Below are 56,760 nucleotides of genomic sequence, written 5' to 3'. Positions count from 1 at the left end.
CAGGCGGAGTGGTTGGTCGGTGGTCATCAGGCAGGTCTCCTCGACTCGGATCGGTGGTTGACGGTCGTCACGGGGTGTCGTCCCAGTAGGTCGCCTTCTCCCAGTCCGTGACGTAGCCGCAGAACCGCGCCCACTCGTCACGCTTGAAGTCGACGAGTAGGTCGGTCAGCTCATCACCCAGGGTCTGCTTGATCAAGTCGTCGGCCGAGAAGGCGTCGATCGCCTCGCCGAGAGTGAGGGGCAGGCGGCCGAAGCGCGGGTCCTGCTCACTGTCGTACGACGACCCGACCTGAGACGCGCCGGGGTCGATGGTGTTCTTCAGCCCGTCCTCGCAGGAGGCGATCAGGATCGCGTGGGAGAGGTAGGGATTGACGGCGGCGTCGGGGAGCTCAGCTCGAGCCGTCCGTTGGTCGACAGCCGGACCGTGCAGGTCTTGTTGTCCATGCCCCAGTTGATCTTCGAGGGAGCGAACTGACCGGCGTCCCAGTAGCGCTTGTAGGAGTTCACGGTCGAGCCGTAGACCAGCATCGCGGCAGCGGCGTGCATCAAGACGCCACCGAGGGCGTGCTGGCCGATCTCGGTCAGGTGCATGTCGGTGCGACCCGGCTCGGCCAGGACGTTCTCGCCGTCACGCCAGAGGCTGAAGTTGTGGTGGCAGCCGTTGCCCATCATCCCGGTGGCCGGCTTGGGCATGAAGGACGCCTCGATGCCGAGCTCCCGGGCCACCTGCTTGCACACCTGTCGGTAGGTGGTCAGCCGATCGGCGGTGAGGTCGGCGTGGTCGTACATCCAGTTCAGCTCGAACTGGCCCTCGTCCTCGTAGTCGCCCTCCACCATGTCCAGGCCGAGCGCCTGGGCATAGGAGATCACCTTCTGGATGATCGGGCGACCGCGCTCGAGGTGCTCGATGTGGTAGGCGGGGCTCGACTCGGGCCGGAAGCTGGCCTCCAGGCCCGGGCCGCGCCAGGTCATCTCCGGCTCGGTGCCGGAGCGCAGCTCGAGCCCGGTGCGATCGGTGAAGCCGGCATGTACCCGCTTGAGCAGGCCGCGGGAGTCGCAAGCGTAGGGCTCGCCGGCACGCTCGGCGATGTGGTCGGGCTCGTAGAGCCGGCAGAAGACGCGCGCCATGGTGGAGTCCCAGGGCAGCACCGCGAAGGTGTCGAGGTCCGGCAGGGCGGTGTACTCCGCGGCCTCGACGCCGCCGCCCAGCAACACGCCCTCCCGAGTCGTCTGCAGGTTCGCGGCGGCGGTGCGGTGCTGTTGGATGCCCTTGCCGGCGATCCGCTCAAGGTGCCGGGCGGGCAGCACCTTGCCTACGACACGACCGGTGACGGTCACGCTCTGGAGGTAGACGCACTCGACGCCCTGCTCCTTGATCGTCGCCATCACCGAGGAGAGCGCGTCGCTCGAGGCGTTCTCCTCTCGATGCCGGTCCAGCGCGGTGGTGGCCATGTCAGTTCCTCGCTTCGGTGGGGGTGACGAAGGCATCGCGCAGCTCACGCTGGCGGGCCGGTGGCAGGTTGAGCGCAACGGTCCCGACGTGCCGGCCGGCACGGTGGTGCAGGGTCAGCACGCCCGCGGTCAGGTCGTCCGGATCGCCTTCGGCCACCACCACCTCGTCGGCCAGACCGGGTGAGCCGAAGCTCTGGAACCGCAGGTCGGCCTGGTCGCTCCAGAACGACGGCACCGGGGCGAAGGGTGGCAGGTCCGGTCGTCGGCCCTCCACCAGGGCCACCAGGGTCGGAGCAGCCCGCTTGGCGGTGTCGGTCGGGATCGACCAGTGCTCCACGCGACGGGGGACGTCGTCGAAGATCGGGTTGGGGAAGCGGGCCAGGTCACCGACGGCGACCACTCGGTCGGCGCCGACCGCCGCCAGGTCGTTGTCGGTGAGCACCCCGTCGGCGAGGTCGAGCCCGGTGCCGGCGAGCCACTCGGTGTTGGGGATCGAGCCCACCGCTTCGATGACCACGTCGACCGGGAGTCGCTGCCCGTCGTCGAGCACCGCCTCGCTCACCCGGTCGCCGCCCTCGAAGGCGGTGACCCCCGGGCCGATCACGAAGCGGATGCCGCTGCGCTCGTGGTGTCGCTGCACCGCGAGGGCGAGCTGTTCACCGAGGACTCGGTTCATCGGGGCGCCGGTGGGCTCGACCACCGTCACGTCATGGCCCAGCGCGGCGAGCGTGCAGGCGGCCTCACAGCCGATGAAGCCGGCGCCGACCACGACCACGCGGCGTGGCTCGGCAACCGCTGCGCGCAGTTCGAGGCAGTCCTCGACGGTGCGCAGGACATAGCGGCCTCGCTCGGGCCCGGGCGCGGACAGCCGCCGTGGCCGCAGCCCGGTGGCCACGACCAGACCGTCGAAGTCGCCGCTGCCCTCGGCTGGGTCCCCTCCTCCGACACTTCGCCAGGCGAGGCGGCCAGCGCCGAGGTCGACCCCGAGCACTTCTGCAGAGAAGCGGAAGTCGACATCACCGACGCTGGAGCGCCGCCGGAAGGTGAGACGGGACAGCGCCGCCTCGGCGTCGAGCGTTGCCGGGTCGGCGAGCACGTCCTTGGAGAGTGGTGGGCGGTTGTACGGCGCGTGCGCCTCGGCGCCGTACACCGTGACCGGGCCGACGTGGCCGGACGCACGCAACTGCTCGGCCGCGCGGAGGCCCGCCAGCGACCCGCCGACGACCGCGATCCGTGGGTGGTCCATCAGTCCTCGATCATGATCGCCTGCACCGGGCAGACGTCGGCCGCCTCCTCGACCGCGAAGCGCTCGGAGTCGTCGGGGTGGGGTTCGTACTCCAGCTTGCCGCCGTCGTTGATCGCAAAGACATCGGGGGCGGCGATGGCGCACTGCCCGTGGTCTTGGCACAGCGCCATGTCGACGGTGACCTTCATGTGGGTTCCTCTTCTCGTCGGTGAGTCAGCAAGGGGCGGGGTGGGCAAGGAGCTGGTCGTCAGGGAGCGGGGGTGAAGCCGATCGGCAGGCGAACCGGGCCGGTGTTGCCGGAGTCCGGCAGCCAGGTGGCCCCGTCCAGCGGATACGGGTCGCGCAGTCGCCGAGCCAAGAGGGGCAGTGCCTCGCTCATGTCGGAGCGTGCCACGAAGTGGCCCAGGCAGTGGTGCGCACCGCCGCCGAAGCCGAAGTGCGGCTTGCGGTCGGTGGCGGTGATGTCGAAGCCCCCCTCGATGGCACGGGGATCGGTCCCGGCGGACTCACTGTAGAGGTGCACCGTGGTGCCGGCCGTGAACTGCAGGCCTTCGTAGTCGAAGTCCTCCAGCACCTCCCGGGTGACCCAGCGCACGGTCGGGTTGACCCGCATCACCTCCTCGACCGCGGCCTTGCCGAGCTCGGGCCGCTCGGCGAGCAGGCGCCACTGGTCCGGGTGGGCCATGAAGGTCTGCATCGCGAGGCCGAGCTGGTTGCGGGTGGTGTCGTAGCCACCGAAGATCAGCAGCACCAGCCCGTCGCGCAGCTCGGTGTGGCTGAGCCGACCGTCGCCGTCGCGGGAGGCGCTGACGAAGGCGGTGATGAAGTCCTCTCGCGGGTGAGCCGTCCGGTCCTCGATGAGCGCGTCCGCGTAGTCGTAGAGCCGGGCGAGCGCGCCCTCGATCCGAGGCAGCTCCTCGGTCAGGGTCACCCCCATCGCCAGCCCGACGGCGGACGCCTCGCGCGAGATGATCGGCCACTCCTCCTCGGGGATGCCGAGCATGATGGCAAGCACCCGGGCGGCGTAGGGGTCGGCGAACTCGGAGATGAACTCGCAGCGGTCCTGGCGCTTGAAGCCGTCGATCAGCTCGGTGGCCAGCGCCTGGAACCGCGGCACCAGGCCACCGATCAGCTTGGACGAGAAGGCGGGGTTCATCAGTCGACGCAGTCGGTGGTGCTCCTCGCCCTCCTTGTTGAGGATCCAGCTGGCGAACCAGTCGTGGAAGAGGCCCGACGTGACACCGTTGTGGGCCGGCCAGGCAACGCTGCCCTGGCGGAGCTTGGGGTGCTTGAGCAGCCGGCTGACCTCGTCATAGCGGAGCACGGCGATGCCGTAGGGCGTGGTGGCATACCAGTGGGCTTCGCGGGCCGCGTGCACCTCGTCCGAGGTGATCGAGAAGCCGTCAGCCGTCACGTCCAGGTGCGGCACTGCCGACGAGGTCAGCGTGGTCATCGCATCTCCACAGGTCCGGGATTGGTGACCTAATACTCCAAAGTTAGATGTTTGTTGTCAAGGGCCCGTGCCGTCGCTCAGTGCGCCAGCGGCCGATCGGTCACAGCGACCAGCCAGCCGGGCCCGCGGGGGACGGAGGCGACCTCGACGAACGACCCGTCCCCGGCCGCGGGCTGGCCGGGCAGCCTCGAGCCGACCACCCAGTCGGGGCTGTTGGCGGCGATCACCCGCCGCTCCGCGTTGACGACCACCGAGTCGGCCGCGCCGGTCCGCAGGACCGCGACCAGCGCGCGCTCGAGCAGACTCATCGAGATGTCGGCGCCAGCGGCACCGAGGAACACCCCCTCGGCGAGCACCGGGACGGTGGCGGTCAACACATAGAGGCCGGAGCCGGAGTAGTCCACGTGCGGCCCGAAGGCGTTGCGGGCGCCACCGTCGCGGGCGAGCTGGAAGAACTCCATCTGGAGGTAGTCGTAGATGTCCACGCTGGAAGCATCGAAGTTCAGCCGCAGCCGAGCCAGCTCGTCGTCGCCGGCCCGCTGCCACCACAAGAGGTACCTGTCCTGCCCGGTGATGATCCCGGGCTCGGCAAGGTAGCCCGCCCCTGCCATCGCGGGGTGCGCGGCCAACCGGGTGGCGACGACCGTCTCGAACGACGCCAGGCTGCGCTCGGTGAATCCTCCGGCGCCGGCCGCCCGTCGGCAGCGTACGACCTCGGCTGCCAAGGTCTCGAGCGAGACGTAGAGCGGGTCAAGCAGGTCACCGACCGCTGCCGCCAACGATTCTGCGCCGATCAGGGTGGTCCGGTCAGGCATCGTCGGCCTCCTCGTCGACCAGCAGCAGGTGCATCGACACCAGCCGGCGCAGGTTGCCGTCGACATGCTCCTCGGCCAGGCGGCGCGCCTTGTCGGCGTCCTCGGCGACCACGGCGGCGGCGATGGCCTGGTGCTCGACCACCATCCGACTCACGTCCACGGCAGATCCGACGGGCAGCCAGAGCAGCCCCGACACCTCCGCCTGCAGCGCGACCTCTCGACGGGTCAGCCGTTCGGACTGCGACGCGATCGCCACCTCGATGTGGAAGCGGCAGTCGGCTCGAATCCGATCTCCCAGCGTCGCGGCCAAGCTAGCTGCTCCCCGAGCGCGAACAGCCGGCGCACGTTGGCCACGGCCGCCCGCTCGGCGGCGAGCTTGGCCGCTTGTCCGGCCACGGCGAGGTGTTCGTCGGCCAGGTCACGCAGCTCCGAGACCGTCATCGCCGCCAGTCGCCCACGCAGGTAGTCGACCGGTGGACCGTCCGGCCGGATCACGAAGGAGCCTCCGCGCCGACCACGCCGGGTCTCCACCAGGCCACGGTCGCGCAGCTCGGCTAGGGCCTCTCGAGCCGTCATCGGGGCGACCCCGAACTGGCGGGCCAACTCGACCTCGACCGGAAGCTGTTCGCCGTCGCTCAACAGACCCAGGTGGATCGCCTCGGTGATGCGCTGCACCAGCTCGTCGGCTCGCGACGTCGAGGTGACCTGCCCGATCAGGGGCGACAGTGCGGACATCGGCCCCTCCCCTGATGGTCACTGGATGTTCCAGGCACGTGACGGTTGAGAAAAGTCTGCCATGCCCCATTGCGCTTTATCCAACAAAATTGTAGTTTTCCGAGGCAGCCGCGGCTCGGGCCGCTCGACCGTTCCGTGCCTCAACCATCGGGAGCACTCGCATGACCAGTCCTCCGTCCCCTGCAGTGAACGAACACGACGACGCGGCCCATCTCAGCGCGCTGGGCTACACCTCCGAGTTCAGACGCGAGATGAGCCCGTGGGCCAACTTCTCGCTGGGCTTCACCTACCTCTCGCCCGTGGTGGGCGTCTACACCCTGTTCGCGTTCGCCCTCGCGACCGGCGGTCCGCCGATGATCTGGAGCTTCGTCGTCGTCGGCTTCGGCCAGTTCTTGGTGGCCCTGATCTTCAGCGAGGTGGTGGCCCAGTTCCCGGTCGCGGGCGGCGTCTATCCGTGGGCGAGACGCCTGTGGGGCCGCAAGTACGCCTGGATGACCGGCTGGATCTACCTGGTCGCTCTGCTGGTCACCATCGCCTCGGTCACCTATGGCGGTGGCTTCTACATCGCGCCGTTCCTCGGCTTCGAGGCGACCACGGTCAACGTGATCTGGGGCGGACTCGCGCTGATCGCCATCGCCACGCTGATCAACTTCATGGGCACCAAGGTGCTGGCGATGGCCGCCATCTTCGGCTTCACCGCCGAGATCATCGGTGCCCTCATCGTCGGCGGCTGGCTGCTGATCGGGCACCGCGAGCACGGCCTCGGCGTCTTGTTCGACACCTTCGGCACCGAGGGCTCCGGCAGCTACCTGCCCGCCTTCGCCGCCGCTGCCCTCATCGGTGTCTACCAGTACTACGGCTTCGAGGCCTGCGGTGACGTCGCCGAAGAGGTCCCCGACCCGGGCTCGCTGATCCCGAAGGCGATGCGCCGCACCATCTACATCGGCGGCGCCGCCGCGACCTTCGTCTGCCTCGCGCTGATCCTGGCCGTCACCGACATCCCGGCGGTCATCTCCGGGGAGGATGCCGACCCGGTGAGCACCCTGCTCGACGACGCCTTCGGCACGGTCGGCTCCAAGATCGTCATCGGCATCGTGCTCATCTCGTTCCTCTCCTGCGCGATGAGCCTGCAGGCTGCCGCGAGCCGGCTGGCCTACTCCTACGGTCGCGACGAGATGATCATGGGCCACCACCTGCTGAGGAAGTTCTCACCGACGCGGCACGTGCCGCCGTACGCCCTCATCGTGGCGGCGGTGGTGCCGGCCGTGATCGTGGCGGGTTCCTACGTGTCGACCAACGCGATCACCAAGATCATCAGCTTCGCTGCCCTGGGCATCTACATGGCGTTCCAGATGGTCGTGCTGGCCGCGCTGCGGGCCCGGCTCAAGGGTTGGGTGCCAAGCGGAAAGTACCAGCTCGGCACCTGGGGTGTCCCCGTCAACATCGCGGCGCTCGTCTACGGGATCATCGCGATGGTCAACATGGCGTGGCCGCGCACCCCTGGCGAGCCGTGGTACGACAACTGGATCGTGCTGCTCTCCGCCGTCGTGGTGGTCGGGGTCGGGTTGCTCTACATGGTCATCCACCCGCTCCACGACCGCAGCGACGCGCCGTACGACGACGCGATCCCGAAGTCGTAGGAGTCGCCGACCCCATCCATGAAGGGCCCGGAGCCGATCGGCTCCGGGCCCTTCGTGGTCGGTGCTGCTGTTGGGTAGATCCTCCCTACCGGAAGGCGGCGTGTCCGGTAAGCGCCTGCCCGATGACCAAGGTGTGCATCTCCACGGTGCCTTCGTAGGTGAGCACCGACTCCAGGTTGTTGGCGTGACGCATCACCGGGTACTCCAGTGAGATGCCGTTGGCGCCGAGGATGGTGCGGGCAGTCCGGCAGATCTCCAGCGCCTCGCGAATGTTGTTGAGCTTGCCGAGGCTGACCTGCTCGGTGCGGATTCGGCCGGCGTCCTTCCGGCGGCCGAGGTGCAGCGCGAGCAGCTGGCCCTTGACCAGCTCCAACGTCATGTCGGCCAGCTTCGCCTGGGTGAGCTGGTAGGCCGCGATCGGCTTGCCGAACTGCACGCGATCACCGGCGTAGGACAGCGCCGCGTCCAGCGAGGAGCGAGCGGCACCGAGCGCACCCCACACGATGCCCAGGCGGGCCTCGTTCAGGCAGGACAGCGGTCCCTTGAGGCCACGGACCTCTGGGAAGACCGCGTCACCCGGGAGGCGGACCCCGTCGAGGACCAGTTCACTGGTCACCGAGGCTCGCAGCGACATCTTGTGCTTGATCTCCGGAGCGGAGAAGCCGGGAGTGTCGGTCGGCACGACGAAGCCGCGGATCCCCTCGTCGGTCTGCGCCCAGACGACGGCGACATCGGCGATGGAGCCGTTGGTGATCCACATCTTGCGGCCGTCGAGGATCCATTCGTCGCCGTCGCGGATGGCGCGGGTGCGCATGCCACCGGGGTCGGAGCCGTGGTCGGGCTCGGTGAGGCCGAAGCACCCGATCGCCTCGCCGGTCGCCATCCGGGGCAGCCATTCCTGCTTCTGCTCCTCGCTGCCGAACCGCCAGATGGCGAACATCGCCAAAGAGCCCTGCACCGAGACCATCGAGCGGATCCCGGAGTCACAGGCCTCGAGCTCGATGCAGGCCAACCCATAGTCGACCGAGCTCATCCCGGCGCAACCGTAGCCCTCCAGGTGCATGCCCAGCAGGCCCATCTCGCCGAAGTGCTTCATCAGCCCGCGTGGGTCGTCGATCTGGCCCGACTCGAACCAGCCAGCGACATAGGGCTGTGCCACCTGGTCGACGAGTTGTCGGACCGAGGCCCGGACGTCCTTCTCCTCCTGGCTCAGCAGGTCGTCGATCCCGGCGGGGTCGTGCACATCGAACGGCGGCGGCATGGCGTGGTGGCTCATCGAGTCTCCTTGGGTTGGTGTCCGAGCTGGGCGCGGATCTGGTCGGTGTGTTCGCCGAGGTCGGGGGGTGGGGTCGGGTCGGGCAGCCGGCTGCGGCCCCAGGTGACGGGGTGGCGGATCTGGTCGGGGTGGCCCTGACCGACCGGCATCGTCGGGTCGAGTCCGAGGGAGTCGGCGAAGGCGATCGCGGCGGCGAGGTCGTTGACCGGCCCGGCCGCGATCCCCGCGGCGTTCAGGCGGGTCACCCAGGTCGCCGCGTCGGCTTCAGCCAGCGCCTCCTCGAGCGCCGCGATCAGCTCCTGGCGGTGCGCCACCCGGTCGGGATTGGACCGAAACGACATCTCCGGGGCCGCTTCTTCCGCCGTTTGGGCCCAAACCGCAACGTCTTCGGCCAGCCCCGGCCGGCCCAGCACCTCACAGAGGCGAGCGAACTGGGCGTCGTTTCCGCAGGCGACGGCGAGCAGACCGTCGGCGCAGTGGAGGGTCTCGTAGGGCGCGATGGAGGGGTGTTGGTTGCCCATTCGGCTGGGGCTGCGGCCGGTGGTGAGGACGGCGGAGGCCTGGTTGACCAGCGAGCCGAGCAGACTGGAGAGCAGGTTGACCTCGATCCGCTGACCCCGGCCGCTGACCTCGCGCTCGCGCAGCGCCGCCAAGATGCCGATCACGGCGTCCTTGCCGGTGAGCACGTCGACCAGGGCGACCCCCACCTTGGTCGGATCGCCCTCGGGCTGGCCGGTGATCGACATCAGTCCGCCGACCGCCTGCACCACGAAGTCATAGCCGGGCAGGCGCGCCCCGGCACCGCTGCCGAAGCCGGTGATCGAGCAGTAGACCAGGCCGGGGTTGGCCGCGGCCAGGGCGTCGTACCCCAACCCGAGCCGGTCCATCGTCCCGGTGAGGAAGTTCTCCACGACCACGTCGGCACCGGTCGCCAGCTCGACGGCCACGGCCAGGTCGGCCGGGTCACGCAGATCGAGCGTGATGCTGCGCTTGGAGCGGTTGACGCACTCGAAGTACGACGACGCGTGCTCGGTCCATGGCGGGCCCCACTGCCGGGTGTCGTCGCCCGCGCCGGGTCGCTCGACCTTGACCACCTCGGCGCCGAGGTCGGCCAGCGTCATCGTGGCGAGCGGGCCCGCCAGGACCCGGCTGAAGTCGGCGATCCGGAGCCCCTCGAGGGGTGCGTTCACGACGCCCCGCCCGAGACGCCGTCGATCCGGCGGGGCACCCGCCACGAGTTGTCGTCGCGGAGGGCCTCGGGCAGCGCGGCGCTCGGCACGCTCTGCCAGGTCACCGGGCGGGTGAACCGGCCGAGGGCGGCCGCTCCCACCGACGTGGCCGACGGTGCCGTGGTGGCCGGCCAGGGGCCGCCGTGCTGTTGGGCCCAGGTGAAGGCCACCCCGGTCGGCCAGTCGTCGACCATCACTCTGCCGACCCGCGCGCTGAGGGTAGCCACCAGGCCGGGCAGGTCGGGGTCGTCCGGGCCGCCGGACTGCACGCTGGCGGCCAGCGCACCCTGCAGGTCGTCGAGGATCCGGTCGAGCTCGGCGCGATCGGCGTACTCCGCCACCAGGGCCACCGGACCGAAGCACTCCTCGAGCAGCCTCGAACCGGCCGCGAGGTCGGCGGCAGCCACCTCCAGCACGGTGGCGGTCGCGGTCCAGCCTCCATCGGCTGCCGGCGCTGTCGCCAGCACCCGGCCGCCGGCAGCGACCAGCTCGTCGACCCCGGCGGAGTAGGCGGTCGCGATCGGACCCGTCAGCAGCCAGCCCGTGGGTGCCGCCTCCGTCAGCGCCGAGGCGACGCGGTTCGGGACGTCGTGGCCAGCGGGGGCCAGCAGCAGGCCGGGCTTGGTGCAGAACTGGCCCATTCCGAGAGTGAACGAGCCGACGAACCCGGTCGCCACCTCGTCGAGGCGCTCGGTCCCTTCGACGGTCAGCACCGCAGGGTTGATGGTGCCCATCTCGGCATAGACCGGGATCGGCACGGCGCGCCGGTTGGCCTGCTCCCACAGCGCCAGACCGCCGCGCTGCGAGCCGGTGAAGGCGAGCGCCGAGATCTCGGGGGCCTGGACGACGGTGGTGCCGGCCGCGAAGCCCGAGACCAGGGCGAAAGTGCCGTCCGGCGCGCCTGCAGCGGCCAGGGCCGCAGTCGCGACCTCGGCGAGCAGCCGGCTGGTGCGCGGGTGCGCCGGGTGAGCCTTGACCACCACCGGGCAGCCCGCTGCGATCGCCGAGCCGGTGTCGTTGCCCAGCACTCCGAACCCGAACGGGAAGTTGCTCGCGCCGAGCACGGCGACCGGTCCGAGCGGCACCTGCATCCGACGAAGGTCGGGGGCAGCTCCGGCCGCGTGGTCGATAGTGACCTCCAGCCAGGATCCCTCGGCGGCAACATCGCCGTAGAACCTCAGCTGGCCGGCGCAGCGCGCCAGCTCGCCCGTCAACCGGACCTCACCCAGGCCGGTCTCGTGGTCAGCGGCCGCGACCAACCTCGCGGCGGTCGGTTCGTCGCCGAGGGCATCGGCGACGGCCTTGAGCCAGTCGCGTCGCACTGCGGGCGGAAGCGCGGCCACTGCCGGCGCCGCCGCGGCGGCTCGGCTCAGCACCGCAGCCACCTCGTCGGAGCTGCTGACCGGCAACTCCTCGAGCACCTCTCCGGTGCGGGCAGACATGCTGGCGTCCACCGTCATCTGGGCTCCTCTTCAACTTCAACCGCCGCGCCGCCGGTGGGCGTCGGTCCACCCGACGCTAGCAGTGCGTGCCGGCACACGTGCACTACACTTTGTCCATAGATCTTCGACTAGTCTGCCGAAATGGATAGCACGCCCGCCGTCGATCTGGCGCCCACCGTCGAGGCCGACGCCGAGACCGTCGCCCTGTCCTGGCTGCTGGATCGGGGCGAGCTCGGACTGGTGGCCCATCATCTGCCCGAGCGCGAGGTGATGCTCAGCTGGGCACACGCGATCGAGGTCGAAGACCCTTCCCCCTGGCTCCGTGGCGCTGGCCTGGTGCTGACCACGGGCCTGCGCTTTCCACGCACCCGACCTGGTCAGGACGAGTACGTCGCCCGGCTGGCCGCGGCCGGCTCGTCGGCGCTGGGGTTCGGAACCGGGCTCCGCTACGCCGCCATCCCCTTCGGAGTGGTCGCCGCCTGCCGTCGGCACGACCTGGCCCTGGTCGAGGTTCCGTTCGATACGCCGTTCCTCGCGGTCGAGCAGGCGGTCGTCGACCGGCTCGGTGAGCTGCGTCGCCATCGGCTGACCGACACCATCGCCGACCAGCAGCGGCTGACCCGAGCCACCCTCAAGGATGGCCTGCCTGGTCTGGCTCGGGCGCTGGCCCGGGCGCTCGGAGCCTCTGTCGCCGTCCTGGCAGCCGACGGCGCGACCATCGCGACCACCGGTGGCGGGTTGTCGCCCGCAGACGCCCTCCGCGAGATCCAGGAAGGGCGGGGTCGCGCTGTGTCGGTGTCCGAGCCGGGCCGTGTCTTGGAGGTGCAGCCGCTGGGCGACCGACCGAGTGAGGTCGTCGGCTGGCTCGCTCTGGCGCGGTCGACACCGTTGACGCCCACCGACCGACTCCTGGTCAGCCACGCCCTGTCGATCGCGGCCCTCGAGCTGGCCCGTCCCAGCGATGGCGCGGATCGAGAGCTCGGCGCGGCACTGCTGGGGGCGATCCTCGCGGGGAGCCCACTGGATCCGCCCGCCGCGCTGGCGGCGCGTGGGTTTCCACCCGGTGACGTCGCGCTGCTCGCGCTGCGGGCACCTGACTCGCGCGGTCTCGACTCGGCGCTGAGCGCCCTGCGTCGGCACCCTCGCCTCCTAGACCTGCCGATAGCCGACACCGACGCGCTGTTGCTGGTGCCGGCGGCGGATGTCGACGTGGTGACGAGGATGGTCGGCCCATCCGCCGCGCTCGTGATCGGGCCACCGGGTGACCTGGCGGACATCGGACACTGCGCAGCGCTGGTCCGCCGACACCTCGATGCCGCACCATCGGGCACGAGCGTCCGGCTGGCCGGCGATCCCGTCGCGATCCTGACCACCGACCCGGCTCTCACCCTGGCCGTGTCGCCGTGGCTGCGCGCACTTGGTGAGTACGACGCCGCGCACGGCAGCGACCTGACGGGGAGCCTGCGCGCCTTCCTGCTCCACCACGGCGCCTGGGATCCCGCTGCCCAGTCGCTCGGCGTTCACCGGCACACCCTGCGACACCGGGTCGAGCGCGCCTGCGACGTGGCTGGCATCGACCTGGCCGACCCCAGCCAGCGAGCGATGTTGGTGCTCGCCCTGGTCTAGGTCGGCTGTAACGCTCGCGGCGCCTCCATCGCTGTCCACAGTGACGCGCCCGATCGGGGCGCCCGAGCAGGAGGAACGATGACCACATCCTTGCTTCGCCGCGTGGCCGAAGGGGCGGCGCTGGCGACCGTTGTCGGCCTGGTGGCAGCGCCCGCCTTCCAAGCCCAGGCCGCGGTCAAGGCGCCGACGTCGCTCTCGATTCGCGCGGTTCACCATGCCGTCGCACCTGGCGACAGCGCCACAATCACCGGGCATCTCGCCGTGGCCGGCCATCTGACCGGCACCGGTCGGATCGTCACCCTCGAATCGAAGCCGCGCGGTGCCGACGAGTTCGTGCCGGTCGCCGAAGTGACCGCCGGCGGCAAGGGGAGGCTGTCCACTCGGGTCACACCCGAGTTCACCACTCGCTACCGGTGGCGATACGACGGTGCGGAGGACGCGCGACCCAGTGCAAGCGGCATCGCATCGGTCCGCGTCAAGCATCACCCCCACGACCCGAGGCGGGTCCCGACCTCGCTGTCGATTCGCACGGTGTACCGACCGGCCAAGGGCGGCGCCGTCGACATCGTGCGGGGCATGCTGCGTGCCAAGCGGGTCACGCCACGTCACCGCCTCGTGCTGCTGCTCTCCCGCCCTTCGGCAGCGGACGCCTGGACCCTCGAGCGCTCGCACCGCACCCACCGCAACGGCGTCGTGAGGTTCCGGGTCGACCCCACGCAGGACACGACCTACCGTCTGGCCTTCCTCGGCACCCGCTTGCTGGCGCCGTCGATCAGCGGCCTCGTCCGAGTCCCGGTGCGGCCGGAGGCGACCACCGCCGCCACACCGACGTCCGGTCACGACTCCCACGCCGGCAGCTGGAGCGGCGCCACCCGCGTCAAGGTGCTGGCTCCGACTCCGACCGCCTGAATACGCAGTAGCGTCTCACCGCGGCCGAGATCGGAGAGGATCCGCCCTGGACACGCACGCGCAGTCCTCTGCCCACCGGCCCGAACCTACGGGGGAACGGGCCGGTGGGCGGAGCGCTGCCTCGGAACCCGAACTCGCCGAGGCGCTCGACGCCGCCAGGCGCGGCGAGGAGCAGGGCTTCACCGTGCTGTGGCGGGCCCTGCACCCGCCCTTGCTGCGCTATCTGACGGTGCGTGGCAACGACGCCCCTGAAGACCTCGCCGCAGAGACCTGGTTGCAGGTAGTGCGGGATCTACACGGGTTCACCGGTGGAGTCGCAGAGTTTCGAGGATGGCTCTTCACGGTCGCCCGGCACCGGGCGATCGACCACGGTCGGGGTCGCGCAACGCGCCCCGTCGTACCAATGGCCGATCCCGGCGACGGCGATCGGCCCACCCCCAGCGCCGAGGAGACCGCCATCCATCACCAGGCAACCGTTGCCGCCCTGCGACTGGTCGCGACCCTGCCCGAGGACCAGGCGGAGATGGTGATGCTGCGCGTGGTCGCCGGGTTGGACGTGGCTGCCGTCGCGGCCCTGGTCGGCAAGACGCCCGGGGCGGTGCGGGTGGCCGTGCATCGTGCCCTGAAGACCCTGTCCCAGGACCCCCGGGTCCGCACTTCACGAGAGGTGGTGTGACGTGTCCGACCACGACGAGCAGCACGAGCGAGCCGACCTCGACGAGTGGGCCAACGATGCGCTGGTGCGGGCACTGCGCGCACCCGGGTCGACCGACGAGCTCGCCCGCGAGGCGGAGTACGTCGCGGCGTACCGCGACGCCGTCCGCGCTCCCACCACGCCGACCCTCCACCCCCGCAACGTCGTGCGAAAGCTCGGCGCGGGCGGCACCGCAGTGGTCGTGGCGATCGCCTTGAGCGGTGGCGCGGCTGCCGCGGCCTATACCGGCCACCTGCCCGACCCCGTCCAGGAGATCGCGCATTCCGTCATCGGCGCGCCCGCGCCGGACCGGCCGCACGGGCCGAACCCTCAGGCCAAGGCCACCGACCCCACCCACAGAACGCCACCGAGCTCGCCGTCACCCGACGCCGCCACGAGCTCGCCGGCGGCACCTGCCGTTGCCCCGCCCGGCCCCTCGGCCAGCCCGGGCGCCTCCGCCCCCGACCCTGACCGGGACCCCTCGACCGCGCCCAGCCGTCACCCGAGCGCGGAGCCCTCTTCATCTTCTCCGTCAGCGGTGTCGGCCGCGGCCGCGACCATCACGGCGAGCGGTCACCTCGTCGGCTACGGCAACACGGTGACGCTGAGCGGGCGCCTGACCACGTCCTCCGGCCGCCCCGCACCCGGCGTGCGGGTCGCCTTGCAGGTCAAGCGCACTGCGGGCGGCTGGTCCGTCGTGGCCACCTCGACGACCGACGACACCGGTGCGGTGAGCGCCACCAGCCTTCCGGTGACTGGGCTCGCCCGCTATCGCTGGCGGGCCGTCGGTGCTCGGAGCGGGTCCTGGCCAGTGCGGGTGGAGGCGACCGTGTCGGCGGCCGCCGACGTCGGTGATGACCAGACGACGATCTCGGGCACGGCCATCGGCGCCAAGGCCGGTGACGCCGTCGTGCTGGTGACGCGAGCACGTCAGCGGGCGGTCGTCGTCCGCCGCGGCCAGGTCGCCGGCGATGGCACCGTGTCGTTCACCTTCCGGACGCCGCCGAAGAAGCGGGCGTTCTCGTTGTGGCTGCTGCCCACTCCCGACCACTCGCGCGCCAAGGCACGGGTCGTCGTCGCCAACCCACGGTCACCGGCAGCCTCACCCTCCGCGTCCCCTTCCGACTGAGCGCTCACGCTCGTCGATCAGCTGACAACTCCTGCCGGACATCCGCCCAGTCGCGGAGCCGCTCCGGAGAGCGGTCTGCTTCACCGAGGGCTGCTCGCAGCAACTGCCGTTCCTCGTCGGTCGACACATAGACGCCCTCGCCAAAGTGAGTGGAGCAGCGGTGCGTAGTCATTCCCATTCGATAGTCCCCGGCGGCTTGGAGGTGACGTCGAGGGTGACCCGGTTGACCTCGGGCACCTCGTTGGTGATCCGGGTGGAGATCCGCTCGAGGACGTCGAAGGGCAGCCGGGCCCAGTCGGCGGTCATGGCGTCCTCGGAGGTGACCGGGCGGAGCACGATCGGGTGGCCGTAGGTGCGGCCGTCGCCCTGGACGCCGACCGAGCGCACGTCGGCCAGCAAGACCACGGGCATCTGCCAGATGTCGCGGTCGAGGCCGGCTCGGGTCAGCTCCTCGCGCGCGATCGCGTCGGCAGCCCGGAGCACGTCGAGTCGCTCGCGGGTGACCTCGCCGATGATGCGGATGCCGAGGCCGGGCCCGGGGAAAGGCTGTCGCCAGACCATCGTCGCCGGCAGGCCGAGCTGCTCGCCGACGGCGCGCACCTCGTCCTTGAAGAGTGTGCGCAGCGGCTCGACCAACTCGAACTGCAGGTCGTCGGGCAGTCCGCCGACGTTGTGGTGGGACTTGATCGTCGAGGTGCCGGCACCACCGCCGGACTCGACCACATCGGGGTAGAGCGTGCCTTGGACGAGGTACGCCGTCGCGCCGTCGCTCGGATCGAGGTCGCCGAAGACCCGGACCTGGGCGGCCTCGAAGGTGCGGATGAACTCGCGGCCGATGATCTTGCGCTTCTCCTCCGGGTCGTGCACGCCAGCCAGCGCGCCCAGGAACTGATCGGCGGCGTCGACGACGTCGAGCTCGTCGAAGACCTCCTCGAAGTCCCGCTTCACCTGCTCGGTCTCGCCCTGCCGCATCATCCCGTGGTCGACGTAGACACAGGTGAGCCGGTCACCGATGGCCCGCTGCACCAAGGCCGCGGCAACGGCGGAGTCGACGCCTCCGGACAGCGCGCAGATGGCCCGCCCGTCGCCGATCTGGTCGGAGATCCGAGCCACCTGCTCCTCGACGACATTGAGCATCGTCCAGGTCTGCCGGCAGCCCGCGATGTCGTGCAGGAAGTGCTCGAGCACCTGCTGGCCGTGCTCGGTGTGCAGCACCTCCGGATGCCACTGCACCCCGGCGAGCCGACGGTCGAGGTCCTCGAAGGCCGCTACCGGGGTGACCTCGGTCGAGGCGAGAACGGCGAACCCTGGCGGTGCAGCGGCGACCGAGTCGCCGTGCGACATCCACACGTTGTGGTCCGTCGGCAGGCCGTCGAGCAGCACGCCCGGGGCGGTGACGCTGACCGGCGTACGGCCATACTCCCGGGCACCGGTGGCGACCACGTCGCCGCCGAGGCCCTGCGCCATCAGCTGGAAGCCGTAGCACATGCCGAAGACCGGCACGCCGGCGTCGAACACGGCGGCATCGAGGCCGGGCGCGCCCGGCTCGTAGACCGACGAGGGCCCTCCCGACAGCAAGATCGCCCGGGGATCGCGGGCCAGCATCTCGGCGATCGGCATGGTGTGCGGCACGATCTCGGAGTAGACGCGGGCCTCACGGACCCGACGCGCGATGAGTTGGGCGTACTGCGCCCCGAAGTCGACCACCAGCACCAAATCGTGATCTGCCACTCATTGGCCCCTTCCGATTTGCTCCGGAGCGGCGAGTCTAGCCATAGTGGAATCGAGGGCCCGAGGTGGCCTTGGGCCCGTCGAGGAGTCCCTGATGACACGCCGCAAGTCCCTGCTGGTGGTCAACGTAGCGCTGACCTCGTCCGAGCACGACTACGACCAACGCGTCCGCTTCCTGGATCGCACGTTCCGCCTGGTCAGAGTGGGCGCGGACGGCAACGTACGCCGCGCCGAGCGCCTCGTCCGCGAGTGGTCCGCCCAGGCCGATGCGATCGCGGTGAGCGGTGTCCGTGATGCCCGCGTGCGCGGGATGCTGGACGGCGACAACCAGTCCGTCGAGCGGATCAAGCAGGCGGCCGTCGACGTGCCCGTGACCGACGGCCACCGGCTCCGTGACGTCCTCGCCGAGTGGGCGGTGCGGCACGTCCAGGTCGAGATGCCCGGCTACTTCGACAACGCCCGCGCCGTGGTGCTCGGCGATGCCAACCACGACAGCGCGGTGCGGATCCTGCGCGACTTCACCGACAACATCACCTTCGCCGACCCGCTGCTGCGGATGGACCTGCCCGCGAGACTGGCGGAGAACCCGCTGCTCGGCGCGGCCGTCGACACTGCCCTCCTCCCGTTGCGACTGCTGCCTGGCATCGTCCGCTCCCGGGTCAACCTGCCCGGGCTGCGGATCGGCCAGGCGATGACCAAGCGCGCGGCGCGAGACAGCGACGTCGTCGTGGCGACGTACCACGAGCTGGTCGGCTTCGGCCTCGAGGAGCTGGCCGGCAAGACCTTGATCAGCTCGGCGGTCTCCGACGAGCGACTCGGCGACCTCGCCGCGCGCGGGGTCGACATGGTGCTCGACATCGTGCCTCAGCCGTTCCGGCAGACCGTCGTCGCCGCCGCGCTGGAGGCGATGATGCTCGCGTTGGTCGACTCCGGCGAGCTGACCAACGACGACCTGCTCGACATGATCGACGCCGCGGGGCTGGAGCCGCGGCTGCTCTACCCGCACGGTTTCAAGCGCAAGAGCCGGTTCGCCTTCGTGATCCACCCGCTCTCGCAGGAGTTCTTCCGCAAGGTCGAGCCACTCGCCACGATCATGGACCACTCCCCCGACGTCCTCGTCGATGCCGCCGAGAAGGCGATGGCCTATGCCCCGCCGTTCACCTACAGCCATATCACCGGCATCGTCTCGCCGACCGGCGCGGAAGCCGAGGGCTGGCTGATCACCGTCGGCGGGACACCCAAGGAGCTGATGGCGCACAGCCCGGAGTTCACCTATGCCAAGCTCCTCGACGCCGCAGAGATCGCCCGCAAGCTGGGCGCCCAGGTGATGGGACTCGGCGCCTTCACCAAGGTCGTCGGAGACGCGGGCGTGACTGTGGCCAAGAAGGCGCCCCTGCCGATCACCACCGGGAACAGCTACTCCGCCTCCGGCGCCTTGTGGGCGGCACACGAGGCCGTCAACCAGCTCGGCCTGCTCGAGGTCGACGACAAGGGCCGCATCAAGGGCAAGGCGATGGTGGTCGGCGCCACCGGCGCCATCGGCTCGGTCTGCGCCCGGCTGCTTGCCCTCTCCAGCGACGACCTGGTCCTGGTCTCCCCCGAGACCGCCAAGCTGCTCGCACTCAAGCACGACATCGAGCAGCAGCACCCGCGGGCGACCGTGCATGTGGCCGCCACCCCCGACGACCACCTGGGCGACATGGACGTCATCGTCACGGCCACCTCCGGTGCCGGCAAGCGCGTGCTCGACATCATGGCCGTCAAGCCCGGTTGCGTGATCACCGACGTCGCTCGCCCCCTGGACCTCTCGAAGGAGGATGTCGCCAAGCGCCCGGACGTCCTGGTCGTCGAGTCCGGCGAGATCCAGCTCCCCGGCGAGGTCAAGATGCGTGACATCGGCCTCCCCCACGGCGTCGCCTACGCCTGCCTCGCCGAGACCGTCGTCCTCGCGCTGGAGGGCCGCTACGAGACCTTCACCGTCGGCCGCAACATCGAGTGGGAGAAGGTCAAGGAGATCTATCGCCTCGGCCTCAAGCACGGCATGCGGCTGGCTACCATCTCCGGCGTCAACGGGGTCTTTACGTCCGACGACATCGCCCGGATCCGCGAGCTCGCCCTCGAGGCGCGCTCCGCCGCGGCGGTGTCGTAGCCCTCATAGGAGAAGATGGGGGCGCGCAGAGAGCGCCACCTGAGGACCCGGGGGACGACGATGACGATGGTTCGGCGCATCGCGCTGCTGATCGCCATGTTGATCGAGCTGGCGCTCGTCACCCTGACTGCCGGCGCCGGGCGAGCTCAGGCCGCTCCCGTGGCAACCGCCAAGCAGGACGAGGTGGACGCCTACCTGGCGAAGATCGCCGCGGAGCTGTCCGAGCCCGGGCTCTACGTCGACCCCCAAGTCATCGCCGAGGGTCGGCTCAAGCACGGTCAGGTGAAGCGGCTGGCCGCCCAGGTGAAGCGCAAGAAGGACGCACCGCTGCGGATCTGGGTGCTACCGCTGGCACCGCTCCAAGCCGACCCGGACGAGGGGTACGGCGACCTCAACCTCGCCTACCGGCCAGCCGCGCTCCTGCAGCAGCTCTACTCCGACGTCGACCGCGAGGGCACCTACGCGATCCTCTACGGCGGATCCGGTGACCACGTGGGCGGTGGCTTCTATGCCTACCAGTGGGCTCGCGGCGGCACGCTGTACGACGTCAAGGCGGCCGTGCGGCACGGGATCGACTGCTGCGCGCCGGACTACCAGGGGATGCTGCAGCGTTTTATCGCCGACTCCGACAACCCCAAGCACAGCCGCCAGGTCGCGGAAGTGATCGACGATCCCGGCGACGACGGCGGCCCGCCGCTGATGCTCATCGGCGCGCTCGGGGTCGGTGCCGTCGTCGCCCTCTCGGTGCTCCGCGGCGCCCGCGGACGTCGTACCTCCTCCTCGCCGAGCGAACCGGAGTCGCTCGATCGCGCCGACCTCGAGGCGCTGCGCGGTCCACTGCGTGAAGAGATCGAGCAGGTCCGTCAGCAGATCGGCTCCGCCGAGACCACGACGAGCGAGCCGACCGCTCTGGCGCATGCGACCGCAGCGCGGGCCCTGCTCGATCGCGCCCACCAGAGCATGATCACGATGGCGTCTGCTGGGGACGCACGGCAGGTGACCCAGGCCCTGGCCGACTCCCGCTTCGAGTTAGCCACACTCGCCGCGATCAGGGATGGTCGGCCGGTGCCCGAGCGGACGCCACCCTGCTTCGTCGACCCGCGGCATGGTCCGAGCGTGGCCACCGCTGCCTATCCGGCCGCCGGCGTGGGCGCACCAGTCCCCGTGTGCGCGGCCTGTCAGGCGCAGTTGGCCGCGGGCGACGAGCCGGTGGCCCGCACCCTCCTGCAAGGAGGTGTGCCGACCAGTCACTGGCTGGCGGCCGGGCCGGCGTGGCTCTACCTCAACGGCTACTGGGCCGACCAGCCCTGGCTCAACCCTGCTCTCTGGCCGCATCACCCTCAGCTCGTCGACCAGTCCACCGGACAGTTCGCTCCCTTCGGCGATCTCTCCGGCCACCATCACCCCGGCCACCATGGACACTCGGGTCACGGCGACCCGCCGGACACCGGTGGTGGAGGTCTCTTCGGCGGCGGACACCACGGCGGTGGGCACTAGCGCCACGCACCTAGCGGCCATCCGATCCCCGGCGTCCCTCCGGTCAGTCCACCGAGACCAGCGGCAGCCGGAGCGCCCCGGGCGCATGCTCGGGGACGATCGGGTTCTTGGGTGAGACCGGTCGCAGTCGCCGGTAGGGCGAGCCGAGGTCGGGCCGCGGATCGGCCTCGCCCTGGTTGGGCCAGAAGGCCATCGCCCGCTCCGCCTGGGCGGTGATGGTCAGCGACGGGTTCACCCCGAGGTTGGCGGTGATCGCCGAGCCGTCGACGACGTGCAGTCCGGGGTAGTTGAAGACCCGCTGGTAGGGGTCGATCACGCCGTCGTCAGCGGTCGCGCCGATCGTGCAGCCGCCGATGAAGTGCGCTGTCAGCGGCATGTTGAACGGCTCCCCGATCGACCCGCCCGGGGTCCCGCCCATGATCCGCGCCATCGTGCGGACGGCCTCGTTGCCGGCTGGGATCCAGGTCGGGTTGGGCTCGCCGTGGCCCTGCCGCGAGGTCAGCACGAGACGACCGGTGAGCGGCTGTTTCTTGAGGTAGGTCGTGATCGAGTTGTCGCGGCTCTGCATGACCAGCGCGATGACGGCTCGCTCCGACCAGTGCAGCATGTCGTAGAAGCCGGGCAGCTTGGTCCGCTGTCGCCACATCTCCTTCAGCCAGGCGCGCCAGCGCGGCCCGGGCCCGTCGCCGTCGGTCAGCACGGTCTGTAGCAGGCTCATCACGTTGCTGCCCTTGCCGTAGCGGACCGGCTCGATATGGGTGTGCTCGTCGGGATGGAACGAGGAAGTGATGGCCACCCCCACGCTGTAGTCGGTCGAGGTGTCGGGCGCGACCGCACCGAGGATCGACTCGGAATTGGTCCGAGCCAGGGAGCCCAGCCGGTCCGACAGCTCCGGTAGATGTCCCTCCGCCTTCATCCGATGCAGCAGACGCTGAGTCCCCAAGGCGGAGGCGGAGACTACGACCTGGTCGGCCGACAGCACTCGAGTCGAGCCAGCACTGCGACGTTTGGCCTTGGTGTGCCGCACGTGGACGTCGTACCCCCCGTCCTCGCGAGCGACGATGCGGGTGACCGTGGTCAGCGGCAGCACCGTGGCGCCGTGCTGCTCGGCCAGGTAGAGGTAGTTCTTGACCAGGGTGTTCTTGGCGTTGTGTCGGCAGCCGGTCATGCAGGCGCCGCACGCCCGGCAGGGGTTGCGGTCGGGGCCGGCCCCGCCGAAGAACGGATCGGGCACCGTGTCCTCGGGCGACTGATCGGACTCGCCGAAGAACACCCCGACGGGGGTGTAGTGGAAGGTGTCGCCGACGCCCATCTCGTCGGCGACCTGCTTCATCACCTCGTCCGACGGGGTGTGCAGCGGGTTCTCGACGACGCCGAGCATCCGCTTGGCCTGGTCGTAGTACGGCGCCAGCTCGGCCCGCCAGTCGGTGATGTCGCGCCACTGCGGATCGGTGTAGAAGGCGGGCAGCGGCTCGTAGAGCGTGTTGGCATAGACCAACGAACCACCGCCGACGCCGGCACCGGACAGGATCAGGCAGTCCTTGAGGGCGTCGATCCGCTGGATGCCGTAGAGGCCGGCCTCGGGCCGGAACAGGTAGTTCTTGGTGTCGAACGAGGTGACCGGCAGGTCGTCGTCCTCGAACCGGGCACCGGCCTCGAGCACCCCGACCCGGTAGCCCTTCTCGGTGAGCCGCAGCGCGGTGACGGAGCCGCCGAACCCCGATCCGACGACCAGGACATCGAAGTGCCTGCCACGGGCCGAGGCCATCACGCCCTCCCGAGCCGCTTCAGCACCTTGAGGTTCGCGGTCATCACCTTCGCGTAGGTCTGGTCGGACATGCCGAACATCGGCGCGAACCGCATCACCCGCTGGGTGGCCACCGACTGCGGCTCGGTGTAGCGCAAGATGCCCTCGGCGCCCTGCCGGCGACCGAGGCCGGAGTCACGCATGCCGCCCATCGGGGAGTCGATGGAGGCGAAGGTCGCCCCGAAGGCCTCGTTGATGTTGACGGTGCCGCACTTGATCTTGGCCGCCAGGGCGCGAGCGCGGTCCCCGTCGCGGCTGTAGATCGCCGCGTTGAGGCCATAGTCACCGTCGTTGGCGCGGGCTACCGCCTCGGCCTCGTCGTGGAAGCGGTAGACCGACACGACCGGGCCGAAGGTCTCCTGGCCGAAGCAGGACATCTCGGGGGTGACACCCTCGAGGATGGTCGGCTCGAACACGAACGGGCCCAGATCGGGACGCGCCCGACCGCCCGCCAGCACCCGGGCGCCCTTCTCCACGGCGTCCTCGACGTGGGCGGTCACCGCGTCGAGCTGGGTCTGTGAGATCAGCGAGCCCATGTCCAGGCCCCAATCCAGGCTCGCCCCCAGCGACATCGCCTCGGTGCGCGCCACGAACCGATCCAGGAACCGGTCGTAGATCTGGTCGGCCACGAACATCCGCTCGGTGGACACACACAGCTGGCCGGCGTTGGAGAACGACGCCCGCACCGCGCCCTCGGCCGCCTTCTCGAGGTCGGCGTCGCGCAGGATCAAGATGGGGTTCTTGCCGCCGAGCTCCAACGAGCAGCCGATCAGGCGGTCGGCGCACCCCTGGGCGACGCTGCGCCCGGTGGCGGTCGAGCCGGTGAAGCAGACGTAGTCGGCCTGATCGATCAGCGCCGGCCCGATCTCGCTGCCCGGCCCGGCGACCACCTGCCACAGGTCACGAGGGAAGCCTGCCTCCTCCAGCAGCTGGGCGGCGAACAGACCGGTCAGCATCGAGTGATGGTCTGGTTTGGCCACCACCGCGTTGCCGGCCAGCAGCGCCGGCAGCCCGTCGCAGAGCGCCATCGTGAAGGGGTAGTTCCACGGCGAGATGATGCCGACGACGCCCTTCGGGATCCGGTTCACCTCGACCCGGGTGAGCACCGGGATCACGCCGAGGTGACGTCGGGTGTCCAGGTGCCGATGCGCCGTGCGGGCGTAGTAGCGCGCGGTCAAGGCGACATGCAGCGGCTCGTCGAAGGCGTGCTTGCGAGCCTTGCCGGACTCCAGCACGGTGAGGTCCATGATCTCGTCCTGGCGGTCCAAGATCAGGTCGTGCAGCCGGAGCAGAGCCGCGGCTCGGGTTCCCAGGCTGGTCCGCGCCCACGCCTCCTGGGCCCGTCGCGCCTTGTCGAACGCCTCGGCCACATCGGCCGCAGAGGACTGCGGCACGTGCGCCAGCGGCTGGCCGTTCAGCGGGGAGAAGGTCTGCGCGGTGCGTCCGCTGGTGGACAGGATGCGGCGAGTGAGCGCTTCGACATACTCAGGCTCGAGGGCGTACGACGCCGACGGGTCGTGTTCAGGGTCCCGCGGTCCGTCGACGACCGGGCCGTCCGCGGGTGAGGGGGTCTGGGAGGTCACGGCCTCAGCCTAGTTCGCCGCTCTCTTGATGCCTACCCCTCAGTAACAAGCGTCTCCTGATCAGGGTGTCTGGACGATCTCGGGGGCGCTCACCCGGGTCTCGTCGGCCTCCTGATCGGTCATCTTCAACTGACTCTGTCGCTCCGCCTCGACCCGCCGCAGGTAGTGGTCGACCTCGTCGGCCGTGCGCGCGTCGTCCCAGCCGAGAGCCTCGGCCATCAGCCGTGCCGAGGGCTCGGCGGCCGAGACGCCGCGGTCGAAGGTCTCGATGGAGATCCGGGTGCGCCTGGTCAGCACGTCGTCGAGATGCCGAGCGCCTTCGTGGGTGACGGCATAGACGACCTCGGCGCAGAGGTAGTCGTCGGCGCCCGGCAGCGGTTCGGCGAGCTCCGGGCGGGCACGGACCAGGTCGAGGACCTCGTCGACCAGACCGCCGTACCGCCCCAACAGGTGGTCGATCCGGCCCACCGGGATCCCGGTCTTGCGCGAGAGCATCACTCGCTGGTTGGTGCGGGTCTCGAAGCCTTGCGCACCGGCGAGCGGCACCCGGTCGGTGATGCACTCGCGCACCGACGAGCCGGTCAGGTCGCGCAGGATCGGCTCGGCTGCGTCGACGGCGTCCTTGGCCATCACGCGGTACGTCGTCAGCTTGCCGCCGCCGATCAGGATCAGACCGGGCACGGGAGTGACCACGGTGTGCTCCCGGGAGAAGCTTGCTGGTCGACTCGTCCTCGGCCTTCAGCAGCGGCCTCAGGCCGGCGTACACCCCCTCGACATCGGCATGGTCGAGAGGGTCGCGCAGGAGGGTGTTGACGTGGTTGAGCAGGTAGTCGATGTCGGCCCGGCTCGCGGCGGGATGGGCCTTGTCGAGGTCCCACGGAGTGTCGGTGGTGCCGATGATCCAGTGCCGCCCCCAGGGGATCACGAAGAGGACCGACTTCTCGGTCTTGGTGATGAAGCCTGCCTCCGAGCGGATCCGGTCGCGCGGGACCACGAGGTGGATCCCCTTGCTGGCTTGGACGTTGAGGCTGCCTCGGCCGCCGACCATCTGCTGGATCTCGTCGGTCCACACACCGGCGGCGTTGACCACCACCCGCGCGCGCACCTCGAACTGCTCGTCGGTCTCGAGATCCTCCGCGCGGACCCCCACCACGCGCTCACCGTCGCGGACGAAACCGATCACCTTCGTGCGCGGGGCCACCAGGGCACCATGGGACTGCGCGGTGCGGGCGACCATCAGCACCAGCCGGGCGTCGTCGACCTGGCAGTCGTAGTAGCGGATCGCGCCCGCCAACTCGTCGACCTTCAGGTCAGGTGCGATCCGGGCGATCTGGCGGCGGAAGAGGTGTCGGTGACGCGGGACGCCCATGTCGTACTTCCCGGCCATCGCCATGCCGTCGTAGAGCAGCAGCCCGGCGCCGGCGTAAGGGCGCTCCCAGGTGTGGTGCAGCGGGTAGAGGAACGGGACCGGGTGGACCAGGTGCGGCGCCAACCGGGTGAGCAGCAGCCCGCGCTCCTGCAGCGCCTCGCGCACCAGGCCGAAGTCGAACATCTCGAGATAGCGCAGACCGCCGTGGACGAGCTTGCTGCTGCGCGAACTGGTGCCGGATGCGATATCGCGCTGCTCGAGCAGGCCGGTCGACAGCCCGCGGGTAACGGCGTCCAGCGCGATCCCAGTGCCGGTGATGCCGCCGCCGACGACAAGCACATCCAACTCGGCACCCGCCGCAGTGGTGGCCCGCAGACTCGCCAAGGACTCCTCGCGTGCTGCCGGACTGAGCGCACTGGTCTGTGTCATACCCCCATTGTCTCAACCGGGTAGCGCCGCCGCGACGGCGCAGATCATCTCGGAGCAGAATGGCCGGGTGGAGGAGATGGTCGCGCTGTACGACGAAGACGGGCAGCCGTGCGGAAGTGCCCCACGATCCCGGATGCGGGCGGAGAACCTTCGTCATGCCGCCACCGCGGTCGTGGTCCGCGATCCGTGGGGGCGGATCTACGTCCACCGCCGCACCGACACCAAGGACGTCTACCCGAGCCGTCGCGACTTCGCCGCGGGCGGCGTGATCGGTGCCGGTGAGGACCCGCACGAGGCGGCCGTCCGTGAACTGGCCGAGGAGCTCGGCATCACCGACGCACCGCTGGTCGAGCTTGGCCGGGGCTTCTTCACCGACGACCACACGACGTACTTCGGCTTCTGTTTCGTCGCCGAGTGGGACGGGCCGATCCGGTGGCAGCCCGAGGAGGTCGCCAGCGGGGAGTGGATGGCCGTCGAGGAGCTCCTCGCCGCGATCGAGAGCGACCCCGACGACTTCATGCCCGACACCGTGGGTCTGCTCGGGGGCTGGCTCGCCGACTGAGGTGCTGTGGTGGCCCTGACCCATCTCCCGCGGCTCTGTGGTGGCTAAGGAGCCCGTATTCGAGCCGCTTTGCCACCACAGCACCGCGGGAGACGCAAGAAGACCGCGGCAGACGGCCCACCGCACCACCATCGACCAGCGGCCCCAACCGGCCTACTCGACGACGACCTCGATGCGCTGGAACTCCTTGAGCTCGGTGTAGCCCGTGGTGGCCATCGCCCGGCGTAGCGCGCCGACGAGGTTCATGGTGCCGTCGGCGACCCGCGACGGTCCGAAGAGGATCTCCTCGAGCGTGCCGACGGTGTCGAAGCGGACCCGCTCGCCGCGCGGAAGCTGCTGGTGGTGGGCCTCGCCACCCCAGTGGAAGCCGCGACCGGGGGCATCGGAGGCGCGGGCGAACGGAGAGCCGACCATGACGGCGTCGGCGCCGCAGGCGATCGCCTTGGCGATGTCGCCCGAGCGGCCGATCGAGCCGTCCGCGATGACGTGCACGTAGCGGCCGCCCGACTCGTCGAGGTAGTCCCGGCGAGCAGCGGCGACGTCAGCGACCGCGGAGGCCATCGGCACCGCGACGCCGAGCACGGTCCGGGTGGTGTGGGCCGCTCCACCGCCGAAGCCCACCAAGACCCCTGCCGCGCCCGTGCGCATCAGGTGCAGCGCGGCCTGGTAGGTCGCGCAGCCGCCGACGATGACCGGCACGTCGAGCTCGTAGATGAACTCCTTGAGGTTCAGCGGCTCGGCCTGGGAGGAGACGTGCTCGGCAGAGACCGTGGTGCCTCTGATCACGAACATGTCCACGCCGGCGTCGACAACGGTCTTGGCGAACTCCTTGGTCCGCTGCGGGGACAGGCTGCCCGCGACGGTGACGCCGGCCTCGCGAATCTCCTGCAGCCGTTCGGTGATCAACTGCCCCTTGATCGGCTCGGCATAGATCTGCTGCATCCGCTGGGTGGCGTCTACCCCGTCCAACGAGGCGACCTCTTCGAGAAGGGAGGTCGGATCCTCGTAGCGGGTCCACAGCCCCTCGAGGTTGAGCACGCCCAGCCCACCGAAGCGGCCGAGACTGATCGCGGTCTCCGGAGACATCACCGAGTCCATCGGAGCGGCCACGATCGGCAGCTCGAACCGGTAGGCGTCGATCTGCCAGGCGGTGCTGACCTCCTCCGGATCGCGGGTGCGCCGGGAAGGCACGATCGCCACGTCGTCGAAGGAGTAGGCCCGCCGGGCCCGCTTGGCCCGCCCGATCTCGATCTCGGTCACGCTGTGATTCTGGCATCGCTTGCTGCTCAGCGCCCAATCCCCCCATGCAGGAAGATGTATATACGCTATTCTTCCTCGATGGCCATCAACATCAAGGACCCGACCACCGACCGGCTCGCCCGCGAGCTGGCCGGCTCACCGGGCTGCCAATCACCACCGCGCTCCGTGAGGCGATCGAAGAGAAGCTGGCGGCCACCAGGGCGCACCAGACCGCCACCAAGACTCCTGGTCTTGCCGCGATCATCGCCCGCGGGCGGTCGCGAGCAACGATCGACGATCGCGGCGCGGAGGAGATCCTCGGCTACGACGGCCGCGGCCTGCCGACATGATCGCCGCCGACACCTCAGCCCTGGTCGCGGTGGTGCTCGGCGAGGTCGATGCGGAGCGATATCTGGCCAGCCTCTCCGCGGAGCCCACGCTGATCTCCGCCGTCAGCCTCGTCGAGGCCGGAATCGTTGTCGAGGCCCGACAGGGGGTAGACGCGACCCGCGACCTCGACCTCCTCGTCTCCGCCGCGATCGATCAGGTCGTGCCAGTCGACCACGACCACGCCACTGTCGCATTCAACGCGTGGCGACAGTTCGGCAAGGGGCGACACCCGGCAGGCCTCAACCTGGGCGACTGCTTCTCCTACGCGGTGGCGAGACTGGCCCGGGTCCCGCTGTTGTTCAAGGGCGATGACTTCAGCCGGACCGATATCGCGGTCGTACCCTGACCTTCTGGCACAGAACGTGGGTCGGCTAGCGGCCCGAGTAATTCGGCGCCTCGACGGTCATCTGGACGTCGTGGGGGTGGGACTCCTTGAGAGAGGCAGCGGTGATCCGCACGAAGCGGCCCTTCTCCTGCAGCTCGGGCACGGTGCGCGCACCGATGTAGAACATCGACTGGTGCAGGCCGCCGATGAGCTGGTGGGCGACCGCAGCGAGCGGACCGCGGTAGGCGACCTGGCCCTCGATCCCCTCGGGGACGATCTTGTCGTCGCTGGTCACCTCGGCCTGGAAGTAGCGGTCCTTGGAGTAGGACTTCTTGCCCCGGCTGGACATCGCCCCGAGCGAGCCCATCCCGCGATAGGACTTGTACTGCTTGCCGTTGACGAAGACCAGCTCTCCGGGCGACTCCTCACAGCCGGCGAGCAGCGAGCCGAGCATCACCGTCTCGGCGCCGGCGACGAGCGCCTTGGCGATGTCGCCGGACTGCTGGAGGCCACCGTCGGCGATGACCGGGACGCCTGCCGGAGCGGTGGCCAGGGCGGCTTCGTAGACGGCAGTGACTTGAGGTACGCCGCAGCCGGTGACCACCCTCGTCGTACAGATCGAGCCTGGCCCGAAGCCGACCTTGACCGCGTCGGCACCGGCATCGACGAACGCCTGCGCGCCCGCGCGAGTCGCCACGTTGCCGCCGATGACTTGGACGTGGCGGGTGGCCGGGTCGGACTTGAGGCGGCGCACCATGTCGAGCAGCAGTGTCACGTGGCCGTGCGCGGTGTCGGCGACGAGTACGTCGACACCGGCCTCGACCAGGGTGGTGGCCCGGTCCCAGGCATCGCCGAAGTAGCCGATCGCGGCGCCCACCATTAGCCGCCCGTCGGCGTCCTTGGAGGCATGGGGGAACTGCTCGGACTTCACGAAGTCCTTGACAGTGATCAGCCCGCCCAGCCGTCCCTCGTCGTCGATCAGCGGCAGCCGCTCCCGCTTGTGCTTGCGGAGCAGGGCCGTGGCGTCGTCGCGGGAGATGCCGATCGGCGCGGTGATCAGCGGCATCGGCGTCATCACCTCGTCGACCTTGGTGGTCACCCACTCGGCGACCGGCGTGAAGCGCAGATCGCGGTTGGTGATGATGCCGAGGAGATGATCGCCGGCGTCCACGACGGGGAGGCCCGAGACGCGATACTCGCCGCAGATCCGGTCGAGCTCCTCCAGGGTCGCGTCGGGACCGATGGTGATCGGGTTGGAGATGATCCCGGTCTGGGTCCGCTTGACCAGATCGACCTGGTAGGCCTGATCCTCGGTGGACAGGTTGCGGTGCAGCACGCCGAGGCCACCCTGGCGGGCCATCGCGATCGCCATCCGCGACTCGGTCACGGTGTCCATCGCCGCGCTCACAAGCGGCACGCGGAGCGAGATCTCCCGAGTCAGCCGACTGGTCGTGTCGATGTCCTGCGGCGCCAGGTCGGACTCACCCGGAAGCAGCAGTACGTCGTCGTAGGTGAGGCCCAGCGCGGCGAACTTCGACGGCACGCCGTCGGCCAGATCGTCGGTCATAGGGGCGGTCGGGGCGTGCTGGGAGTCCATCAGTCGTTTCCGGGAGCCTTTCGCTGTGAGTGGACACAGTCTAGTGGAGTGTCGCGGCCGAACTCTTGACCCTGGGGCCGGGCTCCGAAGACGACGCTGACCCGGTGCGACGGGTCGCACCGGGTCAGCGTTTCGAGCTGGTGAGGTTGGCCTCGCTCAGTGGCCGTGCCCGTGGCCGTGACCGGCAGCGGGAGCCTCTTCCTCCTCGGGCTTGTCGACGATCAGGGTCTCGGTCGTGAGCAGCATGCCCGCGATCGAGGTGGCGTTGACCAGCGCGGAGCGGGTGACCTTGACCGGGTCGAGGACGCCCTGGGCGACCAGGTCGCCGTACTCCCCAGTGGCGGCGTTGTAGCCGGTGCCGGCGCCCGCCTCACGGACCTTGGTCACGATGACGTAACCGTTCTCGCCACCGTTCTCCGCGATCCAGCGCAGCGGCTCGTCGACCGCCTTCTTGACGATGCGCACACCCTGCGCCTCGTCGCCGGAGAGGCCGAGGTCACCGTCGAGCACCGAGGCGGCGTGGATGAGGGCCGAGCCGCCACCGGCGACGATGCCCTCCTCGATGGCCGCACGGGTTGCGGAGACGGCGTCCTCGATGCGGTGCTTCTTCTCCTTCAGCTCCACCTCGGTGGCCGCACCGACCTTGATCACGCAGACACCGCCGGCCAGCTTGGCGAGCCGCTCCTGGAGCTTCTCGCGGTCCCAGTCGGAGTCGGTGGTCTCGATCTCGGCCTTGATCTGGTTGACCCGGGCCTCGACCTCGGCGTGCTCGCCACCACCGTCGACGATGGTGGTGTTGTCCTTGGTGACCACCACACGACGAGCACTGCCGAGCACCTCCAGACCGACTTGGTCGAGCTTGAGCCCGACCTCGGGGGCCACCACCTGGCCGCCGGTCAGCGTGGCGATGTCCTGCATCATCGCCTTGCGGCGGTCACCGAACGCCGGGCTCTTCACCGCGACAGCGGTGAAGGTGCCACGGAGCTTGTTGACGACCAGGGTCGACAACGCCTCGCCGTCGACGTCCTCGGCGAGGATGAACAGCGGCTTGCCGGTCGAGATGACCTTCTCCAGCAGGGGCAGCAACTCGGCAACCGAGGAGATCTTGCCCTGGTGGAGGAGCACGTAGGGGTCGTCCAGGACGGCCTCCATGCTCTCGGGGTCGGTGACGAAGTACTGCGAGATGTAGCCCTTGTCGAACTGCATCCCCTCGGTGAACTCCAGCTCGGTGCCCATGGTGTTGGACTCCTCGACGGTGATCACGCCGTCCTTGCCGACCTTGTCGAAGGCCTCGGCGAGCAGGTCGCCGATGATGCTGTCGCGGCTGGAGATCGTCGCGACCGACGCCATGTCCTCACGCGTCTCCACCTCACGAGCGGTCTCGCGCAGCGCGTCGCTGACGGCCTCGGCCGCCGCGTCCATGCCGCGCTTGAGGCCCATCGGGTTGATGCCCGCCGCGACCGCGCGCAGCCCCTCGTGCACCATCGACTGAGCCAGCACGGTGGCCGTCGTGGTGCCGTCACCGGCGACGTCGTTGGTCTTGGTGGCGACCTCCTTGGTGAGCTGGGCACCGAGGTTCTCGAACGGGTCGTCCAACTCGACCTCACGCGCGACGGTCACACCGTCGTTGGTGATGGTGGGAGCGCCCCACTTCTTGTCCAACACGACATAGCGTCCGCGCGGGCCGAGGGTCACCTTGACGGTGTTGGCCAGCGCATCCACTCCCCGCTCGAGGGAGCGCCGGGCGCTCTCGTCGAACTCCAGGATCTTCGGCATGAAGCTTCTTCGCTCCTTCGATCAGGAAACCACGGCAAGGACGTCACGCGCGGAGAGGATCAGGAACTCCTCGCCGGCGTACTTGACCTCGGTGCCGCCGTACTTGCTGTAGATGACCTTGTCGCCGACCGACACGTCGACGGGGACCCGCTGGCCGTTGTCGTCGATGCGGCCCGGACCGATGGCGAGGACCTCGCCCTCCTGCGGCTTCTCCTTGGCGGTGTCCGGGATGACCAGACCCGAGGCCGTGGTCTGTTCGGCGTCAAGCGGCTTGACGACGATCCGGTCCTCGAGAGGCTTGATGTTGACCGACACGATGTCGACCTCCACTTTCTCCACTTGTCATTGATCGATGGGTGGGCGCCTCCCGGAGGAGGCGTCCCGACACGTTCGAGCCTGCGGATGAGGTACGCCGTCGCGGGGGTCGCACTTCAGCGCAAGCGCTGGCACCCTCGGGTCGAGAGTGCCAGATCAGACGTTAGCACTCACCTGAAGGGAGTGCCAGAAGGGGGCCCTCCGGCGGGCGCCCGTGAGCGCGGACGACGCCCCGCCGGTGGCCTGCTGCCGCCCACGTGTCCGGCAGCCAGACCGCCGCCATCGCCGAGGTCGGCATCGAGACCCACTCGCCGGTGAGCAGCTCGACGAGATCCTCGACGCCCGGCAGGTGCCCCACCAGGACGGCCACCTCCACCTCGGCCGTGATCTCTCGCACGACGTCGAGCAGCTCCTCTCCCGAGCCTGCATATATCCGCTCGTCGAGTCGCTCCGGAGGGGTCGCCGCCAGCTCTGCGGCGATCAAGGCCCAGGTCGCCCGGGTGCGCTCGGCCGGCGAGACGACCGCCAGACCGGGCGCGGAGATACTGAGATCTCGGACCTGCTCGGCCAGCCAACGACCCGATCGAGGCGCCTGCCGCTGGCCACGCTCAGCCAGCGGCCTCTCCCGGTCGGCGTGTCGCCCCGACCAGTCCGACTTCGCATGGCGCACGACCACCAATGTCTTCGGCACGGTGTCAGTGTGGCAGTGATGGCGATCCCCCGGGGCGGGGGCGCCGCGGTTCGCTCCGCCGTCGGCCCGGCTCGCTGCCGGGCTGCTGGCCGTGGATGGTGGCGACCGACAGGCATCTACGCCGGGTGGGCGCCCAGTGGCCTCAGGTTCGCTGCCGGGTCGCTGGTGCTGCCCGGCGTCTCGCGTGCGGTGGGGCGTCTGCCGCGGTCTTGTTGCGTCTGCCGCGGTCTTGTGGTGGCAAGGTGCCTCGTATAGCGGGCCCCTAGCCACCACAGAGCCGCACCAGATGGGTCCGGGCCACCACAGCACCGCGGCAGACGGGCGGGATGGGCGTTCCGGCCCCATCTGTGCACCCATCCCCGGTCCCTGGCGCAGCTCCTGGTCCCAGGGGTCGCTCGGGTTGCTGCTTCATCAAGGTAACTGGGTCAGGCAGCACTTCTCATGGCGTGCACGCCATGAGAAGTGCAGGCCCGCCTACATACCTTGATGAAGCGGTGACCAGGGTGACCACAGCGGACCAGCAACCCGGCGAGCCGCCACAACCCGAGGACTGCCTTCCCCGATAGCTGCCCCGTCGACGAGCACCCCCAGCCGACCAGCAACCCGGGCAGCGCCAGCGATGCGGAAGGATGCCCTCCGTGGACCTCGCCGCCTTCCGCTGGCTGCTCTCAGCAGATGGCCAGCGCCTGCTCGCGCAGGCGACCCTGGCCTACGTCGACGCAGGCGCCGACCCGGTGGCGTCCGCGGACGCGGTGCGCAAGATCGAGCCGGACGCGGATCGGGCCGCTGCGGCGCTGACCCAGGTCCAGTTGCGCGCGCGGGCGGTGGCGAAGTTCGGCGACGACGCCGTGCGGATGTACTTCACACCAGACGCACTGGAGCAGGCCACCCACCCCCGGGTAGCCGCTCATCGGGCAGCAAGAATCGTGGCGACCGAGCTCGGCACCGTCATCGACCTCGGCTGCGGACTGGGTGGCGACCTGATCGAGCTGGCGCGGGCCGGACTCACCGTCGCCGGGGTGGAGCAGGACCCCGTCCGCGCCGCGGTCGCCGAGGCCAACCTGGCCGCCCTCGCCCTGAGCGGGGCGGTGGCGGTCGCCGACGTCGAACAGGTCGACGTCTCCGGCTTCGGGGTGGCCTTCGCCGACCCGGCCCGCCGCTCGGCCCGCGGGCGGATCTTCGACGTGCACGGCTGGAGTCCCCCGTGGGAGTTCATCGCCGGCCTGCTCGGGGAGCGGGCCGTCGTCAAGGTCGCCCCGGGGCTGCCCCACTCCCTGGTGCCCGAAGGGGTCGAGGCGGAGTGGGTGAGCCTGCGCGGCGAGGTGAAGGAAGCCGCCCTGTGGTCACCGACGCTGGCCACCACGCGGCGCCGCGCGACGGTGCTGGCCCGGGTCGGGCTGGCCACCCTGACCGACGAGGACGACCCGTACGACGGCGCCGAGCGGCCCGTCGTACCCCTCGGGCAGTTCCTCTACGAGCCCGACGGTGCGGTCATCCGCGCTGGCCTGGTCACCGCCGTCGCGGCCGGGGTCAACGGCGGCCTGCTGGACGAGCACATCGCCTACGTCACCTCCGACGAGTCCTTCCAGACCCCCTTCGCGCACGGCTACCGGGTGGTGGAGCGGCTGCCCTATCGGGAGAAGCAGCTCAAGGCCGCCCTGCATCAGCGCGGCATCGGTCGCCTCACCATCAAGAAACGCGGCGTCGACATCGTGCCCGACGCACTCCGCAAGCGCCTCGACCTGCGCGGTGAGAACGAGGCGACGCTGGTGCTGACCCGCCTCGCCGGAGTCGGCACGGCGCTCCTGGCGCAGCCCTTCTAAGCCTTGGGACCGACAGACGCTCAGCGCAGCGTCGAGAGCGCGCCGCGCAACTCCACCAGCTCCTCGAGCGTCGCCCTCGCACCGGTCTCCATGATCTCGGTGGGCGTGAAGACGCCGTCCTCGACGTGCTGCGCGACGAACGGGACCGGCACAGCGGCCACCGCCGGCATCATGCCCAACGCGCCCACTACCTGCTTGAGCTGCTGCACCGCCCGCAGGCCGGCCGAGATGCCGCCATAGCTGACGAACGAGATCGGCTTGCTCCGCCACTCCTCGTGCAGATAGTCGATCGCGTTCTTCAGCGGTGCGGTGAAGCCGTAGTTGTACTCCGGCATCACGAACACGAACGCATCGGCACGATCCACGATCGCGCTCCAGCGCTTGGTGTGATCGTGGATGTACTGCCGCAGCCGCGGATGGTTCGGCTCGTCCATCATCGGCAGGTCGAGCTCAGCCAGGTCCACCATCTCGACCTCGAAGCCACCGTGCTCCCGGGCGAGCTCGACGAACCAGACGGCCACCGAAGGACCGACCCGACCGGGACGGGTGCTGGCGACGACGACCAGCAGCACGGGCTTGGACACGAGACTCCACTCTTCTGCAGTTGGACCGGGACACCTTAAGCCCGCTCGCGGAGCCACTCGCGAACGTGCTCACTCCCAGACAAGCCAAGGGCCCGGCGCCTTGAGTGCGCCGGGCCCTGCGTGGTGGCTGGTGAGAGCTCACGCCGTGGCGACGGGCTCCTTCACCACGGGCTCCGCGGCAGCGGCCTTCTTGGCGTGACTCAGGCCCAGCAGCCCGAGGACGAACATGAAGGCGGCTCCGACGTAGGAGACGATGGATGCGATCTGGGCGATCGTGCCGAGGGTCCAGAAGGCGTAGGCGTTCAGCAGCAGGCCGCGCAGCGTGCTCCCCATGAACAGGGTCTGGCGGAGCTGACCGAGCTCGGCGAGCTTGTCGGGGTCGGCGTTCTCGTCGGCCGACATGGCCATGAACTCGCCGCTCACCTCGGAGTAGGTCTTGCCGTCCGACGACTCGTTCATGTGGACCAGGATGTAGTGGTCGGCGTAGGCCTTGGCCTGGGGGCCGGTCGTCATCGGCTCGCCGGCGTACTTGCCGAGAGCGTCCTTCATCTCCTTGGTCGCCAGGGCATCGCCTTCCGGCATGGTGATGTGCTGGTCCTTCAACTGCGTGGTGACCTGGTCGTGGGTGAAGTTGCTGGCCCAAGTCAGCAGTCCACCGGCAACCAAGAGCACCACCGCGAGAAGCAGACCGGTCCAGGAAATGAGCTTGTCGAGTGTCGCGCGCATTGGTGGGTTCCTCCTACGAGTGGGGCCGAGCCCTTTCTCGAACCCCTACTGAGAAAAACGTTAGATTTCAATGAATTTTCTCAGTAGGACGCAGGTCACTAGAACCGCGATCCCTGCATCACACAGGGTTGCCTGGCCTCATCTCAAGGCGCCTTCAAACCCCGCGGCCGACGAGGTCATTCGCCGAGCAGAGCCCGCTCCGCGCCGATGCTGGTGTCGTCGCCGTGACCGGTGTGTACGACGGTCGCGTCCGGCAGCGCGAACAGGCGCGACCGGATCGACGCCTCGATCGTCGGCCGATCACTGAACGATCGTCCAGTGGCCCCGGGACCGCCCTGGAAGAGGGTGTCGCCGGTGAAGACGCAGCCGTGGTCGACGGCGTACAGGCAGATCGCTCCGGGCGCGTGCCCCGGAGTGTGCAGCACTTCGAGGGTGGTGCCGCCGACCGCGATGACCTGCCCGTCGGCAAGATCGACATCCCAGAGCAGATCGGGATGGGTGAGCTCCCAGACCGGTCGGTCATCGGGATGCAGCATGATCGGGGCACCGGTCTGCTCGCGCAGCTCGGGCGCGACTCGCACGTGGTCGTCGTGGGCATGAGTGCAGACGATCGCCTTGACCTTGCGGTCGCCCACCGCGGCCAGGATCGCGGCCACGTCGTGGGGCGCGTCGACGACGACGCACTCCTGGTCGTCGCCGATCACCCAGACGTTGTTGTCGACGTCGAAGGTCTCGCCGTCGAGCGAGAACGTGCCGCTGGTGACGGTGTGGTCGATCCGTCCTGGCGGACAGTCGGCTCCCTCGGTCACAAGATCACCACCGAGCGCAGCACCTCGCCGCCGTGCATCTTCTCGAAGGCGGCCTCCACGTCGGCCAGGCCGATCTCCTCGGAGACGAAGGCATCGAGGTCGAGTCGACCCTGTTGGTAGAGATCCACCAGCATCGGGAAGTCACGAGTCGGCAGGCAGTCGCCGTACCAACTCGACTTCAGCGCTCCACCACGGCCGAAGACGTCGATCAGCGGGATGTCGGGCACCTTCATGTCCGGAGTGGGCACCCCCACCAACACGACGGTGCCGGCGAGGTCACGCGCATAGAACGCCTGCTTCCAGGTCTCCGGGCGCCCCACCGCGTCGATGACGACGTCGGCGCCGTGCCCACCGGTGAGCGCCTGGATGCCCTCGATCGGGTCGGTCTCTCGCGAGTTGATGGTGTCCGTGGCGCCCATGTTGCGGGCCCACTCCAGCTTGCGGTCGTCGATGTCCACGGCGATCACCTTGCTCGCGCCGGCGAGGACGGAGCCCGCGACCGCGGCCGAGCCCACACCACCACAGCCGATCACTGCCACCGACTTGCCGCGGCTCACGTTGCCGGTGTTGATCGCCGCCCCGAGGCCGGCCATCACGCCGCAGCCGAGCAGGCCGACCGCCGCGGCCCGCGACGAGGGGTCCACCTTCGTGCACTGACCTGCTGCCACCAGGGTCTTCTCGGCGAAGGCGCCGATCCCGAGCGCTGGGCTGAGCTCGGTCCCATCATCGAGGGTCATCTTCTGGGTGGCGTTGAAGGTGGCGAAGCAGTACCACGGCTCGCCGCGGTCACAGGCTCGACAGTTCCCGCACACCGCACGCCAGTTGAGGATGACGAAGTCTCCCGGCGCCACACTCGTGACGCCCTCCCCCACAGACTCGACCACTCCGGCGGCCTCGTGCCCCAGCAGGAACGGGAAGTCGTCGTTGATGCCGCCTTCGCGGTAGTGGAGGTCGGTATGGCAGACCCCGCACGCCTGGATCTCGACCACCGCCTCCCCCGGACCCGGATCGGGCACGTTGATCGTCTCGACTGCGACCGGTGCGCCCTTGCCGCGCGCGATGACGGCCTTGACCTGCTGCATGGAAGTCCTCCTCTAGGAACGGCGTGCAGGCGAAGCCTCGCAACTCCCGCCGACCTTGGCAACCGACACCACCCGGACGTGGATACGACCGCCGCGGCGGGCGGCCGGCGTATGAAGAAACTCGCCAAGAAAACTGCAACCATCGAGGCCTGGTTCGCATCTTGGGGTCGACGACGCGAGCCAGGGAGCAGAGACGACCATGCCAGCCACTTCCGTCCCTCACCGGGGACCCGGAGGAGTGACCGCAGTGCGGCGGAGCGACGACGAGTTCGCAGCCTTCATGGCGGCTCGTCAGCCCGCGCTGCTGCGCACGGCCTACCTTCTGACCGGGAGCCAGGCGGACGCCGAGGACGTGGTGCAGACCGCCCTGGCCAAGCTCTACCTCTCCTGGCATCGCGTGCGTGTGCGGGAGTCACTGGACTCCTACGCGCGCTCCATCCTCGTCAACGAGTGCCGATCGCTGTGGCGACGGCCGTTCCGGCGACGTGAGGTCATCACCGAGGTGCTGCCCGAGCGGGACGGCACGGGCAGGGAGTACGACGGCCAGAACGAGACACTGTGGCGCTTCGTGCAGACCCTGCCACCGAAGCAGCGAGCGGTGGTCGTGCTGCGCTACTACGAAGAGCTCACCGAGGCCGAGGTCGCGGCCACCCTCGGCATCTCCGTCGGCACGGTGAAGTCCCAGGCCAGCCGGGCGCTGGCCGCCCTGCGACGGCGGGTGCCCAGCGCCCTACGATCCGACCCCGACCACACCACCCTCGACGAGCTGCCCACCCCCGACGAGAAGGAGGAGGGCCGATGACGCAGTTCACGCCCTTCGACGCGGACGAGCGCGCGCTGGCGCGTGCTCTGCACGGGAAGGTGGACCAGATGAACGACGCACCAGTGGGCCTAGCCGAGGTGACCTCGCGGGCCCAGGTGATCCGGTGCCGACGCCGAGTGGTGGTCGCCGCATCGCTGACCGCGGCCGCCGTCGTCGTCGTGCCCATGGCGGTCCTGGCCGGCGGCGCGCTGCGCCCCGATGCCACCCCGCCGGTCAGCTCCCCCAGCCCGACGCCGTCAGCCGAGGTCATGCTGCCCGCCACCATGCCGTTCGACCTGGCCAACGTGCCGACCGGCGAGCCGCCTGCGGTGGACTACGCCGAGGGCAGCACCATCCATGCCGCCGACGGGCGCACCGTCGAGGTCGGCGGAGTGGCCGGGATCGACGAGCTGGCCGCGATGGGCGACGGCTGGGTCGCCGCGGTCTCCGACAACTCCGGCAACCGAGAGGCGGTGCGGATCGGGCCGGATGGTGCGGTGAGCGACCGCGTCCCGCTGGACGGCTCGCTGGCCATCTCCTCGGCCGGTTCGGTCGTGGCCTGGGCGGGGCCGGACGGGTCGGTCACCGTCGTCGAGTCCGACGGCGCCGAGACGCTCAAGATGCCCCCGATCACCGCCCCCGGCCCCTACTCCGCCGTCGCGGTGACCAGCGAGGACTGTGTGGAGGGCCGCTCCAGCGACGCCGGCTGCGCCGTCATCGTCAACACCAGCGGCCAGCGGCAACAGGTCTATCAGAGCACCTCGCACGGCGATGTCGACGTCTTGCCGGGGTTCACCAAGGTGACTGCCTATCGTGGCCTGACGGCTGGGATCACCCGTGTTCGATTCGACACGACCGCCTGCTCACGGGTGGTCGCCCCCACCGATGGCTCCGCCCTCTGGCGCTCGTGCGACCTGCAGATTCCATCGCTGTCGCCCCTCGCCAAGCACGCGGTGGCCTGGAGTTCACAGTCCGACGGACTGGGCGCGTCCGACCTCGCGCTGGTCACTGCGACCCGGGGCGACCCGGTGTTCCACCTGATCAGTGACGAGGACCACCAGGTCACCGTGCTGCAGACAACCTGGGAGGACGACAGCCACGTGCTCGCCGAGGTCTACTTCGACGGCCAGTGGGGCGTGCTCCGGGTGGGGGCCGCACGGACCTTGGACTGGGCGATCCCACCCGTGTCCGGCGGTGACGTCGACCCGCCGTACGCCCTCCAGCTCCGCTGACAGCACCACCGAGGTCCGCGGACGTCATCGTCCCCGGTCGTCCGGGCGTCCGGGCGACCGCGAGGTATGACGTCCCGGGCGGTCGCTGCCGATTAGGCGACGACCTGGGTGATCGGCTGGGAGGAGTCGGCGGGCAGGTCCAGCCTGGAGGGGGGCCGTCCTCGGGTGACCAGCTCCGCGCCGAGCGCAGCGACCATGGCGCCGTTGTCGGTGCACAGGCCCGGGCGCGGCACCCGGACCCGGATGCCGTGGTCCGCCGCGCGGGTCTCGGCGAGGGCGCGCAGGCGGGAGTTGGCGGCCACCCCGCCGCCGATGAGGATGTCCTCGATGCCCTCGGTGACGGCTGCGTCGACCGCCTTGCGGACGAGTACGTCGCAGACGGCCTCCTGGAAGGAGGCGGCCACGTCGGCGACCGGCACCGGCTCCCCCGATCGCTCCCGGGCTTCGACCCATCGCGCGACCGCGGTCTTCAGACCCGAGAAGGAGAAGTCGAAGCGGTGTCGCTCGAGATCACGTCTGGAGGTCAATCCCCGCGGGAAGTCGATGGCGACCGAGTCGCCTTCCCTGGCCACCCGGTCGATGTGCGGGCCGCCGGGGAACGGCAGTCCGAGCAGGCGGGCGACCTTGTCGAAGGCCTCGCCGGCGGCGTCGTCGATGGTCGATCCCATCGGGTCGACGCCGGTGGTCACATCGGTCACCTTGAGCAGCGAGGAGTGGCCGCCCGAGACCAGCATGGCGAGCACCGGCTCGGGGAGCGGCCCGTGCTCGAGTTGGTCGACGGCGACGTGGGCGGCCAGGTGGTTGACGCCGTACAACGGTTTGCCGAGCCCGATCGCCAGCGCCTTGGCCGCGGCGACCCCCACCAGAAGCGCACCGGCAAGGCCGGGACCGCTGGTCACCGCGACCGCGTCGACGTCGTCCAGCCGGACGCCTGCAGTCTCCGCGGCTCTCTCGAGGGTCGGCACCATCGCCTCGAGATGAGCACGGCTGGCCACCTCGGGCACGACTCCGCCGAATCGGGCATGCTCCTCGACCGAGCTGGCCACGGCGTCGGCCAACAGGGTCTGCCCACGGACGATACCGACTCCGGTCTCGTCGCAGGAGGTCTCGATGCCCAGCACCAGCGGGCCGTCGGAAGTCACGACGTCGAGCCTAGGGAACCACCGAGCGCGCGCGACATGACCAGCGCATCGGTGCCGTCCGGGTAGTAGCGCCGCCGCCGATCCACCACCTCGAAACCGTGACCCAGGTAGAGCGCGGTCGCGGCGTCGTTGGCCTCGCTGACCTCCAGCATCATCCGCGCCGTTCCCGGACGCGCCTGAGCGTCGTCGAGGGCGGCTACGAGCAGGATCCCACCGAGCCCACGGCGCTGGTGGTCGTGGCGCACACCGATGCGGAGTAGGTCGACGACCTCCCCGTGGGCCGTGGTGACGACGTAGCCCGCCAGGGCACCCTCCTGGTCGGTCGTCACCCGGACCCACCGGTCCGCGCCGTCGCCACCGAGAAGATCCTCGGGCCGCCAGGCGGCGACGCCGAACAGCTCCACTTCGAGAGCGCCCAGGGCCGGAGCGTCGGCCGACTCCCCCGGCCGGATCACGAGACCCGCTTCGGGGCGCTCGGCACGGCCGCGTCGGGCCGTCGGAGGTAGAGCGGCTCGGGGTCCAGCAGCTCCGCCCGCTCGTCGGCGACCACTCTGGCCAGCCACCCCGCGCTGGGACGACGGGGCTCACGAGCGTCGGGGAAGGCGTCTGGATAGAGCACCGCGCCCTCTCCCACGACCGGCCCGGTGGAGGATGCCTCGGCGGGTCGCACCACCCGGGGTCCGTCCAGGCGCACCGCATCGTCGTCGTACGACGCCAGGTAGACCTCCTTGCGGCGGGCATCGGTGGCGGCCTCGAACGTCGCGCCCACGGCTCCGGTCTGCACCGCCTCGACCGCGAGGACGTCGAGCGTGCAGACGCCGTAGACGGGGATCTGCAGGACGTAGCCGAGGGTGCGTGCCGTCACGAGACCCACGCGCAGCCCTGTGAACGGACCGGGACCGACACCGACAGCCACGGCGGTGAGGTCCTGACGGACCAGACCCGCCTCGGTCAGGCAGCGCTCGATCAGCGGCGCCAGCTGCTCGCCGTGGCGCATCGGCAGGTCCGCGCGATGCTCAATGACGACGTCTGACCCTTCCGCCAGCGCGACCGTCACCAACGGCGTTGCGGTGTCGAAGGCCAACAGCACGGACCGAGGCTATCTGGATCCGGCGAACGCCATCCTCCCCAGGTCGCTGGAGCAGGTCGCTGGAGCGACCCCTCACTGTGACGTCCCGCGGGTCCAGCGGGGACCCCGGGGCCGCACCCGGACGATCCGCGGGTCGAGGCCGTCGTCGCCCAGGCCAGTGAGAAGCCCCTGCACGCGCTCGATCCGGACGTCGAGGTGGGAGTCCGACAGCGTCTCGGCGAGGCCCTCGCCCCACTCGACGACGGTGACGGCATCGTCCAACGAGGTGTCCAGGTCCAAGTCGTCGAGCTCGGCGAGGCCGCCCAGTCGGTAGGCGTCGACGTGAACCAACGACGGCCCCTCGGCGAGGGACGGGTGCACCCGCGCGATCACGAAGGTGGGCGAGGTGACCTCGCCACGCACTCCCAGGCCCGTGCCGATCCCTTGCGTCAGGGTGGTCTTGCCTGCGCCCAGCTCTCCGCTGAGCACCACCAGGTCACCGTGTCGAAGGTTGGCGGCGAGCTCGACCCCGAGATCGCGCATGGCGACGGCATCCGCGACGTCGTACGACGTCACGAGGGGGCGGCGCATCTCGAGGTAGGGCACCTGCTGTCCGACCTCGACGAAGCCGGCGTTGAGCCAGAAGCCGATCGTGCCCGGGAACTCCTGGCGAGCAAGGATGCGCAGCTCGGTGGCGTCCGGGCAGGCGTCGCAGGCTGCCGACACCAGGACCTGGGCGATGCCGTGGTGCTGGTGGCTCGGCAGCACGCCGAACCGGCGGAGGAAGACGACCTCACCTGACGGGTCGGCGTCGAGCACCAACGCACCCACGGGCTCGCCGTCGATCTCGGCGAGCAGACCTCCGGCACCCTCCAAGGCAGCGGCCAGGGTGGCCGGTGTCTCAGCGAGCGCCTCGGCGGGTGGATGCAGAGGTGGCCGCGCGGCGAAGGCCGCATGCACCACATGCCAGACCGCGTCGGCCGCCTCCGGGCCGACGCGTCGCACTCCCACGGTCATGGTGCCGGGATCATGGTGTCTGGAGTCATCGTGTCTGGCTGCGGTCGATCGCCTGGTTGATCAACGCGTCGAGCTCGGCGTTGACGCTGGCGAAGCGCTCGATGTTGACCATGTGCCCGGCGCCCTGGCACTCCAGGAGGTCCGAGCCGTGAATGCGGGCGTGCAACTTGCGGCTGTGCCCGACGGCGGTGATCTTGTCCGATGTGCCGCAGATGATGGCGGTCGGGACCTTGGCCACGATCGGGCACGCATCCCAGGTGTCGAGGTTGGCGAAGGCCGGGAAGAAGTCGGCGATCACCTCGAACGGCGTCTGGTCGAGCAGGTCGAAGACGAACTCCAACTGGTCGTCGGGCACGTCGGAGCCGAACGCGTAGGCATCGGTGACAGCCAGCGCGAGGTCGTGGCCGCGACTCCGGACCGCATCGATGGCACGACTGCCGCGCGACAGCGTGCCGACGAGTCGCCGGGCGATGCCACTGCCCAGCCCCGCCGGCAGCATCGGGAAGAGGATGCGACCGGGGTCCAGGCCCCCGGCCGTCGTCGAGAGCAGGGCTACCCCGGCGACCTTGGTGCCGAAGAGCTCGGGTCGCTGCTCGGCCAGCGACATGATCGTCATCCCACCCATCGAGTGGCCGACCAGCACGACCGGCTCGTCGCCGGTGAGGTCGTCGATCACTCGGATCAGGTCCTGGCCGAGCTGCTCGATGGTCGAGTGGGCGTCCGGCGAGCGGCCCGACTGTCCGTGCGAGCGCTGGTCGAAGTAGACCGAGCGGATCAGGCCGCGATAGGCCGCCCGCTGGAAGTGCCAGCAGTCCAGGTTCAGCGAATAGCCGTGGCAGAAGATGAGTGTGACGGGCGAGGTGCCGGCGCGCCACACCCCCGGTGCGCACTCGTCGACCTCGGCATGGAGCGGGACACCGTCGTCGGCCACCACGGTGATGACCTGGCCACGCAACGACCCCAGCGGGATCTTGAGATCCACCGGCTGGTGCACCACGCTGGCCGGCGCCGGGGACGCGCCAGCGGACCTGCGGCGGGTGCTCATCGCTGGTCCTCCTCGACGTACCGTCTCACCATTCGCCCCCCGATCCGGGTGACGATCTCATAGCTGATCGTCCCGCTCGCCTCGGCCCAGTCCTGCGCCGTCGGCTCCCCGTGGTCGCCGGGACCGAAGACCAGCACCCGCGTCCCTGGCTCGGGCAGATCGCCGTCGAGGTCGACGACGAACTGGTCCATGCAGATTGTGCCCCGAACCGGTCGACGCCGCCCGGCAACCCAGACTTCCGCACGTGAGGAGGCGTGTCGCGGGATGCCCTCGGCATAGCCGGCCGGCACCAGGCCCACGGTCGTCGGATGTTCGGCGACCCAGGTGTGACCGTAGGAGACGCCCGTGCCCGCGGCGATCGGCTTGGCCATCGCCAGTGGCGTCTGGACGGTCATCGCGGGCCTCAGATCGAGGTCGGGCAGGTGACCGGGGGCCGGATCCAGGCCGTAGACGAGCAGCCCCGCCCTGACCAGGTCGAAGCGGGAGGAGGACCGGAGTACGGCGGCCGCGGAGTTGGCCAGGTGGCGCACCTCCGGACGCAGTCCGGCCGTCTCGGCGATCGCAAGCGCCTCCCGGAAGACGCGCTCCTGAGCGTCGTTCGACGGGTGTTCCGGGTCGTCGCTGCAGGCGAAGTGGGACCAGATGCCCGTGACGCGCAGCTGGCCCTCCTCCTCCCACTCGCGAGCCTCGGCCACCAGCCGCGGCCAGTCGGCCGTCGGACAGCCGCCGCGCGACAGACCGGTGTCGACCTTGAGCTGGACCCTGGCCGCGCGACCGACCGACCGGCCGGCCGCTGCGATCAACCGCAGCTCGCGCCTCGAGTAGGCCGTCATGTCGATGTCCTGACGCACGGCCTCCTCGTAGGGCACCTGGCCCGGCAGGTCGAGCCAGGCCAGGATTCGCCCGGTGTCACCGAGTCTCCGCAGCTCGAGGCCTTCGGCCACTCTGGCCACACCGAGCCAAGGCACCCCGGCTGCCCGAGCCGCGTGAGCCACCGGCTCGAGGCCGTGGCCGTAGGCATCCGCCTTGACCACAGCCATCAGCTGCGCCGGAGCGATCACCTCGGTGAGGATCGCGCAGTTGTGCCGGATCGCCGACAGATCCACCAGGATCTCGGCTTCGTCGAGCTCCTCCGGCCCCGCCATGTCTCCATTCTCGCATCGCGGTGTGCTTGAGCCCGGGGTGGCCGTCTGCTGCGGGGTTGTGGCGTCTCCTGCTCCCCTATGGGTGCTGACTGCCTGGTCTACCGGACACTCAGCACCCATAACCGCGCAGCAGATGGGTGCGAGCACCCACAGACCCGCGGGAGACCGACGGCGCGCGGGCCCCGACCCCCGACTCCGGATCTAGTCGTCCCCGGCCAGGGTCAGCGCGATGACCTCGGGGAGCGCCTCCGCGACGTCGCCCGCCCGAAGCGGGGCGCCGACCAGCGTTGCGGCGGCGCCGTGCAGCCAGGCGCCGACGGCGGCTGCTTGGAGCGGCTCCAACCCACCGGTGAGGAGCGCGCCGATCAGGCCGGCGAGCACGTCGCCGGCCCCCGCCGTGGCGAGCCAGGGCACACCGGTGGTGTTGACGAGCACTCGTCCGGACGGGTCGGCGACCAGGGTGTGCCGCCCCTTGAGCAGCACCACGGAGTCGAAGCGGGCCGCGGCCGCCCGCACGTGAGGCAAGGGGGCAGCCTCGATCACGGCCCGGTCGACGTCGAGGAGTGCGGACAGCTCACCGGCGTGAGGCGTGAGCACGGTTGGGACAGGAGTCGGGCCGCTCACCTGGGCGAGCGCGTCGGCGTCGATGACCACCGGCACCCCGTCTGCCAGACAGGCCGCGAGCGCATCACCAGCCTCCGGGCCGCCGCCACACCCGGTCACCCAGGCCTGGACCCGGCCCGGGCCGACCACTTCGGGGTGGGTGAGCCGGATCGCGTCGGCGGCCGCGCCGTCGTACCGCACCATGCCGGCCAGCCCGCAACTCGCCCCCGCCACCGACAGCATCGCGGCTCCGGGGTAGAGCGCCGAGCCGGTGCGCAGCCCGACCACGCCGCGGGAGTACTTGTGTCCGCTGGCCGCTGGCCGCGGCAGCAGCGCGGCCACGTCCTCGGCCTGCAGCGCCTGCACCGGCGCATCCCCATGGCCAGGAAGCACTGCAGTCAGCCCGATGTCGACGAGTTGTACGACGCCGCACGCGAGCGCCGCCGGGTCGACCAGGTGGGCGATCTTGTGGGTGCCGAAGGTGACCGTGACGCTGGCAGACACATGGGCGCCGGTCACCTCGCCGGTGTCCACCTCGACGCCGGAGGGCACATCGACGGCGACCACGGGAGCCGACCCGCAGGCGGCAAGTGCGGCGGCCGCGGGCTCGCGGAGTGGCCCGCTGGCACCGATCCCGACGATGCCGTCGAGGACCACCTCCGGCTCAGCGGGACTCAGCTCGGCAAGGTCGGCCGTCGACCAGCCGCCAACGGCATGCAGGGCGGTGAGTCCGGCGGCATGGGCCCGACCCGGATCCAGCAGCATCGCCTCCACCTGGGCGCCGCGGCGGGCCAGCATCGCGCCCGCGAAGAGCGCGTCGCCACCGTTGTCGCCCGACCCGACCAGCAGACGGATGCGCCGCCCATAGCTGCCACCGAGGAGATCCACCACGGCCGCCGCCAGTCCGGCCGCCGCCCGCTGCATGAGGGCACCGTCGGGCACCCGGGCCGTCAGCTCCGCCTCGGCCGCCCGCACCTGGGCGACGGTGTGTGCGCGCCGCATGGTCAGCGCTCCAGCACGACGACGGCCGAGGAGATGCCGGCGTCGTGCGACATGGAGACGTGCACGTGCTCGACGCCGAGCTCCTGGGCCCGACGCAGGACGGTGTCGTGCAGTTCGAACGACGGACTCCCGTCCTCGGCGGTGTGCACGATCGCATCGGTCCACACCAGCCCGGTCGGCGCGCCGAGCGCCTTGGCCAGCGCCTCCTTGGCGGCGAACCGGGCGGCCAGGGAGGCGTCGGTGCGCCCGTGCTCCTCTGAGGTGGCGAACAGGCGGGTCCGCAGGGCCGGCGTACGCACCAAGGTGGCTGCGAACCGCTCGATGTCCACCACGTCGATGCCGACCCCGACGACCGCCACGACCCCGGCGCCTACTCGACGGTGACGGACTTGGCGAGGTTGCGCGGCTGGTCGACATCGTGACCGCGCAAGGTGGCCAGCTCACAGGCGAACAGCTGGAGGGGGACGACGGCAGCCAGCGGCTGCAGCAGCGTCGAGACGCGCGGGAGTCGGATCAGCTCGTCGGCGAACGGGAGCACCGACTGATCGCCCTCCTCGACCAGCACGATGGTGCGGGCGCCGCGGGCACGGATCTCCTGGATCGCGCTGATCATCTTGTCGTGGAGCTGGTCTCGGCCCAGCGGCGGGATCACGCAGAAGACCGGTAGCCCTGGCTCGATCAGCGCGATCGGCCCGTGCTTGAGCTCGCCGGCAGCGAAGCCCTCGGCGTGCAGGTAGGCGAGCTCCTTCAGCTTCAGCGCCCCCTCGAGGGCGACCGGATAGCCCGCGTGACGGCCCAAGAACAGCACCGACCGCTGGTCGCTGAGCCGAGCGGAGAGCTCGTAGAGGTCGGGCGCCTCGTCCAGGATCGCCTGGAGCTTCTCCGGCATGGTCTGCAGCTCGGCGACGACCGAGGCGACCTCGTCGCCGAACTTGGTGCCGCGCACCTGGGCGAGATAGAGCCCGAGCAGGTAGCAGGCGACCAGCTGGGTGGTGAACCCCTTGGTGGAGGCCACGCCGATCTCCGGGCCGGCGTGGGTGTAGATGACCGCATCGGACTCGCGCGGAATGGTCGAGCCGTTGGTGTTGCAGATCGCCAGCACCTTCGAGCCCTGCTCGCGCGCGTGCCGGATCGCCATCAGCGTGTCGGCTGTCTCGCCCGACTGGCTGATCGCCACGACCAGGGTCGACTTGGTCAGGATCGGATCGCGATAGCGGAACTCGTGGGCGAGCTCGACCTCACACGGGATCCGGGTCCAATGCTCGATGGCGTACTTCGCCACCAGGCCGGCGTAGTGGGCGGTGCCGCAGCCGATGATGATGATCTTGTCGATGGCCCGCAGCTCGGCGTCGCTCATCCGCATCTCGTCGAGCTGCAGCTGGCCCTCCTGGTCGTGCCGACCGAGGAGCGCGTCGGACACGGCGCGGGGCTGCTCGAAGATCTCCTTGCGCATGAACCAGTCGTAGCCGTCCTTCTGGGCAGCCGAGAGGTCCCAGTCGACGTGGTACTGCACGGCATGCGCCGGCTGTCCGTCGAAGTCGGTGATCTCCACCGCGTCCCTGGTGATCGTGACGACCTGGTCCTGGCCCAGCTCGAGGGCCTCGCGGGTGTGCTCGATGAAGGCGGCGACGTCGGAGCCGAGAAAGTTCTCGCCCTCCCCGAGGCCGACCACGAGCGGTGAGTTGCGTCGAGCGGCGACGACCCGGTCGGGATCATGCGAGTCGACCGCGACCAGCGTGAAGGCCCCCTCGAGTCGGCGGCACACCCGCTGCATGGCGGTGGTCAGGTCGACGCCGTCCTCGACCTCGCGCTCGAGCAGGTGGGCGGCGACCTCGGTGTCGGTGTCGGAGACCATCTCGACGCCGGCGTCCTCAAGCGTTGCGCGCAGCTCGGCGAAGTTCTCGATGATTCCGTTGTGCACGACCGCCACCCGACCGTGGCTCCCCAGGTGCGGGTGAGCGTTGCGGTCGGTGGGCGCGCCGTGGGTGGCCCACCGGGTGTGCCCGACACCGGCGCCCGCCAGCGGCAGCGGCGACTCCGACAACGCCTTCTCGAGGTTGGCGAGCTTGCCGGCGCGCTTGTCGGTGTGCAGCTGACCGTCGTGGACCAAGGCGATGCCGGCCGAGTCGTAGCCGCGATACTCCAGCCGACGAAGCCCGTCGATGACGACGCCCTCCGCCGAGCGATCACCGACGTAGCCCACGATTCCGCACATGGGCCTCAGTCTAGTGACGCGGCCACGGGAAGGTTCATCGTTCGGCCGGGCCCGAGTCGGGATCGACCTGCTGCAACAATGCTGGGCATGGCGGCAGGCGGAGGCTCCGAGGCCTCGCCGTACGTCGAACTCGACCGCGCTGCCTGGGCGGCGCTGGACTCCGACAGCGAGAGTCCGCTGTCGGCCGAGGAGATCTCCCGTCTGCGTGGTCTCGGCGACGCGCTGGACCTGGACGAGGTGCGCCAGGTCTACCTGCCGTTGTCGCGCCTGCTGAGTCTGTACGTCGAAGCGGCGGCGGCGCTGCACCGCCAGCAGGAGGCGTTCTTGCATCGGACCCAGCCGCCACGGACGCCGTTCGTGATCGGGCTCGCGGGCTCGGTCGCGGTCGGCAAGTCGACCACCGCCCGCGTGCTCCAGCAGATGCTGGCGCACTGGCCGGCCCACCCCCATGTCGCGCTGGTCACCACGGATGGGTTCTTGCTGCCCAACGCCGAGCTGACCCGGCGCGGCATCATGCACCGCAAGGGCTTCCCCGAGTCCTACGACCAGCGTGCACTGCTGCGCTTCGTGAGTGACATCAAGTCGGGCCACGACGAGCTGGCGGCGCCGACGTATTCCCACCTCACCTACGATGTCGTCCCCGACCAGCCGATCACGATCCGACAACCCGACATCGTCATCGTCGAGGGCCTCAACGTGCTGCAGCCCGCTCGGGTCCGCGAGGATGGCCGCACCGGCCTCGCGGTGAGCGACTTCTTCGACTTCTCGGTCTATGTCGACGCCGCCGAGCGGGACATCCGGCGCTGGTATGTCGAGCGGTTCCTGCGACTGCGCGAGACCGCCTTCCGCGACCCGGCGTCGTACTTCTCCCGCTACGGCTCGCTCAGCGAGGAGGAGGCGGTCGACGAGGCGGGCCGGATCTGGGACTCGATCAACGGCCCGAACCTGGTCGAGAACATCATCCCGACCCGATCCCGGGCCACCCTGGTGCTCCGCAAGGCCGCCGACCACTCCGTCCGCTACGTGCGCCTCCGCAAGCTCTGAGCCTGGATCCGCGGAGGGCCCTACTCGGTGGTGAGGACGCGCAGGTGGCCTCGGCGGGCGGTCTCGCGGGCGTGGACGGGCTCCGACACGGGCGGCGGAGGGGCTGGCTTGGCCGCCTCGCGGACCGCATCGGCCAGGGCCAGCAGGTCATCGCTGGACGGGCCGACGGTCGACGGGTCGGGAGCGAGTCTGAGCACCTCCCAGCCCAGCGGCGCCGAGAGCCGCTCGCTGTGCGCCTCGCACAGGTCGTAGGCGTGCGGCTCGGCATACACCGCCAGCGGGCCTAGGACGGCCGTCTGGTCGGCGTACACATAGGTCAGCGTGGCGACCGCCGGCCGACCGCAGGCGGTGCGCGAGCAGCGGCGGGTGGGAGTCACGCCGCCGACGGTACCGCCCGGATCAGCGGGTGACGTTTAGGCTCGCGGCATGGAGCAGATGCGCCCACGACGTCGCACCCGGGATCGACGCGGTCGAGGCATGCGCGGGCCGGCCGTGCTGCCGCTGCGGCCCGGTTCCCCCGCCCTCCGCACCGCCCGGCAGCGCTTCGACGCGGTCGTCTTGGACGTGGTGGCGGAGTTGGAGGAGCGCTGGCACGACCGGCTCGGCCTGGTGGAGTACGCCGTCGAGGACACCCCGCAGCTCCCCGACGACTGGGGCACTCGCACGGTGCCGCTGTCGTCGCTGGTGCGCGGGACGGGCGCACGCCCCACCCGCCTGGTGATCTTCCGTCGGCCGATCGAGCACCGAGCCGAGTCCGCTGCCGATCTGGAAGTCATGGTGCACACGGTGCTGGTGGAGCAGGCGGCCGAGCTGCTGGGGCTGACGCCGGAGCAGGTGGATCCGCGCTACCGGGGCGACTGACCCGCGCAGGAACCGAGCGGCCCCGAGGATCCGCTCACGGCCCGGCCGGAGCCACCTGGGCGGTGAGTGAGTGCTGCGGCACATCCAGCACGGGCACCACGGTGGCACCCTTCGGAGTCGCCACCACCACTGCGGCCGCGATCCCGAGATCGGCGCTGGTCAGGTCGAGCAGCGCGCCGTCGCGGGGCAACGGCACGGTCAGACTGCGGTCGGGCACCACCCGGAGGGTCCGCTCCAACACCGCCTCGCCGGCTGCATTGCGCACGGTGAGCGTCGCCCGACCGGCAGAGGTGGCGCCGGCCAGCACCAGGCTGGCGGTGGCCGCTCCGGTCAGCGGCGGCCCAGCGGCGGCGGGAAGGAGCGCCGCACCCTCCTCGCCCAGGCCGGCCGCGGACGGTGTCAGCACCAGGTCCCCGGCCACACGGGACCGGACGGCCGCCGTGAGCGGGACGCTGGAGTCCACCAGCACCCCGGTAGCGCCCTCCGCTGCCTTCCCCGACAACACCTGAGCGAGCGGCACCCTCAGCACCGATCCTGGCCGGACCCGAATGCGGGGCAGTCCTGTCGGCTCGAAGGTGTTGGAGTCGGTGACCAGCTCCAGCGAGACCACGGCCTCGCTCTCCCCGGGGTTGGCCAGCGTCAGCACACGTCGCTCGCCGTCACGCGGCAGCCCGAGCAGCAGGTTGGCCGTGCTCGGCTCGGCCTGACCGGGTAGCCACTCCCCGGTTCGACTCGACTCGTTGAGCCCGGCCGACTCCAGCGCCGTGATCGCGGCACGACCGCGCGACACCGCTACCTGCACGGCCAGCTCGCCGCGGCGCGGGATCGTCTGGGCGAGGTCGACGGTGGCAACGCTGCGGCCCGGCACTCGGATCCCGCGCACCTCCGGGGTGTCCACCAACCCCTTGCCGCTATAGACACTGACATCCACGACCGCTGGCCCGGCATCGGGATTGGCGATCTGGAGCACGGTCTGCTGGCCTGCGCGAGCGCCGACGCCGGTGAACCAGACCTCGGAGGAGGCGACCGGACACTGGACGGAGGCGACCGAACCGCTGGCGAAGCGCGCTGCCACCAACCCGACGGCCGACGCGTCCTGCGCGGTGAGCACCACACTGTCAGCCCCCGCGTCCGCGGTCGCAACCGCGCCGGCCGGGAGCCGTAGGGGGGTCGGCTCAGAGGGGCCCCGAGCCAGCGTGCGTTGGGTAGCCTGCGCCGCACTGCCGGTGGCGTTGGCCACCGCGACCGTGTCGTCGGACGAGCCGGGGGGGCAGCCGCGATCCAACTGGACCAGGCGGCTTTCCGACGGCGGGTGGGCGACTGCCGGTGTCGAGTGAGGCTTCACCAAGACGACCGCGGCTGCGGTCACCACCGGCAGCGCGAGCGCGATCAGAGTGGTCACGTCGGGGCGACGGCGGCCCTGGACTGCGCGCCGCCCGCGCTGAGCCGGCGACTCGGTCATCTCCGAACCCTCTTCCTGGTCGGACCACACAGCACCAGAGCGGCCGCGAGCAGCACGAGCTGAACGACGATCAGGGCCGTGCGCACCCATGAGCCCGGCCCGGAGACCGCTGTCGGGCTCGGCTCGCGCTCGACCTGCCAGGCCCTGGTGTCGCGGTCCTGCGCACTGGCCTGGACGAGACCGACCGACGCGTCGAGCGTCGCCGAGACCTGGCCGTCCGCGGGGGCATCCAGCAGCACGTACTCGATGCCGGCCTTGGACAGCGCCGCGGCCGCGCCAGCGGCGGGCCGGGACACCAGCGTGCGCACGCTCGCGGTGAACTCGCGATCTTCGGGGGTCAGCGCGATGATCTCGTCCTCGCCCAGGGTGATGCCGTCCTCACGTCGGATCGTGTAGGTGAGGCCTTCGGCCACGGAGCCCTGCAATACGAGTACGCCGTGCTCCGGGCCACGTGCCGAGCTGATCTCGCATGTAGGCAGGGACCACGTCGTCCGGTGAGGTGGTGAGCGAGTCATGGCCACCCACGACAAACCAGCCCGTGCCGACCAGCACCACCGCGCCCAGGAGCACGGTCGCGAGCACCGCCCCCACCCGGCGCCAGCTGCCGACCAGCTGATGGGCCAACTCCTCGCCGGCGAGGACCACAGCAGTGATGAACGTCCCTTGGATCACCACCGCGAAGACGCCCAGCCCGGCAGTCGCAGTCCCGCCCAGCACCGGGATCCGCACCTGGTTGACGGCCAGTGCCGACGCCGCCGCGGCCAGCGCGATGATCCAGCATCCGGCCACCAGCAGTCGCGGCCCGCGAGGCACCAGAGCGACCAGGGCCAACACCGCCACCGTCGCCCCGAGGAGCATCGGAGCCGGCTGGCTTCCGGCACGACCGACGATCAGGTCCCACCCGGACAGCGACTCCGAGGGGAGCCGCCCCGCACCCAGCAGCAGACCGCGCACCGGCCCGTCGACCAACAACGGCCCCAGCCAGGGCAGCAGCAGCAGCAACGGCAGCCCGATGGCGACCAGGGGCGGCCCAGCGACGGAGCGCTGGCGCATCGAGCCGGGGCTGACCGCCACGCCGACCACGGCGAGCAGCAGGCCCACCAGCAGCGCGACCAGCCAGAGGCCGGGGGTAAACGCGACCGCCAGGGCGAGCAGCAGCCCGGTGCGCCAGCCGGCCCGCCAGCGACGGTCCGGCTCGGGGTCGGCGAAACCCAGCGCAGCATGGGCCAGCCACGGCAGCACCGCGGCCGTGACGACGGTGCCCAGCCGACCGTCGCCCCAAGCTCCACTCGTCGCGAGCACCAGGGCATAGCTGACCGCGCCCCAGGCCAGCAGCCAGCGCGAGGCCCCCTCCGCCCAGCGCAGGTGACCGGCGACCCGCAGGAAACGCCAGGCTCCCCAGAGCGCAACGGGCACAGCGAGGGCGAGGGTCAGCGACACCAGTAGTGGCGCATTGCCGCCCAGCAGACTCGCGCCCAAGGCGAGCGGCAGCAGGTACGCCGGCGCCGGCACATCCGTGCCGGTCACGAGCGGGTGCCAGTGCTGGGTATAGGTGCGCCACCAGTCGCCGGCATGCGCCGGTGCCGGCGCCAGCGCGCCGCCGGACACGTGACCCCACACCGTCCGAGAGGCGACCAGCGCGGCGATCACGAAGACGGCGAGCAGGACAGCCACCGGGTTGGTGAGGAATCTGACCAGCAGGCCCGACTCCTCACCGAGCTCGTCCTCCTCCTGCCGCCGCGGTCGGGCTGGACCGCCCTCGGCGGCGATCCGGGCCGCGCGGCGCCGCTCGGCGACATCTTGGGCCTGCAACGTGGCGGCAGCAGCGAGGTCGCTGACGAAGTCCAGGCCCTGACGGTAGGGCAGCCACACGGGCGCGAGCAGCGGTTTGACGTCCGCCGGATCGGCGGTGGCCGACGGGCGTCGCCAGCGGCGCGCCCGGACGATCTGGCCCGGGTGGGCATAGATAGACAGCAGTGCCGCCAACTCGTCGAGCGCTTCCCCGACCGAGCGGACCAGGAGGAAGCCCAACATCCGCCAGAACGTGCCGAACGCCAGCCTGATCGCACGGAACGGCAACAGCCGAGAGGGCGAGTTGGCGAGCAGCGTGAACAGCGCGCTGCGTCGCTCCTGGTAGTGCGTATGCCGACCGGTCAGCGGCGTACGCCGCAGCCCGCGGTGCGCCGCCTCGGCATGGAAGACCACCGCCTCCGGGACGACCATGGTGTGCCGACCCGCCAGCGCCGCGCGCCAGCCGAAGTCGAGGTCGTTGCCGAAGATCGGCAGCTCGCGATCGAAGCCGCCCAGCTCCTCCAGCACGCTGCGACGGACCAGCATCCCGGCGGTGTTGACCGCGAGCACCCGGCGCTGCTGGTCGTGCTGGCCCTGGTCGTACTCCCCCCGCTCCAGCCCGGTCTCTCGTCGACCGGTGCCGGTGATGGTGATCCCCAGCTCCAAGAGCCGCTTCAAGGACGGCCACTCACGCAGCTTGGGCCCCAAGATGTCGACATCCGGGTGGGCGCTCGCGGCCGCGAGCAGTTCGGCCAGGGCGGTCGGGGCCGGATTGGAGTCGTCGTGGAGCAGCCAGATCCACTCCGCCTCCGGTGTGGCGCGGAGGCCGATCTCGACCGCTTCGCCGTACGGCGTGCTGCGGGAGGTCGTGTGCACGGCCTGCTCGCCCCAGGTCTCGGTGATGAGCTCGACGCTCTCGTCCTTGCTGCCGGTGTCGACCGCGACGAGATGGTCCACCGGCCGGGTCTGAGCGGCGATTCCGTCGAGCACGGCCGGCAGCCAGGTGGCGCCGCCGTGGCTGACCAGGAGCGCCGTGACAGTCACCGGAGCAGCCTATCCAGGCACCCCTGCCCGGGCCTCACCCTGGGCGGTGCCTCGCGAGCGAGGGATCAGTGCTAGGCGCTGCGACTGCTGCGACTAGATGGCGCGCTTCTTGAGCTTGCGCCGCTCACGCTCGGAGAGGCCGCCCCAGATGCCGAACCGCTCGTCGTGCTGGAGGGCATACTCGAGGCAGTCGTCGCGCACCTCGCAGGTCAGGCAGACCTTCTTGGCCTCCCGGGTGGACCCCCCCTTCTCGGGGAAGAACGCCTCCGGGTCGGTCTGTGCGCACAGCGCACGATCCTGCCAGCCCGCTTCTTCAGCGTCCGGTTCGAGAAGAAACAGCTCTCGCACGGTTCTTGCCCTTTCGACCCGGTCGTGCTCGTCCCCCTGGTGGTGGCGCCCCGGCCGAGACCGCGAGGCCTACACCGAAACACACTGAGGGAATTACATCCGTGTCGTCCCACAAAGTCAAGCCCGGATCTGCTATTGCCGCGAGCACTGGCAAGGTGTCCCCATGCGTGAGGGTGCGTCCGGTGGGATCGCGGTGCTGTCCGGCGGGATCGGTGGAGCCCGCTTCCTCGAGGGTCTGCTGCACGGTCTGCGCGAAGGCATCGTCCCAGGTGAGACCCCCGAAACCGAGGTCACCGTGATCGCGAACACTGGTGACGACTGGTGGATCCACGGCCTCAAGGTCTGCCCGGACCTGGACACCGTGATGTACACCCTCGGCGACGGGATCGACCGCGAACGGGGCTGGGGAAGGCGGGAGGAGACCTGGAGCGCCAGGGCCGAGCTGGAGGCCTACGGTGTCGAGCCGACCTGGTTCGGGCTCGGCGATCGCGATATCGCCACCCACCTGGTCCGCACCCAGATGCTCGAGGCCGGCTACCCGCTCTCCGAGGTGACCGAGGCACTCTGCCGGCGGTGGAATCCGGGAGTGCGACTGCTGCCGATGTCCGACGACCGCGTCGAGACCCACATCGCGATCGCCGATCCGGACTCGCCCAGCGGCCGCCGCGTGGTGCACTTCCAGGAGTACTGGGTCCGCCTGCATGCCGAGGTGCCCGCCGAGGCTGTGGTCGTGGTCGGGCTCGACGCCAGCTCACCCGCGCCTGGCGTCGTCGACGCGTTGCTGACCGCGGATCTGATCATCGTGCCG

55 protein-coding genes and 1 pseudogene (2 of these 56 cut by a window edge) are annotated in these 56,760 nt (G+C 70.3%); 16 read left to right on the top strand and 40 right to left on the bottom strand.

What is annotated here, in order from left to right; all coding sequences use genetic code 11:
- The 9 genes from QM714_RS18455 to QM714_RS18415 form a co-directional block, all read right to left on the bottom strand.
- A protein-coding gene (locus QM714_RS18455) for a substrate-binding periplasmic protein (RefSeq protein ID WP_415102797.1) crosses the window boundary here: on the bottom strand, positions 1-27 show its 5' portion. It extends 687 nt beyond the left edge of the window; the window shows 27 of its 714 coding nt (coding positions 1-27); its start codon is at positions 25-27; its stop codon lies off the left edge, out of view.
- 40 nt (positions 28-67) lie between these two features.
- Positions 68-343, bottom strand: coding sequence for a hypothetical protein (locus QM714_RS18450; RefSeq protein WP_415103061.1), 276 nt, complete (start codon positions 341-343; stop codon positions 68-70).
- Positions 343-1,452, bottom strand: a complete 1,110-nt coding sequence (locus QM714_RS18445; RefSeq protein WP_415102796.1) for a glutamine synthetase — start codon at positions 1,450-1,452, stop codon at positions 343-345. The genes QM714_RS18450 and QM714_RS18445 overlap by 1 nt, the downstream gene beginning before the upstream one ends.
- A 1-nt stretch (position 1,453) precedes the next feature.
- The gene (locus QM714_RS18440; RefSeq protein ID WP_415102795.1) at positions 1,454-2,698 is read right to left on the bottom strand and encodes an NAD(P)/FAD-dependent oxidoreductase; all 1,245 of its coding nucleotides are present in this window, start codon (positions 2,696-2,698) and stop codon (positions 1,454-1,456) included.
- Complete coding sequence (locus QM714_RS18435; protein WP_415102794.1) at positions 2,698-2,886, bottom strand: ferredoxin; 189 nt, start codon at positions 2,884-2,886, stop codon at positions 2,698-2,700. Before QM714_RS18435 ends, QM714_RS18440 begins: the two co-directional genes overlap by 1 nt.
- A gap of 59 nt (positions 2,887-2,945) precedes the next feature.
- Positions 2,946-4,151, bottom strand: a complete 1,206-nt coding sequence (locus QM714_RS18430) for a cytochrome P450 (RefSeq protein WP_415102793.1) — start codon at positions 4,149-4,151, stop codon at positions 2,946-2,948.
- A 77-nt stretch (positions 4,152-4,228) separates the two neighbouring features.
- Complete coding sequence (locus QM714_RS18425) at positions 4,229-4,966, bottom strand: hypothetical protein (protein ID WP_415102792.1); 738 nt, start codon at positions 4,964-4,966, stop codon at positions 4,229-4,231.
- The gene (locus tag QM714_RS18420) at positions 4,959-5,276 is read right to left on the bottom strand and encodes an FCD domain-containing protein (protein WP_415102791.1); all 318 of its coding nucleotides are present in this window, start codon (positions 5,274-5,276) and stop codon (positions 4,959-4,961) included. The genes QM714_RS18425 and QM714_RS18420 overlap by 8 nt, the downstream gene beginning before the upstream one ends.
- A complete protein-coding gene (locus tag QM714_RS18415; RefSeq protein ID WP_415102790.1) occupies positions 5,192-5,701 on the bottom strand; it encodes a winged helix-turn-helix domain-containing protein in 510 nt (169 codons plus the stop codon). Before QM714_RS18415 ends, QM714_RS18420 begins: the two co-directional genes overlap by 85 nt.
- Positions 5,702-5,862: 161 nt before the next feature.
- Between QM714_RS18415 and QM714_RS18410 the strand changes: the two genes are divergently transcribed.
- Positions 5,863-7,341, top strand: a complete 1,479-nt coding sequence (locus tag QM714_RS18410; RefSeq protein WP_415102789.1) for an APC family permease — start codon at positions 5,863-5,865, stop codon at positions 7,339-7,341.
- An 85-nt stretch (positions 7,342-7,426) separates the two neighbouring features.
- Here the strand turns inward: QM714_RS18410 and QM714_RS18405 are convergent, their stop codons facing one another.
- The 3 genes from QM714_RS18405 to QM714_RS18395 are packed head-to-tail and all read right to left on the bottom strand — an operon-like array spanning position 7,427 to position 11,306.
- Positions 7,427-8,617 (bottom strand): acyl-CoA dehydrogenase family protein, encoded by a 1,191-nt coding sequence (locus tag QM714_RS18405; protein ID WP_415102788.1) that lies wholly within the window; start codon positions 8,615-8,617, stop codon positions 7,427-7,429.
- Positions 8,614-9,807: a CaiB/BaiF CoA transferase family protein gene (locus QM714_RS18400; protein WP_415102787.1), complete on the bottom strand. Its 1,194-nt coding sequence runs from the start codon at positions 9,805-9,807 to the stop codon at positions 8,614-8,616. The genes QM714_RS18405 and QM714_RS18400 overlap by 4 nt, the downstream gene beginning before the upstream one ends.
- Positions 9,804-11,306 (bottom strand): aldehyde dehydrogenase family protein, encoded by a 1,503-nt coding sequence (locus QM714_RS18395; protein WP_415102786.1) that lies wholly within the window; start codon positions 11,304-11,306, stop codon positions 9,804-9,806. Before QM714_RS18395 ends, QM714_RS18400 begins: the two co-directional genes overlap by 4 nt.
- A gap of 123 nt (positions 11,307-11,429) precedes the next feature.
- Between QM714_RS18395 and QM714_RS18390 the strand changes: the two genes are divergently transcribed.
- From QM714_RS18390 to QM714_RS18375, 4 genes are all read left to right on the top strand, one after another.
- A complete protein-coding gene (locus QM714_RS18390) occupies positions 11,430-12,914 on the top strand; it encodes a PucR family transcriptional regulator ligand-binding domain-containing protein (protein ID WP_415102785.1) in 1,485 nt (494 codons plus the stop codon).
- A 78-nt stretch (positions 12,915-12,992) separates the two neighbouring features.
- Complete coding sequence (locus QM714_RS18385) at positions 12,993-13,823, top strand: hypothetical protein (RefSeq protein WP_415102784.1); 831 nt, start codon at positions 12,993-12,995, stop codon at positions 13,821-13,823.
- A gap of 184 nt (positions 13,824-14,007) precedes the next feature.
- Positions 14,008-14,499, top strand: a complete 492-nt coding sequence (locus QM714_RS18380; RefSeq protein ID WP_415102783.1) for an RNA polymerase sigma factor — start codon at positions 14,008-14,010, stop codon at positions 14,497-14,499.
- Position 14,500: 1 nt separating this feature from the next.
- On the top strand, positions 14,501-15,646 hold the full coding sequence (locus QM714_RS18375) for a hypothetical protein (protein ID WP_415102782.1): 1,146 nt from the start codon (positions 14,501-14,503) through the stop codon (positions 15,644-15,646).
- A gap of 168 nt (positions 15,647-15,814) precedes the next feature.
- On the opposite strand, the gene guaA is transcribed toward QM714_RS18375, so the two are convergent.
- Complete coding sequence (gene guaA / locus QM714_RS18370; protein ID WP_415102781.1) at positions 15,815-17,377, bottom strand: glutamine-hydrolyzing GMP synthase; 1,563 nt, start codon at positions 17,375-17,377, stop codon at positions 15,815-15,817.
- 94 nt (positions 17,378-17,471) lie between these two features.
- Here guaA and QM714_RS18365 point away from each other — a divergent pair, with 94 nt between their 5' ends.
- Together QM714_RS18365 and QM714_RS18360 are read left to right on the top strand one after the other, a co-directional pair.
- On the top strand, positions 17,472-19,526 hold the full coding sequence (locus QM714_RS18365; RefSeq protein WP_415102780.1) for a dehydrogenase: 2,055 nt from the start codon (positions 17,472-17,474) through the stop codon (positions 19,524-19,526).
- A gap of 66 nt (positions 19,527-19,592) precedes the next feature.
- The gene (locus QM714_RS18360) at positions 19,593-21,023 is read left to right on the top strand and encodes a hypothetical protein (RefSeq protein ID WP_415102779.1); all 1,431 of its coding nucleotides are present in this window, start codon (positions 19,593-19,595) and stop codon (positions 21,021-21,023) included.
- Positions 21,024-21,066: 43 nt separating this feature from the next.
- Here the strand turns inward: QM714_RS18360 and QM714_RS18355 are convergent, their stop codons facing one another.
- The 4 genes and pseudogenes from QM714_RS18355 to QM714_RS18340 form a co-directional block, all read right to left on the bottom strand.
- The gene (locus QM714_RS18355) at positions 21,067-22,791 is read right to left on the bottom strand and encodes a GMC family oxidoreductase N-terminal domain-containing protein (protein WP_415102778.1); all 1,725 of its coding nucleotides are present in this window, start codon (positions 22,789-22,791) and stop codon (positions 21,067-21,069) included.
- On the bottom strand, positions 22,791-24,413 hold the full coding sequence (locus tag QM714_RS18350) for a succinic semialdehyde dehydrogenase (RefSeq protein ID WP_415102777.1): 1,623 nt from the start codon (positions 24,411-24,413) through the stop codon (positions 22,791-22,793). The genes QM714_RS18355 and QM714_RS18350 overlap by 1 nt, the downstream gene beginning before the upstream one ends.
- Before the next feature lie 60 nt (positions 24,414-24,473).
- Positions 24,474-25,106 carry a glycerol-3-phosphate dehydrogenase C-terminal domain-containing protein gene (locus QM714_RS18345; protein ID WP_415102776.1) on the bottom strand — a complete coding sequence of 211 codons (633 nt, stop codon included), beginning with the start codon at positions 25,104-25,106 and terminating at the stop codon, positions 24,474-24,476.
- 94 nt (positions 25,107-25,200) lie between these two features.
- Positions 25,201-26,211 (bottom strand): annotated as a pseudogene (locus QM714_RS18340) (glycerol-3-phosphate dehydrogenase/oxidase); the annotation flags it as partial.
- A gap of 76 nt (positions 26,212-26,287) precedes the next feature.
- On the opposite strand from QM714_RS18340, the gene QM714_RS18335 reads away from it, so the two are divergent.
- Positions 26,288-26,773 (top strand): NUDIX hydrolase, encoded by a 486-nt coding sequence (locus QM714_RS18335; protein ID WP_415103060.1) that lies wholly within the window; start codon positions 26,288-26,290, stop codon positions 26,771-26,773.
- 153 nt (positions 26,774-26,926) lie between these two features.
- Here the strand turns inward: QM714_RS18335 and QM714_RS18330 are convergent, their stop codons facing one another.
- Positions 26,927-28,033 carry a GuaB3 family IMP dehydrogenase-related protein gene (locus tag QM714_RS18330; RefSeq protein ID WP_415102775.1) on the bottom strand — a complete coding sequence of 369 codons (1,107 nt, stop codon included), beginning with the start codon at positions 28,031-28,033 and terminating at the stop codon, positions 26,927-26,929.
- Between the two features lie 44 nt (positions 28,034-28,077).
- Here QM714_RS18330 and QM714_RS18325 point away from each other — a divergent pair, with 44 nt between their 5' ends.
- Together QM714_RS18325 and QM714_RS18320 are read left to right on the top strand one after the other, a co-directional pair.
- On the top strand, positions 28,078-28,362 hold the full coding sequence (locus tag QM714_RS18325; protein ID WP_415102774.1) for a type II toxin-antitoxin system VapB family antitoxin: 285 nt from the start codon (positions 28,078-28,080) through the stop codon (positions 28,360-28,362).
- On the top strand, positions 28,359-28,748 hold the full coding sequence (locus tag QM714_RS18320; RefSeq protein WP_415102773.1) for a type II toxin-antitoxin system VapC family toxin: 390 nt from the start codon (positions 28,359-28,361) through the stop codon (positions 28,746-28,748). The genes QM714_RS18325 and QM714_RS18320 overlap by 4 nt, the downstream gene beginning before the upstream one ends.
- Positions 28,749-28,773: 25 nt before the next feature.
- Here QM714_RS18320 and guaB read toward each other — a convergent pair whose 3' ends face one another.
- From guaB to QM714_RS18300, 4 genes are all read right to left on the bottom strand, one after another.
- Positions 28,774-30,294 (bottom strand): IMP dehydrogenase, encoded by a 1,521-nt coding sequence (gene guaB / locus QM714_RS18315; protein ID WP_415102772.1) that lies wholly within the window; start codon positions 30,292-30,294, stop codon positions 28,774-28,776.
- Positions 30,295-30,480: 186 nt separating this feature from the next.
- On the bottom strand, positions 30,481-32,100 hold the full coding sequence (gene groL / locus QM714_RS18310) for a chaperonin GroEL (protein ID WP_415102771.1): 1,620 nt from the start codon (positions 32,098-32,100) through the stop codon (positions 30,481-30,483).
- A 21-nt stretch (positions 32,101-32,121) separates the two neighbouring features.
- Positions 32,122-32,415 (bottom strand): co-chaperone GroES, encoded by a 294-nt coding sequence (gene groES, locus QM714_RS18305; protein ID WP_415103059.1) that lies wholly within the window; start codon positions 32,413-32,415, stop codon positions 32,122-32,124.
- A 163-nt stretch (positions 32,416-32,578) separates the two neighbouring features.
- Entirely contained in the window at positions 32,579-33,106 is a 528-nt protein-coding gene (locus tag QM714_RS18300) for a SixA phosphatase family protein (protein WP_415103058.1), read from the bottom strand.
- Between the two features lie 638 nt (positions 33,107-33,744).
- Between QM714_RS18300 and QM714_RS18295 the strand changes: the two genes are divergently transcribed.
- The gene (locus tag QM714_RS18295) at positions 33,745-34,929 is read left to right on the top strand and encodes a THUMP-like domain-containing protein (RefSeq protein ID WP_415102770.1); all 1,185 of its coding nucleotides are present in this window, start codon (positions 33,745-33,747) and stop codon (positions 34,927-34,929) included.
- A gap of 20 nt (positions 34,930-34,949) precedes the next feature.
- Here QM714_RS18295 and QM714_RS18290 read toward each other — a convergent pair whose 3' ends face one another.
- The 4 genes from QM714_RS18290 to QM714_RS18275 all read right to left on the bottom strand — a co-directional run bounded on the left by QM714_RS18290 (position 34,950) and on the right by QM714_RS18275 (position 38,130).
- Positions 34,950-35,513 (bottom strand): NADPH-dependent FMN reductase, encoded by a 564-nt coding sequence (locus QM714_RS18290; RefSeq protein WP_415102769.1) that lies wholly within the window; start codon positions 35,511-35,513, stop codon positions 34,950-34,952.
- Positions 35,514-35,651: 138 nt separating this feature from the next.
- Positions 35,652-36,239 (bottom strand): hypothetical protein, encoded by a 588-nt coding sequence (locus QM714_RS18285; RefSeq protein WP_415102768.1) that lies wholly within the window; start codon positions 36,237-36,239, stop codon positions 35,652-35,654.
- A gap of 176 nt (positions 36,240-36,415) precedes the next feature.
- Positions 36,416-37,048 (bottom strand): MBL fold metallo-hydrolase, encoded by a 633-nt coding sequence (locus QM714_RS18280; RefSeq protein WP_415102767.1) that lies wholly within the window; start codon positions 37,046-37,048, stop codon positions 36,416-36,418.
- The gene (locus QM714_RS18275; protein WP_415102766.1) at positions 37,045-38,130 is read right to left on the bottom strand and encodes an S-(hydroxymethyl)mycothiol dehydrogenase; all 1,086 of its coding nucleotides are present in this window, start codon (positions 38,128-38,130) and stop codon (positions 37,045-37,047) included. The genes QM714_RS18280 and QM714_RS18275 overlap by 4 nt, the downstream gene beginning before the upstream one ends.
- A gap of 247 nt (positions 38,131-38,377) precedes the next feature.
- Here QM714_RS18275 and QM714_RS18270 point away from each other — a divergent pair, with 247 nt between their 5' ends.
- Both QM714_RS18270 and QM714_RS18265 read left to right on the top strand, forming a co-directional pair.
- Entirely contained in the window at positions 38,378-38,932 is a 555-nt protein-coding gene (locus tag QM714_RS18270) for a SigE family RNA polymerase sigma factor (RefSeq protein ID WP_415102765.1), read from the top strand.
- A complete protein-coding gene (locus QM714_RS18265; protein ID WP_415102764.1) occupies positions 38,929-40,164 on the top strand; it encodes a hypothetical protein in 1,236 nt (411 codons plus the stop codon). The genes QM714_RS18270 and QM714_RS18265 overlap by 4 nt, the downstream gene beginning before the upstream one ends.
- Before the next feature lie 92 nt (positions 40,165-40,256).
- Here the strand turns inward: QM714_RS18265 and tsaD are convergent, their stop codons facing one another.
- From tsaD to glmS, 9 genes are all read right to left on the bottom strand, one after another.
- Positions 40,257-41,306, bottom strand: coding sequence for a tRNA (adenosine(37)-N6)-threonylcarbamoyltransferase complex transferase subunit TsaD (gene tsaD, locus QM714_RS18260; protein WP_415102763.1), 1,050 nt, complete (start codon positions 41,304-41,306; stop codon positions 40,257-40,259).
- Positions 41,303-41,761, bottom strand: a complete 459-nt coding sequence (locus QM714_RS18255) for a GNAT family N-acetyltransferase (RefSeq protein WP_415102762.1) — start codon at positions 41,759-41,761, stop codon at positions 41,303-41,305. The genes tsaD and QM714_RS18255 overlap by 4 nt, the downstream gene beginning before the upstream one ends.
- A complete protein-coding gene (gene tsaB, locus QM714_RS18250; RefSeq protein WP_415102761.1) occupies positions 41,758-42,396 on the bottom strand; it encodes a tRNA (adenosine(37)-N6)-threonylcarbamoyltransferase complex dimerization subunit type 1 TsaB in 639 nt (212 codons plus the stop codon). The genes QM714_RS18255 and tsaB overlap by 4 nt, the downstream gene beginning before the upstream one ends.
- Before the next feature lie 72 nt (positions 42,397-42,468).
- On the bottom strand, positions 42,469-43,392 hold the full coding sequence (gene tsaE, locus QM714_RS18245) for a tRNA (adenosine(37)-N6)-threonylcarbamoyltransferase complex ATPase subunit type 1 TsaE (protein WP_415102760.1): 924 nt from the start codon (positions 43,390-43,392) through the stop codon (positions 42,469-42,471).
- A 25-nt stretch (positions 43,393-43,417) separates the two neighbouring features.
- Positions 43,418-44,437: an alpha/beta fold hydrolase gene (locus tag QM714_RS18240; RefSeq protein ID WP_415102759.1), complete on the bottom strand. Its 1,020-nt coding sequence runs from the start codon at positions 44,435-44,437 to the stop codon at positions 43,418-43,420.
- Entirely contained in the window at positions 44,434-45,582 is a 1,149-nt protein-coding gene (gene alr, locus QM714_RS18235) for an alanine racemase (protein ID WP_415102758.1), read from the bottom strand. The genes QM714_RS18240 and alr overlap by 4 nt, the downstream gene beginning before the upstream one ends.
- Positions 45,583-45,783: 201 nt before the next feature.
- Positions 45,784-47,187 (bottom strand): NAD(P)H-hydrate epimerase, encoded by a 1,404-nt coding sequence (locus tag QM714_RS18230; protein WP_415102757.1) that lies wholly within the window; start codon positions 47,185-47,187, stop codon positions 45,784-45,786.
- Positions 47,188-47,189: 2 nt separating this feature from the next.
- Entirely contained in the window at positions 47,190-47,546 is a 357-nt protein-coding gene (locus QM714_RS18225; RefSeq protein WP_415102756.1) for a holo-ACP synthase, read from the bottom strand.
- A gap of 11 nt (positions 47,547-47,557) precedes the next feature.
- Complete coding sequence (glmS, locus tag QM714_RS18220) at positions 47,558-49,402, bottom strand: glutamine--fructose-6-phosphate transaminase (isomerizing) (protein WP_415102755.1); 1,845 nt, start codon at positions 49,400-49,402, stop codon at positions 47,558-47,560.
- An 87-nt stretch (positions 49,403-49,489) separates the two neighbouring features.
- On the opposite strand from glmS, the gene coaA reads away from it, so the two are divergent.
- Entirely contained in the window at positions 49,490-50,446 is a 957-nt protein-coding gene (coaA, locus tag QM714_RS18215; protein WP_415102754.1) for a type I pantothenate kinase, read from the top strand.
- Positions 50,447-50,466: 20 nt separating this feature from the next.
- Here coaA and QM714_RS18210 read toward each other — a convergent pair whose 3' ends face one another.
- Positions 50,467-50,823, bottom strand: a complete 357-nt coding sequence (locus QM714_RS18210) for a DUF3499 domain-containing protein (RefSeq protein ID WP_415102753.1) — start codon at positions 50,821-50,823, stop codon at positions 50,467-50,469.
- Between the two features lie 49 nt (positions 50,824-50,872).
- Between QM714_RS18210 and QM714_RS18205 the strand changes: the two genes are divergently transcribed.
- Complete coding sequence (locus QM714_RS18205) at positions 50,873-51,307, top strand: metallopeptidase family protein (protein ID WP_415102752.1); 435 nt, start codon at positions 50,873-50,875, stop codon at positions 51,305-51,307.
- A 34-nt stretch (positions 51,308-51,341) separates the two neighbouring features.
- On the opposite strand, the gene QM714_RS18200 is transcribed toward QM714_RS18205, so the two are convergent.
- The 4 genes from QM714_RS18200 to QM714_RS18185 form a co-directional block, all read right to left on the bottom strand.
- A complete protein-coding gene (locus QM714_RS18200) occupies positions 51,342-52,769 on the bottom strand; it encodes a DUF5719 family protein (protein WP_415102751.1) in 1,428 nt (475 codons plus the stop codon).
- The gene (locus QM714_RS18195; protein ID WP_415102750.1) at positions 52,766-53,182 is read right to left on the bottom strand and encodes a hypothetical protein; all 417 of its coding nucleotides are present in this window, start codon (positions 53,180-53,182) and stop codon (positions 52,766-52,768) included. The genes QM714_RS18200 and QM714_RS18195 overlap by 4 nt, the downstream gene beginning before the upstream one ends.
- Positions 53,148-55,604 (bottom strand): glycosyltransferase family 2 protein, encoded by a 2,457-nt coding sequence (locus QM714_RS18190; protein WP_415102749.1) that lies wholly within the window; start codon positions 55,602-55,604, stop codon positions 53,148-53,150. The genes QM714_RS18195 and QM714_RS18190 overlap by 35 nt, the downstream gene beginning before the upstream one ends.
- Before the next feature lie 93 nt (positions 55,605-55,697).
- On the bottom strand, positions 55,698-55,952 hold the full coding sequence (locus QM714_RS18185; RefSeq protein ID WP_415102748.1) for a WhiB family transcriptional regulator: 255 nt from the start codon (positions 55,950-55,952) through the stop codon (positions 55,698-55,700).
- Positions 55,953-56,115: 163 nt separating this feature from the next.
- On the opposite strand from QM714_RS18185, the gene cofD reads away from it, so the two are divergent.
- Positions 56,116-56,760, top strand: the 5' portion of a protein-coding gene (gene cofD, locus QM714_RS18180) for a 2-phospho-L-lactate transferase (RefSeq protein ID WP_415102747.1). It continues 369 nt past the right edge of the window; only the first 645 of its 1,014 coding nucleotides appear in the window; it begins with the start codon at positions 56,116-56,118; its stop codon lies beyond the right edge, outside the window.

Source organism: Nocardioides sp. (assembly GCF_047602075.1).
Lineage (GTDB): Bacteria > Actinomycetota > Actinomycetes > Propionibacteriales > Nocardioidaceae > Nocardioides.
This window is presented reverse-complemented; position numbering and strand designations above follow the sequence as displayed.

Excerpts from the sequence above, each read along its gene's own strand:
- QM714_RS18445 (WP_415102796.1), bottom strand. The coding sequence starts at position 1,452 with ATGGCCACCACCGCGCTGGACCGGCATCGAGAGGAGAACGCCTCGAGC.
- QM714_RS18440 (WP_415102795.1), bottom strand. The coding sequence starts at position 2,698 with ATGGACCACCCACGGATCGCGGTCGTCGGCGGGTCGCTGGCGGGCCTC.
- QM714_RS18435 (WP_415102794.1), bottom strand. The coding sequence starts at position 2,886 with ATGAAGGTCACCGTCGACATGGCGCTGTGCCAAGACCACGGGCAGTGC.
- QM714_RS18430 (WP_415102793.1), bottom strand. The coding sequence starts at position 4,151 with ATGACCACGCTGACCTCGTCGGCAGTGCCGCACCTGGACGTGACGGCT.
- QM714_RS18425 (WP_415102792.1), bottom strand. The coding sequence starts at position 4,966 with ATGCCTGACCGGACCACCCTGATCGGCGCAGAATCGTTGGCGGCAGCG.
- QM714_RS18415 (WP_415102790.1), bottom strand. The coding sequence starts at position 5,701 with ATGTCCGCACTGTCGCCCCTGATCGGGCAGGTCACCTCGACGTCGCGA.
- QM714_RS18410 (WP_415102789.1), top strand. The coding sequence starts at position 5,863 with ATGACCAGTCCTCCGTCCCCTGCAGTGAACGAACACGACGACGCGGCC.
- QM714_RS18405 (WP_415102788.1), bottom strand. The coding sequence starts at position 8,617 with ATGAGCCACCACGCCATGCCGCCGCCGTTCGATGTGCACGACCCCGCC.
- QM714_RS18395 (WP_415102786.1), bottom strand. The coding sequence starts at position 11,306 with ATGACGGTGGACGCCAGCATGTCTGCCCGCACCGGAGAGGTGCTCGAG.
- QM714_RS18390 (WP_415102785.1), top strand. The coding sequence starts at position 11,430 with ATGGATAGCACGCCCGCCGTCGATCTGGCGCCCACCGTCGAGGCCGAC.
- QM714_RS18385 (WP_415102784.1), top strand. The coding sequence starts at position 12,993 with ATGACCACATCCTTGCTTCGCCGCGTGGCCGAAGGGGCGGCGCTGGCG.
- QM714_RS18365 (WP_415102780.1), top strand. The coding sequence starts at position 17,472 with ATGACACGCCGCAAGTCCCTGCTGGTGGTCAACGTAGCGCTGACCTCG.
- QM714_RS18360 (WP_415102779.1), top strand. The coding sequence starts at position 19,593 with ATGGTTCGGCGCATCGCGCTGCTGATCGCCATGTTGATCGAGCTGGCG.
- QM714_RS18355 (WP_415102778.1), bottom strand. The coding sequence starts at position 22,791 with ATGGCCTCGGCCCGTGGCAGGCACTTCGATGTCCTGGTCGTCGGATCG.
- QM714_RS18335 (WP_415103060.1), top strand. The coding sequence starts at position 26,288 with ATGGTCGCGCTGTACGACGAAGACGGGCAGCCGTGCGGAAGTGCCCCA.
- QM714_RS18325 (WP_415102774.1), top strand. The coding sequence starts at position 28,078 with ATGCAGGAAGATGTATATACGCTATTCTTCCTCGATGGCCATCAACAT.
- QM714_RS18320 (WP_415102773.1), top strand. The coding sequence starts at position 28,359 with ATGATCGCCGCCGACACCTCAGCCCTGGTCGCGGTGGTGCTCGGCGAG.
- guaB (WP_415102772.1), bottom strand. The coding sequence starts at position 30,294 with ATGACCGACGATCTGGCCGACGGCGTGCCGTCGAAGTTCGCCGCGCTG.
- groL (WP_415102771.1), bottom strand. The coding sequence starts at position 32,100 with ATGCCGAAGATCCTGGAGTTCGACGAGAGCGCCCGGCGCTCCCTCGAG.
- QM714_RS18285 (WP_415102768.1), bottom strand. The coding sequence starts at position 36,239 with ATGCGCGCGACACTCGACAAGCTCATTTCCTGGACCGGTCTGCTTCTC.
- QM714_RS18275 (WP_415102766.1), bottom strand. The coding sequence starts at position 38,130 with ATGCAGCAGGTCAAGGCCGTCATCGCGCGCGGCAAGGGCGCACCGGTC.
- QM714_RS18265 (WP_415102764.1), top strand. The coding sequence starts at position 38,929 with ATGACGCAGTTCACGCCCTTCGACGCGGACGAGCGCGCGCTGGCGCGT.
- tsaE (WP_415102760.1), bottom strand. The coding sequence starts at position 43,392 with ATGACCGTGGGAGTGCGACGCGTCGGCCCGGAGGCGGCCGACGCGGTC.
- QM714_RS18240 (WP_415102759.1), bottom strand. The coding sequence starts at position 44,437 with ATGAGCACCCGCCGCAGGTCCGCTGGCGCGTCCCCGGCGCCGGCCAGC.
- alr (WP_415102758.1), bottom strand. The coding sequence starts at position 45,582 with ATGGCGGGGCCGGAGGAGCTCGACGAAGCCGAGATCCTGGTGGATCTG.
- QM714_RS18230 (WP_415102757.1), bottom strand. The coding sequence starts at position 47,187 with ATGCGGCGCGCACACACCGTCGCCCAGGTGCGGGCGGCCGAGGCGGAG.
- glmS (WP_415102755.1), bottom strand. The coding sequence starts at position 49,402 with ATGTGCGGAATCGTGGGCTACGTCGGTGATCGCTCGGCGGAGGGCGTC.
- coaA (WP_415102754.1), top strand. The coding sequence starts at position 49,490 with ATGGCGGCAGGCGGAGGCTCCGAGGCCTCGCCGTACGTCGAACTCGAC.
- QM714_RS18205 (WP_415102752.1), top strand. The coding sequence starts at position 50,873 with ATGGAGCAGATGCGCCCACGACGTCGCACCCGGGATCGACGCGGTCGA.
- QM714_RS18200 (WP_415102751.1), bottom strand. The coding sequence starts at position 52,769 with ATGACCGAGTCGCCGGCTCAGCGCGGGCGGCGCGCAGTCCAGGGCCGC.